Here is a 57,671-nt window from a genome sequence, read left to right on the forward strand (position 1 = left end):
TCTGCAACCGCGAAGGGCATCTGTCGGGCTTCCGCTATTTCCACGACCACGACCTGCGCGTGTTCGACACCGTCATCGGCGACCGGCGCTGCGCGAAGATCGTGCTGACCCGCAACCCGCTCGACAGCTATGTCTCGACGCAGCTCGCCTGGCAGACCAACCAGTGGAAGCTGAACGAGACAGAAACCCCGATCCCGGCCGCGATCAACTATGACGGCGCCGCCTTCCGCGAGGGGCTCGACCGGGTGCAGGGCTTCCAGGCGCGGGTGCTGCGCGGCTTACAGGTCAGCGGCCAGAGCGCGTTCTGGCTGAATTACGACGATCTGCGCGATGCCGAGATCATGACCGGGCTGCTGCACTGGCTCGGCCGGACCGATCTGGAGCGGGTGCAGCCCGCCTCCGACCAGGTGCCGCAAAATCCGCGTGACATGGCCGAGAAGGTCGCCAATTTCGACGCGATGCAGGACGATCTGGCGCGGCTCGACCCGTTCCAGACCTCGCGCATCCCGACTTTCGAGCCGCGCCGTGGTCCCGCCGTGCCCAGCTTCGTCGCAAGCGGCGCGGGCGGCGGCATGCTGTTCATGCCGGTGCGCGGCGGCCCGGTCGAGACGGTAGAGGCGTGGATGGAGAGCGGCGCCGAACTGCAGCGCGACTTCAACCAGCAAACCCTGCGTGCCTGGCTGAAGAACCACCCGAGGCACCGCAGCTTTACCGTGCTGCGCCATCCGCTGCGCCGCGCATGGTCAGCTTTCACCCAGCTTCTGGAGGCCGCCCCGGCCGAGCTGCGCCAGCAGATGCGCGAGACCCACCGCGTCTCCCTGCCCGATGATGCAGAGCTGTCCGGTCTGGACGCGGGGCAGCAGGTGCAGATCTTTGCCGAGTTCCTGGACTTCCTGCGCCGCAACCTGAACGGTCAGACCAGTCTTCAGGTGTTTCCGCATTGGGCCAGCCAGACCGAGATCCTGGCCGGATTTTCCCGCTTTCTCACGCCGGACATGGTGCTGCGCGAAGACGACCTGGAGCGCGGGCTCGGCTGGCTCGCGGAGGCCTGCGGGCAGGTTGCGCCGCCCGTGTCGGCGCCCGCGCAGATGCCTGACTTCCTCGATGACAAGGCGCTGCAGAAAGCCGCGCGCGCCGCCTATACGCGCGACTACATCCAGTTCGGGTTCAGCAACCGGCCATAATCCGCGCGGCGGCCGATGGCATTGCGCGTTGCCTGCCCCCGGTGATTATTCTGCTCGCCTCACGGCACGGCGGGCGCCCGCATCGGCCCGCGCCGCGAGCGCCTTCAGCACCTGCACCCGCCCGAATTCGCGCCGTGCCGCGCCGCGCGCGGCGTCGAAGCCCGGACGGATGCGCTGCACCTCTGCATCCAGGCGCAGCAACTCCCGCGCCGCCTGCTGCGCCGCGAAATTTGCCAGCCGGGCCTCCGCCAGCGAAAACGCCTGCGGCGTGACCCCGCATCGCAGCCGGTCCTGTGCCTGGTCGCGCCTCTGCTGCAATGCCTCGACATGCAGGCGAAAGGCGGCGAAGCGTTTTAATTCGGCATCGGCGCGCAACTGCGCCAGTTGCGCCAGCCGGTCAAGCTTGTCTCGCGCAGGTCGTGCCATTTACCAGCCGCGCCGCGCCTTCTCGCGCATCCGCTCGGCAAAGCGGATCGCGGCGGCGACGGCGGCGAAATGCGCCGGCGCAATTTCCTCGCCGATCTCCACGGTCGCATGCATGGCGCGCGCACAGGCCGGATCGGGCCAGATCGGCACTTCATGCGCGGCGGCGCGTTCGCGGATGCGCAGGGCCACCGCATCCACCCCTTTTGCCAGGCAGACCGGTGCCCGGCCGCTGCCGCGTTTCCATTCCAGTGCGACGGCGTAATGCGTCGGGTTCACGACCACCACATCGGCCTTTTCGACATCCGCCAGCATCGCATTCAGCACGATGGCCACCGATCTCTCCCGCCGCGCCGCCTTCATATGCGGGTCGCCTTCGCTCTCCTTGATCTCGTCGCGCATCTCCTGCATCGACATGCGGTTGCGGCGCCAGAACTCGGCATGTTTCGCGACCAGATCGGCGACGGCGAAGAGCGCGGAAAGCAGCAAAGCCAACGCAAGCGCGCGCATCACCACCGGGCCGATGCCCGCGACCCAGCCGGTCTCCGCACCGCCGGCCGTCATTACCGGAATGAGCGCGCGAAACAGCAGCCAGCCACCGAAGCCGACCGCGAAGGTCTTCGACGTGTTCAGCGCGAAGCTCACCAGCCCGGATCGGCCGAATTTCTGCCCGGCATTCTGGACCGGGTTGATCCGTGCAGGCTTGATGCCGAGTTTCGACGGCACGAAGACGAGGCCGCGCTGCACGATCAGCCCGCACAGCATGATCGCGGCCGGGATCGACAGCAGCGCCAGCGTCCAGATCGCGCTTCCCCGCCAGACGCGCATGGTGCTGCCCTCTGTTCCGTGCGCAGCAAAGCTTCCCGCGTGGCCTGCCGCCGTCCCGGACATCTCCGACCAGAGTTGCGCCACTGCCGTCAGCCAGGCCGGCACGATCAAGTTCAGTGCCAAGAACGCGGCGATCAGCGCCCCGGCATATGCAAGGGCGGCATTGACCTCGGTGGAGCGCGGGACATCGCCTTTCTGCCGGGCCTTGCGCAATTTCTGCTCGGTCGCCTCGAACTGCTTGTCGGGAGCATCGGAGTCACTCATCCCGCCACCTGACAAGTTGCGGGATGCGTTCCCGGCTCATCGCAGCCCCGCCCGCAGCACCGCCTCGGCCCAGATGGCCAGGATGGAGGGGGACAGCGCCGCAAGCACGATCAGCGCCAGCCCGATGATGATGGGCGCGCCGATGAACACCACCGGCAGGGCGGGCATGACCCGGTTCACGATCCCTGCGAGCATTTGATAGAGCAGCCCGCCCAGAATGAAGGGCGAGGCCATGGTCATGGCCAGCATGAAGGATGTCGCAAACAGCCCGATCAGCCCCGGCAGCAACTGTACGGGATCGACGCCCCGCCCGGCCGGGAAGATCGCATATCCCTGCGCCACCAGATCCAGCAGCATCAGCGGCAGGCTCATCGCCATCAGCAGCGCCATCCCGGCGAGGTGGTAGACCTGGCCGATCGGATGCGGCGCGGCCTCCATCCCGGTGCCAATCAGCTGTGACAGCGACGCGGTCGCGGCAATGGCGGTGCTGGCCATGTGCAGTGCGAATGCGATGATCCGCGCCGGAGCGGCGATGAGCCCGCCGATCAGCAATTCCGCCAGGCAGCGCAGCAGGACCGTGCCAATTGCGCCCACCTCCGCGGAGGGCAATTGCGGGCCACCCGCGAGTTCCGCGGAAAGCGGCGCCAACGCCATCGCGGCGGCGATGCGGACCCGCTGCGGCACCACGCGGTCGGAGAAGGCGGGGAGCACCAGAAGAACGCCCTGGACACGGAAATAGCCGAGGATGATCGGCTCGATCAGCCCGGTCAGATCCGCTGGCGAGCTGATGGTCAGCATCCCCCGCGCTCGATCACCGCAACCAGGCTGACATTCGCCGCCGGATCGATATCCGACAAAGCCAGGACCGGAAGGTCCATCTCATAGGCCCGCAGGATATCCCGCACCTGCCGGCGCCGGTGATCCGCGACGGCCAGCACCGGGGCGCGGCTCATGTCCAGCTCCGGCAGGGCTGCGCGTAGCTGTTGAAGAAGCTGCCGGTTCAACTCGGCCACCGGCAGCGCGGCGGATTGGGGGCGGTTGGCCTGCTCCTCGGCCATGACGAACGCGGCCTCCCAGTCGGGATGCAGCTGCAGGACGGCCAGCTCGCCCGTGCGCCCGGCAAACGCCTGGGTGATCTGTCCGCGCAGCCGGGGCCGGATGGCTTCGTAGACCTGCGCGGGAGAACCGGCCTCGCGGCACTCATGCACCGCATCGACGATCAGCGGCAGGTTGCGGATCGAGATCCGCTCCGCCAGCATCTGCCGCAGCACGCCGATCAGCAATTCGGGCGACAGCTTGTCAGGCAGCATCGCCTCGAAATAGCTGCGATAGCCGCGTGCGCGATCGGGTTCGGACACATCCTTCAGCTCGGAGATCAGCCGCTGCATGGCATTCATGGTCAGCAGCTCCGGCAAATAGGCCTGCACCACCTCAAGCAGATGCGTCGACAGAACCTCCATCGGCGTCACGATGGTCGCCCCGGTGATCGCCACCTCCTCGCGCTGCTCCGCCGGGAACCATTTTGCGGGGGTGCCGAAGACGGGCTCCTTCACCGTGTCGCCGTCCACCTGCCCGAGCAGCGCCTCCTCCGCGAGGGCAAGCAACTGACCGGATTGCAGCGCACCGCGGCCCCGCACCACCCCGTGCACGCGGATCAGATAGGCAAGCGGGGGGACGGCCGGGTCATCGGTGATGCGGATCTCGGGCAGGATGATGCCGAAGCTGCGCGCGACATGCAGGCGCATATTGGCGATCCGCGCGGCCAGGCCGCGCGCGGGATCGAGCGCCTCGGTGACCAGATCCGGTCCGATCTCGACGATGATCTCGTCCATGTCCAACTCGTCCCCGATCCGGGGGGCGGGCGGCGCGGCCTCATCCTGCGGGGTGTCTGGCGCAATGGCAGCATGCTGACGGCGGCGGAGATGCCACGAGATGCCGCCAAGCGCCGCGGCCAGTGCCAGAAACAGCAGCGGTGGCATGCCTGGCACCACAGACATCAGGCACATCGTCGCCGCAACCACCGCCGGCACGCGCCAGTCCGACGCCGCCTGGCCCAGCACCATCTCGGACGTATCCTGTTGCGCGCCGCCCCGCGACAGAAGCAGCGCCGCCGCCATGGAGGTGATCAGCGACGGCACCTGGCTGACCAACCCGTCACCGATGGTCAACTGCGCATAGTTCTGCAGTGCCGCACCCAGAGACAGCCCGTGCACCGCGACGCCCGTCGCGATTCCCACCAATAGGTTGATCAGGATAATGACAATGCCGGCGATGGCATCGCCCTTGACGAATTTCGACGCCCCGTCGAGCGAGCCGAAGAAGGCGATCTCGCGCTGCTCGTGTTCGCGGCGTCGCTTGGCCTCTTCATGGTCGATGGCGCCGCAATTCAGATCGCCGTCGATCGCCAGTTGCCGGCCCGGCAGGCTGTCCAGGGCAAACCGCGCCGACACCTCGGCCATCCGGCCCGCCCCTTTGGTGATGACGATGAAATTCACCGCGGAGATCACGGCGAAGATGGTCAGCCCGGTCAGCACCGACCCGCCGGCGACAAACTCCGAAAATCCGCTGATCACATGGCCCGCGGCGCCGGGGCCGGTCTGGCCCTCGGTCAGGATGAGCCGGGTCGAGGACACGTTCAGCGACAGCCGGATCACCAGGGATACCAGCAGCATCACCGGAAAAGCCTGGAAGTCCGTGGGACGCGCAACGGTCGAGGCCATCACCAGGATCATCGTGGCCGTGGCGATCGAGATGGCGATGCCGAAATCCATCAGGACGGGCGGAATCGGCACGACCATGGTCATCACCACCAGCACCAGCCCCCCGGTCATGGCGGCGCTGCGCAGCCCGGTCTGATCCCATGATCGACGGACCGCCTCAGTCTGCATTGTCTGTGTCCGAAATCGGATGGGCTGGCGCGGGCGGCGCGGCCGGGGCGGCGACACCCATCAAAAGCCGTTCGAGCGGCATCTCTGCCCCGGTCAGCAAGCCGGAGCGTCGCAGATAGATGACGGCCAGAAACCGGTCCGAGGCCCGGTCCAGACGATCCAGGTCGAGCAGCAGCGCGCGCGGCATGGCGCGTCCCGACAAAAGGATGCGGTCCACCTCGCTCGTGAAGTCGTGCAAGCTCGGGCGCGCAGGCGCATCGGAGATCGCCGCGGACAGAAGCATCGCCATCAGCATCAGGCCGCCCTTTTCAGTTCGCGCAGCGCGTTTTCGAGGGCAAGGAAACTCGGCCTGATCTGTTCGGGCGAGGATTGGCGGCCGACCTCCACGCACAGATTGGTGGCGTGATGATGCAGCCCCGCAACAAGGACGGATTTGATCACGTCATAGAACGACATGTCGTGTTTCTTGACCGCTGCGAGCCGATGCGCCAGCGGCGCCACCAGCCCATAGGCCAGGAACACGCCCAGAAACGTGCCGACGAGCGCCGAGCCGATCATCTTGCCCAGCACCTCCGGCGGCTGATCGATGGAACCCATCGTCTTGATGACGCCCAGCACGGCCGCGACGATCCCAAGTGCCGGCAAGGCATCCGCCGTCGCGCCAAGCGCATGCGGCACATGCATCTGCTCGTCCTTGATGAGTGTGATGCGCTTCGACAGCATCTCCTCCACCTGGTAGGGATCGTCGTAATTCAGGCTGGCCGATCGCAGCGTGTCGGAGATGATCGATACAGCCTCCCGATCCGCGAGAATCCGCGGATAGGCCCGGAAGATCTCGCTCTGCTCCGGGGTCTCGACATGCTCCTCCAGCTCGACGGGATTGCTGCGCGCGAGACGCAGAAGCTGGAACATCAGGCACAACAGATCTTCGTGATCCTGCCCGTGCCATCGCGGTCCGCGGAAGGCCTGGATCATCGTGGGCAGGGTCGCCTTCAGCACATCGCCGCTGTTCGACAGGATATAGGAACCGAGCGCCGCGCCGCCGATGATCATTATCTCGAACGGCAGCGCCTCCAGGATCACGTCCATATGTCCGCCGGCCAGCGTGTAGCCGCCGAACACCATCGCGAAGGTCAACAGGATGCCGATTGCGCCGAACATCACCTCTCCCGCGCGTTGCCGGCGCTGCGCGCGCCCATATAGGTTGTCAGCACCGCCGCCTTTTCCGGTGCGATGGCCGCCACGATCCGGGCCCCCGAGTCCGGGTGGATCCTGATCAGCAATTCGGCGGCGAATTCCTCTGGCAGGCTGGAAATGACCGCCGCCGCGTCGCGCGGTTTCATCGCCTGGTAGAGCGCGACGATGCGGTCCGCATCTGCCGCGACCTCCTGCTGATCGCGGGTTCTCGACAACGATTGCCGCTCGCGGGCCGCGCTCAGCCGGTCAAGCTCAGCCTTCAGCGCGGCGCGCGCAGTTTCGATCTCGGCGCGGCGATCATCGAGATTTTGCAAGGCCTTGGCCATCCGGTCCCGGCGGATCTGCAAGTTTTCGACGAGCGCGACCACCTCGGGCACGTCCCCGCACCCCGCCAGCAGTCCCGCGGCAGGATCGTCGGGATCGCGCGGGGCAGCCCTCTCTTGCAGGGCAAGCGCCGTCATGGGCAATGCCGCCGCGATGATCAGGCCCAGCATCATCCTAGGCATCCGCCTGCTCCGTGACCGTGGCGCGCCGCCGCAAGCGACGCGCGGGGGGCCTTGCGGATTGCGTCAGTTCCGATTGCAACGCCCAATAGGCGCGCTCGCCCCGCGCCTTTTCCACCGCCTTCAGCAGCTCTTCACCGGCGGATGTCGCCTCGGCCCTTGCTTCCCTGATCGCGCGGTCGAGCCGCGAAATCTCCGTGGTCATCACGGCGATGGCCCCGCCCAAGCCCGTCTCGAGGTTGTTCAGCCGGCGGAGACGACGCGACAGAAGCCAGCAATAGAAGGCGAGCGGCAGCATGAGGATGGCCGGGATCAGCGGCAGGATCACCGTCATCGTCATCGGATGCTGAACTCCGTTATCAACACGGCATCAATCGGGGTGTCTTGCGCGGTTTCGGCCGCGCGCCGTTCGAGTTCGAGGCGGATGATTTCCAGCACGCCCCGCCGGTCAAACGCCGCCGGGGCGATGCCGGACAGAAAGCTGTTGAAGCTGTCCGACAGGCGCGGGATCTGCGCCGCGACTGCCGAGGTCGAGCTCGCATCCGTCTCCAGCACGATGCGCAGGACCAGTTCTCCGCCGTCGCGGCCGAGCGGCACGGTGATGCGCGGCATCTCGACATAGGCGACCGAGTCCGCATCTCCGCCGCCCCTGAGTGATGACAAGACTCGCGGGACGTCGGTCATGTCGCGGTACCCGGCGGTAAACGCGGCCAGCCCGCCCGCCAATGCGGCGACCGGCAGACCCATCCTGCCGAATGTCATGCGTGTTCGGGGCGGCGTTGCCGTTTCGGCCATCGTGATTCTCCTCTGTCGAGTCGAGGGAATAGCAGCGCCGGACTAACCAATAATTAAACGCCGCCATGCCACCAAGACAGCGAGTTCAGGGCGAATCGCGGGGCGGATCTTGCGGGATATCAGGGAATTCTGGGGTGGGCGAAACCTTCGGCAGCGTCAGGCGATCATCGCCGGGTTCGCGTTTGGGCTTCTGGCAGTGTTGGCCGTGATCGCCATGGCCGGGCGGACGGATATGGCGCTTCTCTATTCCGGTCTGGACGATATGCAGGCCGCCCCCGTGGTCGCGCAGCTTGACGCAAATGGCACGCCATACGACATCCGCAACGGCTCGATCTGGGTGGCAGCAGCGCAGCGCGACCGGATCCGGATGGAACTGGCGGCGAAAAACCTGCCGCAAATGACCGGCGCGGGCTACGAGATCCTCGACGACATGTCCGGCTTCAGCACCACCTCGCAGATGTTCGACGCGGCCTATTGGCGCGCCAAGGAAGGGGAGCTGGCGCGGACGATCCTCGCCCTGCCGGATATCCGCTCGGCGCGGGTTCATCTCAGCGTGCCGCAAGCGCGGGGCTATCGTGACCGCGACGCAGGTGCAGCGTCGGTGACCGTCGTGACCGGTGGCACAGCACTCGCCCCGGCGCAGGCCGACGCGATGCGCCATCTGGTCGCCTCCGCGGTTCCTCGGCTCGACCCCGGCGACGTGGCCGTGATCGACAGCCGGCACGGGGTGATCCAGCCTGCGACGGATCTCGGGGCGCAGGATCACGAGTCGCGGATGCGCGAGAATGTGGAGCGGATCCTCGCCGCGCAGGTCGGTCCCGGCAATGCGGTCGTCGAATTGAGTGTCGAGCTGGTGACCGAATCCGAGCAGCTTGTGGAGCGGCAATTCGATCCGGCGCAGCGGACGCTGATCTCGGAGGAGAACGAGGAGCTGATCGACGAAAGCAGCCAGGCCGGCGGCGCGGCCGTGACTGCGGCCTCCAACCTGCCGGATCGCGCGCAGCAGGACGGTGACCGGCAGAGCGCGCAGCGCGCCGAAACCCGCAGCCGGGCGAATTACGAGGTCGGCAGTGTCACCCGGCAGGTCGACCGGCAGCCCGGCGCGATCCGCCGGCTGAGCGTCGCGGTCCTGCTGAACGGTCTTGCGCGCGTCGATGCCAATGGCGAAACCGAGATCCTGCCCCGAAGCGAGCAGGACATGGCCGGGATCGAGGCGCTCGTGGCCGCCGCGGTCGGGTTCGACCCCGCGCGGGGCGACAGGATCACCGTCAGATCGATGCCCTTCGCGTCCCCCGATCCGGTCGGGACCAATGCGGTGGGCGCAACGCCGCTGACGGAGCGGTTGCCGCTGGATTGGCTGGCCCGCATGGCCTTGCTTGGGGTGCTGGCGATCATTGCACTCGCCGTGGTTCTGCGTCGCCTGGGCCGGACAGGGGGCGAGGGGAAATCCGCGGCCCAGCCGGACCTGGCGCTTCCGATGGCCCCTGGTCCGGTCGTGGCGGACGAGACGGCATCGCAGCAAGACACCGGTTCGGCGGCGGAACTCCCGATGATCTCCATGACCGCAGCGGAGTTCGATTTTGACAATTCGTCCGCGACCACGGGGGATCCGGTCGCCCGGCTCAGGGCCTTGATGCAGGAACGCCAGGAGGAAACCGTGCTGCTGCTCGATGGCTGGATCAGGAATGACGAAAGATCGCGCGCATGAGCACGGCGCAGAGATTCGAAGATTTCTCCGCCGCGCCTGACGCGCCTGCGCCGGTCTTCGGCGCAAGTCAGATGGCAGAGGCATATCGCCGCGGGGTCGCGGATGGAGAGGCCAGAGCGAATGCGACATTGCGGGCGGATCTGCTTCGGGCCTTGCAGGACGCGGCGCGGCAGGCGCAGGCAACGGAGGAGTTGCGCCAATCCGTCCGCCGCGAAACGCTGGACACGATTTATCCGGTTCTGTCCGCGGTCACCGATTTGCTGGCCGCGGAAGGGACCGCGCGGCTCCTGTCGCTGCTGCGCTCGGAAATCGACCGGGTGGTTCTTTCGGGCGCCACACCGATCTGCCGGATCGACGCGCCTGACGCGTTCATCGCGCTGCTCGGGCAGGAGCTGGAACGCGCCGGTCTGGACGATGTGCAGCTTCACCCTCATGACCGCACCGAGATCCGCTTCCATGCCGGCCGGATCGAGATCGACCAGCCCGCCCTTGTCGCCGGGGTCCGGGCCATCCTGTCTGAACTGCATGACGCGGAGGAAAGCTGATGGACCAGGCCTCGATCATCGCGACCGAGCAGATTCCCGTGGAAGTGACGATCCGCATCGGACGGCGACGCATGACGGTGGCGGAAATCGCCGCGCTGCGGGAGAGCGATGTCATCCCGCTCGAGCAGACACTGGCCGAACAGGTCGAGCTCTGCGTCGGCGATCACGTCATCGCCACGGCGGAGCTTGTCGCGGGCGAGGATGAGGAGGCACCGCTGATGCTGCGCATCTCCGACGCAAAGGGTGCCGAAGCGGGATGAGGCGCGCCTTGCAGGCACACCGGCCGGATGCGCGGCGGTCGGCCGGACGCGCGTTTGGCCGTCGCGGAATGCGGCGGAAAGATATCTGCGCGTGGACCGGCCGACACGGCGCGTTGACGTGCCTGGCCCCCGCGGCGGTCGCCGCCACGATCGTGGCGCTTCTGCTGGCCGGTGGCGTCACGGCGCAGGAGGTTCAGTCAACGGCCCCGGCCGGTGATTTCGGCCCCCTGCCCGATGCGGAGACCATGATGTCCCGTACCGCCGACGCGATGAGGAACATCGCGGACACCGATGGCGAGGGCTCCGGCAAGGGCGTCGGACAGAGCGCGATCCTGCTGTTTCTCGGCCTGACCATCCTGTCGCTGGCCCCGGCCATCGCCATCACCGTGACCTGCTTTCCCTTCATGGTCACGATCCTGTCGATCCTGCGGCAATCGCTTGGCCTGCAGCAATCCCCGCCCAACATGCTCATCGTCAGCCTGTCCGTCTTCCTGACGTGGTTCGTCATGGACCCGGTGCTGACAGAGGCCTGGTCACTCGCCGCCCCGCCGCTTTCGGCGGGCGAGATCGGCGTGATGGAGGCATTGGGCCGCGCCATCGGGCCGTTCGAGCGGTTTATGGCGGCCCGCGTCGATCCTAGCGTCATCGACCATCTGCGCGACCTGGCCCCGCCGGATGCCGGCGGCGATGGGCTGAAACTGCTGATCCCGTCCTTCATGCTGTCGGAGCTGCAGCGCGCCTTCGAGATCGGCTTCCTGATTGCGCTGCCCTTCCTGATCATCGACCTGGTGGTCGCGGCGGTGCTGATGGCCATGGGGATGATGATGGTGCCGCCCGCGGTGGTCGCGCTGCCCTTCAAGCTGGCCTTCTTCGTGGTGGTGGATGGCTGGACCCTGATCTCCGCTGCCCTGGTGCGGGGGTATCAGTAGGGATCTGGTCGGCTCATCGCGCACGCCCCGCGCCCGCCGCCCCTTGGGATCGCGGCGTGTTGCCCTATATTGGGCGGGACGCGCGCCGTCGCGGCGCCAGATATTCGAAGGATCATCATGTCGAAGATCAATCAGCTCGCCTGGGACGACACGGTCCTGCCGTTCCAGCTCGACCGCTCCTCGATTCGCGGGCGTGTGGCCCGGCTGGACGGGGTTCTGGACCATGTTCTCACCCGCCATGACTATCCCGCGCCGGTCGCGGCGGCGGTGGCCGAGGTCGCGCTGCTGACCGCGCTGATCGGCCCGACCATCAAGCTGCGCTGGAAGCTGTCGATCCAGGTCCGCGGCACCGGCCCGATCCGCACCATCGCGGCGGATTACTATGCCCCGGAAACCGATGACGGCCCGGCCCGCATCCGGGCCTGGGCCAGCTTCGATGCCGACCGGCTGGACGAAGCGGCGGGACATTTCTACCAGATCGGGGACGGGTATTTCGCAATCCTGATCGACCAGGGCAGCGGCACCCAGCCCTATCAGGGCATCACGCCGCTCGCGGGCGGATCGCTCGCGGCCTGCGCGGGCACGTATTTTGCCCAGTCAGAGCAGCTTCCGACCAGCTTTTCGCTGTCCTACGGCCAGTCGATGCTGCCCGGCCAGGGCACGCAGTGGCGGGCCGGCGGCATCATGCTGCAGACGCTTCCCGCCGAGCCGGTCCGGGAGGCCGAAGGCGGCAGCGGCGAGGCCGGGCTGATCGAGGCCGCCGATATCCTGCAAGGCGCGGAATCGGAAGACTGGAACCGGGCCAACCACCTGCTGTCCACGGTCGAGGAGATGGAGCTGATCGGCCCGACGCTCGCCCCCACCGATCTCCTCATCCGGCTGTTCCACGAAGAACAGCCGCGCGTCTTCGACCCGCAGCGCGTCGAGTTCGGCTGCTCCTGCAGCGAGGAGAAGGTGCGCGATACGCTGTCCATCTACTCGCAGAAGGACATCGCGCATATGACGACCGAGGCGGGGATCGTGACCGCGGATTGCCAGTTCTGCGGCGCGCATTACGAGTTCGATCCGAAATCGCTGGGGTTCGAGGCCGAAATCGACGTGGACGGCAAGACGCTGCCGCCGCCAGCCGCCGCGGAATGAGCCGAGGCGCCGATCTCTCGCCGCTGGCCCGCCGGGCGCCGGACAGGACCGGGACGCCGGACCCGGCCCGTCCGGTCGGGTTCGGCGGCGGGATTTCGGGCGCGGACCTGTCGGCGCGGCTCACCGCGGCGCTGCGTCACGACACGCCGCCAAGTTCGGATTTCGAGCCGGACAGCCGGCTGAAACCGCCGGAGGATCAGCTCCGCGCGGCCGGGGTGCTGCTGGCGTTTCACGAAGCCGACGGACGGCTGTTTCTGACCAAACGCGCCGCCACGATGCGCCACCATCCGGGCCAGATTTCCCTGCCCGGCGGCAAGGTCGATCCGGGCGACGCGGATGCGCGCGCGGCCGCGCTGCGCGAAGCGCATGAAGAAATCGGCCTCGATCCGGCGCAGCTTCGGATCATCGGCACGCTGCCGCCGCACCGCACGGTCACCCTGTTCCGCATCACCCCGCTGGTCGCCGTCATTCGCGGCCCGTTCGCGCCCCGCCCCGAGCCCGGCGAGGTGGCGGAGGCATTCACACTGCCCTTCGCCCATATTGCAGATCCGGCGAATTACCGGCGCGAGGGCCGGGTGTGGCGGGGCCAGTGGCGGCCCTATCTCGTCGCGCCTTACGGGCCTTACTACCTCTGGGGTGCGACGGCGCGGATCCTGTTCGGCCTCGCCCAGAGACTCGCGCAATGAGGCTGGAGGCGGCCTTTCTGTCCGACGCGGCGCTGCGCCGCGTCTTCGCGCTGATGGAGGCGGGTGGGCATCGGGCCTATGTCGTTGGCGGCGCGGTGCGCAACGCGCTGATGGGACGCGTGGTCAGCGATGTCGATCTGGCGACAGATGCGCCCCCCGGACGCGTCGTCGAACTGGCGCGGGCAAGCGGCATCAAGGCCGTCCCGACGGGGATCGAGCACGGGACCGTCACCCTGATCGTGGACGGAACCGCGTTCGAGATCACCACATTTCGCCGCGATGTCGAGACCGATGGCCGCCGCGCCGTCGTCGCCTTTTCCGCCAGCGTCGCGGATGATGCCGCACGGCGCGATTTCACCATGAACGCGCTCTACGCCGATGCCGCGGGCGACTTGCTGGACCCGGTGGGCGGCCTGGCCGATCTGCGCCACCGGGAGATCCGCTTTGTCGGCACCCCCATCGACCGCATCCGCGAGGATTATCTGCGCATCCTGCGCTTTTTCCGCTTCCTGGCCTGGTATGGCGAGACGAGCGCACCGGAAGCGCTCGACGCCATTCGCGCGAGCGTGGCGGGGCTGGCGCGGGTCTCGGCGGAACGGATCGGGGCGGAGCTGCGCAAGTTGCTGGCCGCCCCCGATCCCGCCCCCGCCGTCACGCTGATGGAGGAGACCGGCGTGTTGCAGCAGATCCTGCCGGGCGCCGATGCGGGCAGGCTGGCGCGGCTGGCGGAGGTCGAGGCGGAACATGGCGCAACCGCCGACTGGCGGCGCCGGCTCGCCGCACTCGGCGCGGCGGATGCCGGCGACCGGCTGCGGCTGTCGCGGGCCGAGGCAGGCTATCTGCGCGACATCGCGGCGGCATCGGAGATGGATGCTGGCGAGGCGGCATATCGCCTCGGCACCGAGGTGGCGCGGGACATGGCGCTGATCCGACTGGCGCATGGCGCGGCACTGCCCGCGGACTGGACGGCGCAAATCCGCCGCGCGGCGGAGGCGCCCCTGCCGGTGCAGGCGCGCGACCTGATGCCCGCGCTTACCGGCCCGGCGCTTGGCCGTGGGCTGAAACTGGCCGAGACGCTGTGGATCGAAACCGGGTTCACGGCGTCGAAACCGGCCCTGATCGACGCGGCGCTTCTGGCGGCGGAGGAGCCGTGATGAACCTGCATGCCCCCTTCGCCCGCCAGATCGACGCGTTCCGGCCCGCCGACGGACCGCCCCCGCAAAGCCTGCTGCGTTTTATCGGCTGGGCGCTGAAGGGTTCGGGCAAGGGGCTGGGCATCGCCGGGGCGAGCTCTGCCGCCAGCGGGGCGGCGGATGTCATTTCCGCCACGCTGCTCGGCGCGGTGATCGATTCCGTCACCACTGCCGATCCGCAGAATGTCTGGGCCGAAAGCGGGGCGGTGATCGCCGGATTCGTGCTGTTCTTCCTGGTCATCCGCCCGCTGATCCTCGGGCTGTCGACGGCGTCGTCCAATGTCATCATCGGGCCCAATGTGCTGCCGTTGGTGCTGTCGCGGCTGCATCGCTGGACGATGGGTCAGGCGGTGAGTTTCTTCGACAATGATTTCGCCGGGCGTCTGGCGCAGAAACAGATGCAGACCGCCCGCGCGATCACCGATTTCGCGTCGGAAATGGTCAATGTGGTGGCCTTCGCCCTTGCCGCGATCATTGGCTCCGCCGCGTTTCTCTTGTCCGTCGATGTGTGGGGCGCCGTGGCGCTGATCGCCTGGCTGGCCAGTTATGCGCTGCTGATCCGCTTCTTCCTGCCCCGCATCCGCGCGCGCTCGGCGGCGCGGGCCTCGGCGCGGGCGGCGGTGACCGGCCAGGTGGTCGATACGATCACCAATATCAAGACGGTCAAGCTGTTTGCCCATGCCGCGCACGAGGATCGCGCCGCGCTGTCTGCCATGGCCGGGTTTCGCGAACGGGCGCTTGATTTCGGCATCGTCTCGACCTGGTTCCGCCTGTCGCTGATGACGCTGGCGGGCATCCTGCCGGTGATCCTGATCGGCGGCGCCATCCTGCTGTGGCAGCAGGGTCAGGCGACGGCGGGCGACATCGCAGCCTCCGGGGCGATTGCGCTGCGCCTGTCGCAGATGTCCGGCTGGGTCAGCATGGCGCTGATGAGCATCTGGGGTTCGATCGGGGAGATCGAGGACGGGATGCAGACATTGGCCCCGCGTCACACGCTGACCGATGCCCCCGATGCCGTCACGCTGGACCAGGTGGACGGGCTGATCCGCTTTGACAGGGTCAGCTTCAACTATGGGCGCGAGGACGGCAAGGGCGGTGTGCAGGGGATCGATCTGACCATCCGGCCGGGCGAGCGGGTCGGGCTGGTCGGTGCCTCCGGCGCGGGGAAATCGACCCTCGTGGCGCTGCTGCTGCGGCTCTATGATGTCGAGGCGGGACGGGTGCTGATCGACGGGCGCGACGTGCGCGACGTCACCCAGGAAAGCCTGCGCCGCCAGATCGGCATGGTCACGCAGGAAACCGCCATGTTCAACCGCTCGGCCCGCGACAATATCCGCTATGGCAGCCCGGATGCGAGCGACGGCGCCATCGCCGAGGCAGCGGCCGCCGCCGAGGCCGATCAGTTCATCGCCGACATGCAGGACCATACCGGCCGGCGGGGCTATGACGCGTTTCTGGGCGAGCGCGGCGTGAAGCTCTCGGGCGGTCAGCGTCAGCGCATCGCGCTCGCCCGCGCCTTCCTGAAGAACGCGCCGATCCTGATCCTCGACGAGGCGACATCGGCGCTCGACAGCGAGGTGGAGGCGGCGATCCAAGATTCGCTCGACCGGGTGATGACCGGCAAGACCGTGCTGGCCATCGCGCATCGCCTGTCCACCATCGCGGAGATGGACCGGATCGTGGTGCTGGAGGAGGGGCGGATCGTGGAACAGGGCAGCCACGCCGAATTGCTGGCGCAGGGCGGCACCTATGCCCGCTACTGGAGCCGGCAATCCGGCGGATTCCTGGGTGTCGACGAGGCGGACGGGGTGACAAGCGCCACCGCAACCGCCTAGACAGCACCGAGATGCCACGCAAGGAAGCTGCCATGCTGCCCCGCCTGATCGCCTTTGCCGCGCTGCTCGCCCTCGCCGCCTGCGCCAGCACGCCCGAGCGCCGGGCCCTCGACGATTTCAACAGCACGGTCGGCACCGCCAACCAGACCGTCTCCAATATCCGCCTGATCCGGTCGCTGGTTGACTGACGCCGCCACGACGGAATGGCGCGTCGATCGGCTGGGCCGGCGCGGCGATGGCATCCTGTCCGGCCCGGATGGGCGCAGCGCCTTGGCGGGCCGGGTCCTGCCGGGCGAGATCATCACCGGCACACCGGACGATACAGGCCGGGTCATGGACCCCCGAATCGTCACCCCCTCCGCCCATCGCATCACCCCACCCTGCCCGCATTACGCGCAATGCGGAAGCTGCAGCCTCATGCATGCCACGGACGGGTTCGTCGCGGGATGGAAGGCCGGAATGGTCCGCGCGGCGCTTTCGGCGCACGGCATCGAGGCGGAGATTGCGGGTGTGGCGACCTCTCCGCCCGCATCGCGCCGCCGGGCGGTGCTGTCGGGTCGGCGGACAAAGAAGGGCGCGCGGCTGGGGTTTCACGGCCGGGCTTCGGACCAGATCGTCGATCTGGGGGAATGCCGGGTGCTGCGCCCTGCCATCGTCGCCACCCTTCCGGTGTTGCGCGACATTGTCGCGGTCGGCGCCTCGCGCGGGGCCGAACTGGCGCTGACCGTGACCGAGACCGGCAGCGGCCTCGACGTGGCGGTCCAGGGCGGCAAGCCCCTCGATCCGAGTACGAGCGACCGGCTGCTGCGGCTGGCGGATGAGGGCGATCTGGCGAGGCTGGACTGGGACGGCACCGCCTTCACCCGCCGCGTGCCGGTTCTGCGGATGGGCCGGTCTGCGGTCACGCCGCCACCCGGCGCGTTCCTGCAGGCCACGGCAGAGGGAGAGGCGGCACTGCTCAGCGTCGTGCGCAAGGCGCTGAGCGGCGCGCGGCGGATCGTCGATCTTTTCGCCGGATGCGGCACGTTCACGCTGCCGCTCGCCACTCAGGCCGAAATCCATGCGGTCGAGGGCCTGTCCGCGCCCCTCGACGCGCTCGACACCGCATGGCGGGCCAGCACCGGGCTGCGCCGCGTGACCACCGAAACGCGCGATCTGGCGGCCCGGCCGCTTCTGCCCGATGAGCTGGCGGAATACGACGCCGCCATTATCGACCCGCCGCGCAGCGGCGCATCTGCGCAAGCCGAACAGCTTGCCGCCTCGACGCTGGAACGCGTCGCCTGGGTCAGTTGCGATCCGGTCAGCTTCGCCCGCGATGCCGCGACCATGGCCGGCGCGGGCTGGCGGATGGGGCCGGTCTATGTGGTGGACCAGTTCCGCTGGTCGCCCCATGTCGAGACGGTGACCGGTTTCACCCGCGACTGAATGGTGCCGCCAAGCCCCGGCCCTTCACCTGTCGCCACGCCAGCGGTGAATGGCGACGCGAGCTGAAGGACATGCGCCAGATGGATTTCGAGCGGGTCCCGGCGCGCACGGCGCAGGGGGAGCCGGTGCAGGATCAGACGAACACCTCGACCCGCTCCTGAGCACCCACGCCGAAGACCCGCTTGTAACGCGCAATCTCGTCCGCCGGACCCATTGCCTTGGCCGGATTGTCCGACAGCTTGACCGTCGGCCGGTCCTCCGCCTCCACCGCCTTGCAGACGAGGCTGAGCGGGTCGAGCCCGTCGCCCTCGACAAAACCGCGGAAATCATTGGTCAGCAGCGTGCCCCAGCCGAAGCTGACCTTCACCCGTCCGTCGAACTGGTTGTACAGCTCCTCGATCTTCTCCTCGTCGAGACCGTCGGAGAAGATCACGAGCTTCTGCGTCGGATCCTCGCCGCGATCCTTCCACCACTGGATCGCCACCTCGGCATTCTCGGCCGGATCGCCGCTGTCGACGCGAATGCCGGTCCAGCCGGCCAGCCAGTCCGGCGCACCATCCAGAAACCCCTTCGTGCCGTACGTATCTGGCAGGATGATGCGCAGATTGCCGTCATGCTCCTCGTGCCAGTCGGCCAGCACGCGATACGGGGCCTGCTGCAATTCCTCGTCCGTCTCGGCGAGTGCGGCAAAGACCATCGGCAACTCATGCGCATTGGTGCCGATCGCCTCCAGATCCCGGCGCATCGCAATCAGGCAATTTGACGTGCCGATGAACTTGCCGCCCGGCGCATTGCCCAGCCCCTCGCCCATCGCCTGCACGCACCAATCCTGCCACAGATAGGAATGCCGCCGCCGCGTGCCGAAATCCGCAATGCGCAGCTCCGGCAGCTTGTCCAGCTCGGTGATCTTTTCCCAGACTCGGGTCATGGCGCGGGCATAGAGCACCTGCAACTCGAACCGGCCCATATCCTTGGTGACGGCGCGGGACCGCAATTCCATGATGATGGCGAGCGCCGGGATCTCCCACAGCATGACCTCGGGCCATTTGCCCTCGAAGCGGAGCTCATACTGGCCGTCGCGCTTGGTCAGCTCGTATTCCGGCAGTTGCACATTCTCCAGCCATTCCATGAAATCCGGCCGGAACATCTGCCGCTTGCCGTAAAAGGTGTTGCCGCGCAGCCAGGTCGATTCCCCGCGCGTCAGCCTGAGCGCGCGGACCTGGTCGAGCTGTTCGCGCAACTCGCCCTCATCGACCATATCCGCCAGCCGCACGGAGGTCGTGCGGTTGATGAGCTGAAAGGTGACATTCGTGTCCGGCTTGTTGCGGAACACCGACTGGCACATCAGCAGCTTGTAGAAATCCGTATCCAGCAGGGACCGCACGATCGGGTCGATCTTCCAGCGGTGGTTATAGACGCGCGCGGCAATATCGACATTCGGCATCATATCAGCGTCACCCCTGCTGCTCGCATCTTCTCCTGCGCCGCGGCGCGCGACCCGTCGAGGTCGATGGCGCGGGTGGCCTCCTCGATCACGCGCACCGCGAAGCCCAGCTTCGCCGCGTCCATGGCACTCCATGCGACGCAGAAATCATGGGCCAGCCCGACGAAATCCAGCGCCGTCACCCCGCGCTCGCGCAGATAGCCTTCCAGCCCGGTGCGGGTCTGGTGGTCATTCTCGAAAAAGGCGGAGTAGCTGTCGATCTCGGGGCGAAACCCCTTGCGGATCACCAGATCGGCCACATCCACCGCGAGCGCGGGATGAAACTCCGCGCCGGGCGAACCGATGACGCAATGCCGCGGCCACAGCACCTGCGGGCCATAGGGCATCTCCACCGTCGAGAAGGGGGCGGCCTCCGCATGGTTGTCGGCAAAGCTGGAATGATCGTCCGGGTGCCAGTCCTGGGTCAGAACGACGGCATCGTAATCCGCCATCAGGTCGTTGATCGGGGCGATGATCTCGTCGCCGCCCTCGACGGCCAGCCTGCCGCCGGGACAGAAATCCACCTGCGCATCAATCACGATCAGGGCACTCGGCATGGCTCACTCCTCCGTTAAGCTTTGGTAACAGTTGCGGGGCGGGCGTCAATGCCACGCCATGCGCCGCAATTCGCCGCCCCGCCCTGATCCCTCTTGTGGCGGTTTCGCAGAACTGCGCAAGCTGATCCGGTGGCACGTATTTCAAGGGGGGATTTTATGACTGACAATGATCGGCCAGAGGGAACAGGCGGTCCCGGCCAATATCCGGAAGATCTTCACCAGCAGGGCCGTTTCGACGAATACGAATCCGGCTCGGGCCGCTCGCCCGTGATGCTGTGGGGGTTGCGCGCCGCCGGACTGATCGCGGCGCTGATCGTCTGGCTGATCCTTGGCGGCTCCGAGGGGTTGTCCCCCGATGCGCGCAATGTTGCCGCCATCGGCACGCTCATGGCGATCTGGTGGATGTCCGAGGCGATCCCGCTCTCGGCCACCTCGCTTCTGCCCATCGTGTTGATCCCCATGTTCACCGAACGCACGGTCAGCGAGGCGACGGCGCCCTATGCCAGCTCGATCGTGTTCCTGTTTCTCGGCGGGTTCCTGATCGCCATCGCGATGGAGAAATGGCATCTGCACCGTCGCATCGCGCTTCTGACGCTGCGCCGGGTGGGGGTGCAGCCCAAGCGGATCATCCTGGGCATGATGATCGCCACCGGCTTTCTGTCGATGTGGGTGTCCAACACCGCCACGACGCTGATGATGCTGCCCATCGGGCTGTCGGTGCTGACGCTGGTGATCGAACGCAGCCAGCATACCGATCAGGGCGCCGAGGTGGGCGAGGAACTCGCCGCGGGCGGCACGATCAGCGAGGTGGTGGACGACCCCAACATCAAGGCATTCGGCATCTGCCTGGTGCTGTCGATTGCATGGGCGGCGACGATTGGCGGTCTTGGCACGCTGCTCGGCAGCCCGCCCAACGCCATTGTCGCGGGCTATGTTTCCGATGAGCTGGGCGGTGATATCGGTTTCCTGCAATGGATGCTGATCGGCCTGCCGCTGGCGGCGGTGTTCATCCTCATCGCCTGGGTGCTGATGACGAACGTGCTCTACCGCTTCAATCTGGACGAGGTGCCGGGCGGCCGGCAGATGATCGACGAGCAGATCGCCTCGCTCGGCCCGGTCGGCCAGGGCGAGCGGATGGTGATGATCGTCTTTGCCTCCGCGGCGTTTCTCTGGGTGGTGCCGGGGCTTCTGACCAGCCTGACCGGATCGGATCTGGGCTTCCTCGGGCTGCTGGACGACACCGCCATCGCCATTGCGGCGGGTATTGCGCTGTTCCTGCTGCCGGGGCGCGGGCGCACCACCATGGTGCTGGAATGGAAGGATGCCGAAAACGGCCTGCCCTGGGGGGTGCTGCTGCTTTTCGGCGGCGGGCTGAGCCTGGCGGGTGCGGTGGCGGCGAGCGGGCTCGATCAGTGGTTCGGCCAGCAGGTGCAGGGGCTTGGATCGCTGACCCCGATCATGCTGGTGGCGGCGGTCGTCACGCTGATCCTGTTCCTGACCGAGATCACCTCGAACACCGCCACGGCCGCGACCTTCATCCCGATCCTGGGCGGGGTCGCCGTGGGCATCGGCGTCGATCCGATGGCGCTGTTGATCCCGGCGGCGTTTGCGGCGACCTGCGCCTTCATGCTGCCGGTGGGTACGCCGCCCAATGCCATCGTCTTCGGCACCGGCGCGGTGACGATCGGGCAGATGGCGCGGGGGGGATTCGTGCTGAACGTGGTGGGGATCGTGCTCATCACAATGTTCATCTATCTGCTCGGCGGCTTCGCGCTCGGCATCACCTTCGGATCGGGCGGCTGATCCGGGATTTGACGACTCGGGGCGCGGCGATTAAGGGCAGCAGATGCTGACCGTCGCCGCGCTTTACCATTTCACCCGCTTCCCCGAGCCCGAGGCGCTCAAGGCCCCGCTGGCGAAAACCGCCTGCGCGAACGGGGTGCGCGGCACGCTTCTGCTCGCGCCCGAGGGGATCAACGGCACCATCGCCGGCACGCGTCAGGGGATCGATGCGGTGCTGGATCATATCCGAACCCTGCCCGGCTGCGCTGATCTCGACTGGAAGGAAAGCGCCGCGGCCGAGATGCCTTTCGGCCGGATGAAGGTCCGGTTAAAGCGCGAGATCGTGACCATGGGCCAGCCAGCGGTGGACCCGACCGCCGCTGTCGGCCGCTATGTCGCGCCCGCCGAGTGGAACGCACTGATCGAGGCCGAGGATGTGGCGGTGATCGACACCCGCAATGATTACGAGGTCGGCATCGGCACGTTCGAGGGCGCGGTCAATCCCGAAACGAAGTCCTTCCGTGAATTTCCCGAATGGTGGGCGCAAAACGCGGATCGCTTCAAGGGTAAGCGCGTCGCCATGTTCTGCACCGGCGGGATCCGCTGCGAAAAATCGACGAATTACCTGATCTCGCAGGGCGTTGAGGAGGTGTTCCACCTGCAAGGCGGGATCCTGAAATATCTCGAAGAGGTGCCGGAGGAAGACAGCCGCTGGCAAGGCGAATGCTTCGTCTTCGATCAGCGGGTGAGCCTCGGCCATGGGCTAAGGCCGGGCAGTTACGATCTGTGTCACGCCTGCCGCCGCCCGCTGGCGGATGCCGACAAGGCCCGGCCGGAATATGAGGACGGCGTCTCCTGCCATCGCTGCATCGGGGAATATTCCGATGCCGACCGGGCGCGGTTCCGAGAGCGCCAGAAACAGGTCGAGCTGGCTGCGACGCGTGGCGAGGCGCATATCGGCGCGGATCACGGCAAAAGCGGCGGCTGAGTTGCCAGATCGCGAAACAGAGGTCCAGCGTCCCACCGCGGGCTGACGCCGTCATCGCCCCCGCATCGCGCTTTATCTCGCATCCCCGCTGAACGACCGTCCTGCTCGGTCCGGCGAAGAAGCGTCCGCCCGGGGGGCGGTCGGACGCTGGCCCGACGGGGCATGCGCCCCTTGTTCCGGGCCGGGCCTGCTGCGGTCACGAGAGTTGGCGCGTTCGGTATCGGACACAGGGCAGCGGACGCCCGTGCGGGCGGTCGTCCGCTGCCCGGCGGGGCTGCGCCCCTTGATTCCGGGCGGGTCTCCTACGGAGCCTTTGGCCTGCGTGTTGCGATCCTGCTGCGCCTGGGGCGGCCCACCCGCCCCGCGCCCCGTCTTGCAACTCCAAGCCCCGGATGGTCTTGTCGCCCTGTCACGGCCCGCAGCCAGCAGGACATGAACATGCTGCCGATCTTCTTCAAGACGCTGCCCTTCTTCCTGCTGATCGGGCTTGGCTGGGCGGCCGCGCGGACCCGGTTCTTCCCGCCCGAGGCCGCCGCCTGGCTGACCAAATTCGTCTTCTACTTCCCGCTTTCCGCGATGCTCTTCCGCTTCGCCGCGACGCTGGAGATCGGGCAGATCTGGGATCCGCGCTTTGCCGCGGCCTATCTGGCCGGCTCGCTGGTGATCTGGGGAATCGGGGTGGCCGCCGCGCGCGCCCGCGGCCTCAGCCTGGGCGATGCGGTGATGGAGGCGCATTGCTGCGTCATCGGAAATACCGGCTTTCTCGGCGTGCCGATGCTGGTCGTGCTGATGGGCGATGCCGCCGCCGGGCCGGTGCTGATGATCCTCATCATCGACCTGGTGGTGTTTTCTACCCTCATCACCCTCATCATCACCGCCGCGCGGCAAGGCCGTCTGCGCCTGTCGATGACCGGCACACTGTTGAAGGGGCTGGTGGCCAACCCGATGATCGTCTCGATGCTGGCGGGGCTGATCTGGTCGGGCGCGTCCCTGCCCATCCCCGGCCCGGCGATGGAGTTCCTGACGCTGCTGTCAGCCGCCGCAACCCCCGGCGCGCTGTTTGCCATCGGCGCGAGCCTGGTCGGCCGCCGGGCCGAGCGCCCCGCCATCGCCGTCTGGCTCAGCAGCGCAAAGCTGGTACTGCACCCGCTGGCGGTGGGGATCGCCGCCTGGGCGCTCGGCGTTGCGGCCTTCCCGGCGGCGGTGATGATCGCCGCCGCCGCCCTGCCCGTGGCGGGCAATGTCTACATGCTGGCGCAGTATTTCGGCATCGCCGTGCAGCGCGTGTCCTCGGCGATCCTGATCTCGACCGCGGCCAGCGTGTTCACCATCCCTGTCGTGATGCATCTGATCGAGAAAGGCTGATCCGCATGTCCCGCATCTCCGAACTGAAACTCGAACATACCCTGCTGGATCTGGACGAGGACGGCATTGCCACGGTGACGCTGAACCGCCCGGCAAAGCGCAACGCGCTCAACGCCGCCACCATCGACGAGCTGACAGAGATCTTCCGCAGCCTCCCCCGCGCCGGGGCGAGGGCCTGCGTGCTGCGCGGCGCGGGTGATCATTTCTGCGCCGGGCTGGACCTGGTCGAGCATCACGCCGAAGACCGCGCGCCCGAAGATTTCATGCATCTCTGCCTGCATTGGCACGAGGCGTTCAACAAGATGGAATATGGCGGCGTGCCGATCATCGCCGCACTCCACGGCGCGGTGGTGGGCGGCGGGCTGGAACTGGCCGCGGCCGCACATCTGCGGGTGATCGACGAGACCGCCTATTTCGGCCTGCCCGAGGGGCAGCGGGGCCTGTTCACCGGCGGCGGGGCCACGATCCGGGTCGCCGATCTGATCGGCAAGTCGCGCATGATCGACATGATGCTGACCGGCCGTCTCTATCGCGGCGAGGAGGCGGTGACGGTCGGGCTGGCGAACTACATCGCCGCCGACAGCGCCGCGAAAGCGCAGGAGATCGCGCGCCGCTGCGCCGAGAACCTGCCCTTGTCGAATTTCGCCATCTGCTCGGCGATCAGCCATATGCAGAACATGTCGCCGCTGGATGCAGCCTATGCCGAATCGGTGGTCGCAGGCGTGGTGAACACCCAGCAGGCGGCGCGGGACCGGCTGGCGGCCTTTCGCGATGGCAGCGGGCCGCGGATCAAACCGACGCAGGGTTGAGCCTATACAGCCGCGCCCGGCGCACCTAATCTTCCCCCGAACCATTGGGGGAGTTTCACATGTGCGAGTCCGATATCGTCATCCTGTCCGGCGCGCGCACCGCCATCGGCACGTTCGGCGGCAGCCTGGCCACGGTGCCGCCCATCGACCTGGCCGCGACCGTCACCCGCGCCGCGATGGAACGCGCCGGGGTCGCGCCCGATCAGATCGGCACGGTCGTGTTCGGCCATGTCATCAACACCGAGCCGCGCGACATGTATCTGTCGCGCGTGGCCATGCTGGATGCGGGTATTCCCGACACCACACCGGCGATGAACGTGAACCGGCTCTGCGGGTCGGGCGCGCAGGCCATCGTCTCGGCGGTGCAGTCCCTGATGCTGGGCGATGCCGATTTCGCCGTGGCGGGCGGGGCGGAATCCATGTCGCGCGCGCCTTACGCGGTGCCGAAGGCGCGGTTCGGCTCCAAGATGGGGGACGCCAAGATGCTCGACATGATGACCGGCGCGCTGACCTGTCCGATGGGGACCGGGCATATGGGCGTGACGGCGGAGAATGTCGCCGATGAACATGGCATCAGCCGGGCGGATCAGGACGCGTTCGCCCTGCAATCGCAGGAGCGCGCGGCGGCGGCGATTGCCGAGGGGCGCTTTGCCGAGCAGATCGTGCCGGTGGAGATTTCCAGCCGCAAGGGCCCGGTCACCTTCGAGGTGGACGAGCATCCCAAGCAGACATCGGCCGAGAAGCTGGCCGGGCTGAGGCCGGTGTTCCGCAAGGAAGGCAGCGTCACGGCGGGCAACGCCTCGGGCATCAATGACGGCGCGGCGGCGCTGATCCTGGCCCGCGCGGAGGCCGCGAAATCCGCCGGTCTGACCCCGCGTTTCCGCGTCCTGGGCTATGCCCATGCCGGCGTCCGGCCCGAGGTGATGGGCATCGGCCCGGTGCCCGCGGTCCAGCAATTGCTGGAGAAAACCGGGCTTTCGGCAGGCGATTTCGACGTCATCGAATCGAACGAGGCCTTTGCCGCGCAGGCTTTGGCGGTCAACAAGGAGCTGGGTCTGGACCCCGCGAAGGTGAACCCGAATGGCGGGGCGATCGCGCTCGGCCACCCGGTCGGCGCGACCGGGGCGATCATCACCATCAAGACGATGTACGAGCTGGAGCGGACCGGCGGCAGGCGCGGGCTCATCACCATGTGCATCGGCGGCGGCCAGGGGATCGCACTGGCCATCGAGCGGCTCTGACCGCGCGCAACGGGGGGCGCGCGCAGGGTGTTGCGCGGCGGCGGGCGCGGAGGCGATCCGGGCCAGCAAATGCTGGGATTTGCGCCCGCACCGCACGTACACCGGGCGTACACCGGAGATGGCGGGTCCGGCCCCGGGCGCGGCGACGGGCGGCGCGGGTCCGGTGATCCGGGGGCGCGGAGGTTCGTGAGGTGGTCGGTGCCGGGAGAAGAGGCGGGTCGGCGGTGCCGGTTGGATGAGGTCTGAGGCGCGGCGCGGCAGAGGGCAGCGGACGACCGTAGGGGTCCGCTGCCTGGCTTTGTGGCCGGGCGGTTTATGGGGACGGATCGCTTTGTGGCTGGTCGGTGTGGAGGGGTGACGAAGCGGACGTGCTAGTTTTGGACTTCCACATAAGTGTGGATGTGATCCCGCCAAAATTCCAACCGTAGATTGCCAATTTTTCGCAATTATCATATACCCCTTTCTCAAGGCCAAAAATGACGAAAGAAAATTCAGGATCATATACTTTTACAATAGATGGCGATGGTGAGGTCCCCCATGGTTGGTCTGGTGTCCTTACCTACCCAGAAGTGAAATCTGCAAGTGTTCAGTTTAAGCTTTTTAGCAATAACAATTTCGGATTTGTAAAACCATTCCGCCTGTTGGGCGCTCATGACAAGTATGTTGTGCATGGTTGGTTGAATTCCTGTCGTCCTGTCACGCTTTTAGAGCCTTTTTATAACTCCAACGGCGGTGGAGTACTGGCATATGGATTTCGGCAATCAACATATTTATCTGGCTATGTAGGCAGTTTGGTTGAGGGGGCGCATTTAGATAGCGACAATGAGTCCGCCATTTCGGAGGTTGGATTTTGGTCTGAGTCTCTGGTTACAATTGCTCAAATGCAAGCATGCCAGAATAAGGCCATAGCGTGCCGGGAAGGCACGCCTGAAGCAGAAACGTTGTTATCTGAGACGGATGTGGCTGATCTTGGTAAGCTTAACTTTACGATTACCTACCGCTTTGATGAAAATTCCCGCAAGCAAGTTTCTCGGGCATATACCCGCCTGAAAACTAAACGCGGAATTGACATCTGGACTGCACAAAGCTGGGCGAGGTTTCATCTGCACTTTATTGACTTTATAGTCGGTGCGTCGGCAGGGGACTTTCGTACTTCAGTATTTATTGATGAGCCTGATAGTTCTGACTATAGACTTGATAATCACTTGAGGTTGGCTGTTTATCCAAGGCAGAAGGCAGACCACTTAAGGAACATCAGCATTATCTTGACAAACCCGATTGACGCTATCCCAGAGGCTTTGGCGAATGCGTGGATCGACGATAGTATCAAGGAACGTGTTCTCGCAGCAGCCACCTTGCGGTCTGCAAAGCTAGGTATCTTTGAGCGCTTCATACGAACGATTACCTTTCTCGAGCAATGGCTGCATGTGAGGTACCCAGACTGCTCTGAGAGGCAAGATCGGTTCAGTTCCTACGTAAATGACTACAATGCGCACCTGAGGACGGCATCGAAAGAAGTAAAGAGCTTTGCAGAAGAATTTGCCCGACCTCGGTATCCAAAGAAAAATAGTCTAAAAGAACTCTTAGTGAAAGCTTTCAGTGAGTGCCGGCCTTTTGGCTTGGCTTGCGATAACCAGCAAGCGCAAATCATGGCGGATCGTCGAAACGACTTAGCGCATGGGAAAGAACCTACTGCTAGAGATCAAATACATGAGTTACTCATTGGGTCCGACCTCGGTTTGGCAGTTATTGAGTTGTTGACGTTGAAAGATATAGGGCTTGACCCAGCAAATAATTTTAGGCCGCGGTATGGCCGCTATGGAACTCAACACGGAATCTATACCTTAGAAGCCAGAGGTGATGACTAGCTTGTGCTTTGCAAGGTCTGTTTACGGCGTAGAGCGGCCCTCTGTGCGCAGTGCGGCTCACCGCCCCCCCCTCAAACCCGCCCATTCCGCGCCGCCAGCAGCTTCAACCGCAACGCATTCAACCGGATGAACCCCGCCGCATCCTTCTGATCATACGCCCCGGCGTCGTCCTCGAACGTCACATGCGCCTCTGAATAAAGCGAATGCTCGGACCAGCGGCCGACCGTGTGCACTGACCCCTTGTAGAGCTTCAGCCGCACCGTGCCGGTGACGTGTTCCTGGGACTTGTCGATGGCGGCCTGCAGCATCTCGCGCTCGGGCGAGAACCAGAAGCCGTTATAGATCAGCTCGGCATAGCGGGGCATGAGCGAATCCTTCAGATGGCCCGCGCCCGCGTCCAGCGTGATCTGTTCGATGCCGCGATGGGCCTCGAGCAGGATGGTGCCGCCGGGGGTCTCATAGATGCCGCGGGATTTCATGCCGACGAAGCGGTTCTCGACGAAATCCAGCCGGCCGATGCCGTGTTTGCGGCCGTACTCGTTCAGCGCGGTCAGGATGGTGGCGGGCGACATCTCCTGCCCGTTGATGGCGGTGGCGTCGCCGCGTGTGAAGGTGATCTCGATATGCTCGGGCTGATCGGGCGCGTCCTCGGGGTTGGCGGTGCGCTGATAGACGTAATCGGGGGCCTCGACGGCGGGATCTTCGAGCGCCTTGCCCTCGGAGGAGGTGTGCAGGAGGTTGGCGTCCACGCTGAACGGGGCCTCGCCGCGCTTGTCCCTGGCGATGGGGATCTGGTGCTGCTCGGCGAATTCGATCAGCTTCGTGCGGCTGGAGAGATCCCATTCCCGCCAGGGCGCGATCACGCGGATATTGGGGTCGAGCGCGTAGCAGGAGAGCTCGAACCGGACCTGGTCATTGCCCTTGCCGGTGGCGCCGTGGGCGACCGCATCGGCGCCGTGTTCGCGGGCGATCTCTACCAGGCGCTTGGAGATGAGCGGGCGGGCGATGGAGGTGCCGAGGAGGTAGAGGCCTTCGTAGAGCGCGTTGGCGCGGAACATGGGAAAGACGAAATCGCGCACGAATTCCTCGCGCAGATCGTCGATATGGATGTTCTCGGGTTTGATGCCCAGAAGTTCCGCCTTCTGGCGCGCCGGTTCGAGTTCCTCGCCCTGGCCGAGATCGGCGGTGAAGGTGATGACCTCGCAGCCATATTCGGTCTGCAGCCATTTCAGGATGATCGAGGTGTCGAGCCCCCCGGAATAGGCGAGGACGACTTTCTTCGGCGCGGTCATGGGCGGTCCTTTCGTATTTCGCCCCCGATTAGGCGGTTTTTTGGGGTCTCACAAGGGTCCGGGCGCCGTTAACGCGGCATTAGAGCGGCATTGCTAGGCTGGATCGAACGGGACGATTCGGGCGCGGCGATGATTGACTGGAACCGGGTTGAGGCATTGCGGGAGGAGTTGGGAGAGGCGGATTTCGCCCCGGTGGCGGAGCTGTTCCTGGACGAGATCGAAAGCACGGTGATGCGGATCTGCCAGGGCGATGCGGCGCAGATGGAAACGGATTTCCATTTCCTGAAGGGCTGCGCGGCCAATCTGGGATTCAGCAGCTTCGCGGAGATCTGCCAGCAGGGTGAGGCCGCCTTGCGCGCGGGCGGCGGCGGGGGCGTGGCGCTGGAGCCGCTGCTGGAGTGCTATGCGGCCACGAAGCGCGAATTCATCGCCGGTCAGGCGCAGCGGCGCAGCGGCGTTGCGTGAGCCTGCGGGATCGGCTGCGGTGCCGATCGCGCGGGGGCAGCCAGCCAGCGGGCGGCGCGGAACGGGGGGATGTGCCGCGTTCCCCCCCGCGGCGGGGCGCTTGCGGGCCCGGCCCGGACGCTGCCGCCGGATCGGCGCCCGGTTCAGATCAGGAACTGGGCCAGCAACTCGTCGCGGGTGATGTCCTGATAGGTGAAGCCGCTCTCGTCCAGACGTGCCATCAGCGTGGTCAGGTTCTGCGGATCTCTGGTCTCGATCCCGATCAGCACCGAGCCGAAATTGCGCGCCGATTTCTTCAGATATTCGAACCGCGCAATATCGTCCTGCGGACCCAGAAGCTGCAGGAAATCACGCAGCGCGCCGGGGCGCTGCGGCATGCGCAGGATGAAGTATTTCTTCAGTCCGGCGTAGCGCTGTGCGCGCTCTTTGACCTCGGGCAGCCGCTCGAAATCGAAATTCCCGCCGGAAACGATGCAGACCACGCGCCGCCCAGACAGGGCGCCCGCCGCATGCAGATCGCGCAGCGCGTCCAGCGACAGCGCGCCGGCGGGCTCCAGCACGATGCCCTCGACATTCAGCATCTCCAGCATGGTGATGCAGAGCCGGTCCTCGGGCGCGGCCAGCACATGGCCGGGCGAAACACCGCGCAGCCAGGCGAAGGGCAGATCGCCGATCCGTGCCACCGCCGCGCCATCGACGAAACTGTCCACCTTCGGCAGCGTGACCTGACGCCCGGCCTCCAGCGCCGCCATCAGGCTGGCCCCGCCTTCCGGTTCGACGAAGCGGATCCCGGTCTGCGCGGATTCCGCCCGCAGATAGGTGGTCACCCCCGCCGACAGCCCGCCGCCGCCCACCGGCATGACCACCAGATCGGGCGGCGCGGGCAGTTGGGCGAGCATCTCGCGCGCGACCGTCGCCTGTCCCTCGATCACATCGGCCGAATCGAAGGGCGACAGGAAGGCCGCGCCATGTTCAGCCGCAAATTGCTGGGCCGCGGCCAGGGTCTGGTCGAAATAATCGCCGGTCAGCACGATCTCGACCTGCGCGCCGCCGAAGATCCGGGTCTTGTCGATCTTCTGCTGCGGCGTGGTGACGGGCATGAAAATCGTGCCCTGCGCGGCGAAATGCCGGCAGGCGAAGGCCACGCCCTGCGCATGATTTCCGGCGCTCGCGCAGACGAAATGCCGGGTGCTGCCTGCCGCGATGGCCTTGCGCATGGCGTTGAACGCGCCGCGCAGCTTGTAGCTGCGCACCGGCGTCAGATCCTCTCGCTTCAGCCAGATCTCGGCCCCGTAGCGGGCGGAGAGATGGTCGTTCAGTTGCAGCGGCGTGGCCGGGAAGAGATCGCGCAGCGCGGTCTCGGCGGCCGCGACATCGGCGGTGAAGTCGTCCATTTGGGCCTCGGTATCATCCGGCGTCCAGCCTTTGCCCGAGCCGGGGGGCGGGGTCAATGCGTGTCGCCGCGCCGCTGGCGGCGGTGGAACCCGGCCTGCGCGACGGATCGCGGCAAGATCGCGGCGGCGGGTACGGCAAGGCCGAGCGGGGGCGTTCTGCCAGCCAACGGATCGCGGCCTGCCGTGCCTGTCACCGTCTCGGGTCCGGTTGCGGCGGTATGCCCCCGGCGCGAATGACGGCGCACTGCCTGCGTGCGCAGGGCTTTTTTGCCGTGCGGGCCCGGTGCCCGGCTGACCGGTCAGACCCCGCGCCTGCGCCGAGATCGGGTCTGCCTGCGATGGCGCGGCAGGCATCAGCGGCGTGGGGCGCTCAGGTTGCGGGGGCAATCGGGATGCCCGGACGGACGGCGCGGACGGTGCCGCAGATCGTTGAGAGGAAGAAAGGATCAGTCGCGATCCGTGTCCTGCGCGACAAGGGCGGCCTGGCGCTCTGCGATCTCGCGGCGGATCTCGCGGCGCGCCTCGGCGGCTTTCCAGCGGCGGCGGCTGTGGACATCGTCGAGCTCCAGCGGCGGCACCGGCACGGGCTGGCCGCGCTCATCCACCGCGACCATGGTGAAATAGCAGGAATTCGTGTGACGCCGCGTGGCGCGGCGGATGTTTTCGGCCTCGACCCGGATGCCGACCTCCATCGAGGTGCGCCCGGTGTGGTTGATATGGGCGCGGAAGGTCACCAGCTCGCCCACATGGATCGGTTCCTTGAAGGTGACCTGATCGACCGAAAGCGTGACGGTGTATTCGCCGGAAAACCGCGACGCGCAGGAAAACGCCACCCGGTCGAGCAGCGCCAGCAGCGCGCCGCCATGCACCTTGCCGCTGAAATTCGCCATGTCCGGCGTCATCAGCACCGTCATTTCCAGCCCGCGCTTGTCCATCCCGGATCCTTTCGTCGCTGTCCCCGCCCCAGTCTGCCGGATTTGGGGCGAAGGGGAAGCGCGGATTGCGCGCGGGACGGTGCGCGCCGCCCTGTCGCGGCGCACACCCAGGGTGCGAGGCCGGTGGCGGGTGGCGGATCACCCGGCCAGCAGGTCGCGCGCCTGGCGCAGATCGGCGGCGAATTCGCGCTGCGCGGCCCCCGCCTCGGCCCCGGTCAGGCGCAATATGCGGCTGGGATGCCAGGTGATGAGGACCGGGCCGCGGTCCATTGCGGCCTCGATTCGGCCCCGGCGCGGGGTCAGCGCGCTGCGGTCGCCGGTCAGCGCAAAGGCCGCGCTGGCGCCCATCGCCACGGTCAGGCGCGGGGCGACGAAGCGGCGCTCCAGCCCCAGCCACCAGCGGCAATGGCTGATCTCGCCCGCATTCGGGTTCTGGTGCAGCCGCCGCTTGCCGCGTGCGGCGAATTTGAAATGCTTGACCGCGTTGGTCAGCCAGGCCCGGTCCGGGGAAAGGCCCACGCGATCCATCGTCTCGCGCAGCAACTGCCCGGCCGGGCCGACAAAGGGGCGGCCCTGCAGATCCTCGTGATCGCCCGGCGCTTCGCCCACGATCATCAGATCGGCGGCCGGATCGCCCGCGCCCCACACTGTCTGAGTGGCATGCTGGCAGAGATCGCAGCGCGTGCACCGCCCGGCCTGGGCGCGGGCGTCGGCCATCGTCGCAGGCGGGCGGTCATCGGGGGCGTGGCGGATCCGGGCGGTGACGCGGGGCGCAAAGGCGGGCGCGGTGCTGGCACCGGCGTCCTGCATGGCGCGGACCCGGCGGGGCGCGTCGTTCAGCATCTCCGGGATCAGCGCGGTCTCTGGCAGGTTCTTCCAGTATTTGCGCGGCATTTCCGACCGCATGGCCTGGGTCTTGATCCGCGCCGGGTTGAAGATATTGGCGAAATAGGTCTGCCAGAGATCATGGCTCGCATCCTCGGGCAGATCCGGGCGCGGGACCGGATCGCCGAGATGCAGCCTGCCGTCGAAGCGCGCGGTGCCCTGCGGGGTGGCGATCAGCCAGTCCATATCCGCGAAGCGCTTGACGAAGAACGGGATGGCGGGTTCGAGGATCGGGTGATCGGGCTCGAACCAGGCGGCGAAGGAGCGGCGCGGCCCGGCGGCGGGCAATTCGTGGAAGCGCAGGAAGGCATGCATCTTGTGGATGTCGCGGCGCACGGATTTCGCGAGCTTCCCGAACCGCGCCGCCATCGGATCGGCGGGGTTGGCCAGATAGCCCGGATCATCCTGCAGCCGCAGCAGCCCGGCATAGAGCCAGGCCCAACGCTGCGCATCCGCATGCGTGGAGACCTGCCGGGCCAGCGACAGAAAGGCGCGGCTGGCGCGCACCGGCTGCGGACCGGGGGGCGGCAGGTCCTGCGCCGCGAACAGCTCGGGCGCGGCGTCATCGCCGGTCCAGGCAATGTCGGCGGCGGGGACACCGGCACTGGCCAGTTGCCGCGCGGCGTCGCGCCATGCGTCGAAGCTGCCAAAGCGCGGAAGCGCGATGCGGATCATCCGAAGAGCGAGAGCTGTTCCGGCGGCGGCGCAAACCGGCTGCGCAGATCGACGCTGTCGGTCAGCGATCCGGGCCGCCAGTCGGGCAGGCTGATGAACGCCTTGGCCTTCGACATCACCGCCCCCATGCGCAGCAGATCGCCGTAACGCACCGGGCCGCAGCGCCGCGCGGCCAGGATGCGCTGCACGGTCTTGACCCCGAAGCCGGGTACGCGCAGCAGCGTCTCGCGCCCGGCGCGGGCGATGTCGACCGGGAAGAGGCTGCGGTTCGCCAGCGCCCATGCCAGTTTCGGGTCCAGATCCAGGTCCAGATTGCCATCCGGCCGGGCCGCCCCGATCTCGTCAGCGTCAAAGCCGTAAAACCGCATCAGCCAGTCCGCCTGATACAGCCGATGCTCGCGCGAGAGCGGCGGCCGGATCAGCGGCAGCGCGGCGGAGGCATCGGGGATCGGGCTGAAGGCCGAGTAATAGACCCGTTTCAGGTCATATCCCGCATAGAGATTGGAGGAGGTGCGCAGGATCTCGCGATCCGTCGTCGCATCGGCGCCGATCACCATCTGGGTGGATTGCCCGGCCGGCACGAAGGCGGGCGGGCGCTTGCCGGTGAAGCTGCGCTCCTTCGCGGCGGCGCGGGACATGCGCATGTCAGCCATCGCGCCGCGGATGGTTTCGGGGCGTTTTTCGGGGGCGAGTTCGCGCAGGCTCTGATCCTTCGGCAGCTCGATATTCACCGACATGCGATCGGCATAAAGCCCGGCCTCCGCCACCAGTTCCGGCGCGGCATCAGGGATCGCCTTGAGGTGGATATAGCCCTTGAAGCCATGATCCTGCCGCAGCATCCGCGCGATGCGGACCATATCGGTCATGGTCTGATCGGGGCTGCGGATGATGCCGGAGGACAGGAACAGCCCCTCGATCATGTTGCGGCGGTAGAATTCCAGCGTCAGCGTCACCACCTCCTCGGGCGAGAAGCGGGCGCGTTCGACATTGCTGCTGACCCGGTTCACGCAGAAGGCGCAGTCATAGATGCAGAAATTCGTCATCAGGATCTTCAGCAGGCTGACGCAGCGCCCGTCCGGGGTATAGGCGTGGCAGATGCCGCTGCCGCCGGCCGAGCCGATCCCGCCCTTGCGCGAATCGCGCCGCGTGGTGCCGCTGGACGCGCAGGAGGCGTCGTATTTCGCGGCATCCGAAAGGATCGCCAGTTTCTGCTGTAAACTTTTCCGGGCCATGCCGCCAGCTTATGTTCGCCTAATGTTCCGGTCAACCGATTCGCCCCCCCCGGACGGTCGGGAAACCCGTTCATCGCGGATTTGTGTAGCCGGTCATTTCCAGATAGCCGCGCCCGTGCGCCGTGCCCTCGAACGCGACCGGGCCTTCCCAATAGGGGATGCGCGTGGCCATGTAGGCGTCGGGGTTGAGCGCGGTGATCGTCACGTCCAGATCGTGCCCCGGCAGGCGCAGCCGCCAGCGTGTCGGCGGGCCGCCCTCGCGTGCCGCCGGATCCAGCAGGATGTCGCCATCGCCCAGCGGAACCGCCTTGCCATCCGCGCCGATCAATGTGCCGGACTTATAGTCCTGCGCGCCGCGCAGCCGGAAGGCCATGAGCCGCCGCCCGTCATCGAGATTGAGCGAGAACCAGTCCCAGCCGCTCTGATCTTCGGCCAGCGGCTGGCTGGACCATTCCCGGTCGAGCCAGCCCGCGCCGCTGACCGCACGCGGCCCATCGCCCAGATCGACCGTGCCCGCCGCGTCATAGAAGGGCTGCGAGTAGTAATAGCTCGCCTGCCCGGCCTGCGACTTGACGGAATAGCCCCCCTGCCCGTGCCGGATGAGCGGTCCCTGCGCGCGCAGTCGCAGCGAATAGCGGAAATCCGGCCCGGCGGCTGACAGGGTCAGATCGGCGGGCGTTGCGCCTTGCATCTGCCATTCGTCGATCCAGGCGGCGAAGGGCGCGGCCGTGGCACCCGCCTGCCCGGTCCCACCGCGCGCATAGCGTTCGGAGACGACATGAAGGTCCGCCGTAGTCACCGCGGCATGGCCCAGCCATGCCTGCGGCGGCGCGCCGCCCGGCCCGGCCGGCTCGGGCGAGAGGGCGGAGCGGAACAGCGTCCACTGGATGCCCAGCTCGGTGCCGTCCTCAAAGCTGAGCGGCGCGGTCAGATACCACCATTCGATCCGATAGCGCGGATGCGGCGCGTGATCCTGCGGAAACCGGATTGGGCGGGCGGGATCGGGCATGGCGTAACCGGCGGACTCGGTTCCCAGCCCGGCGAAGCCCTGGGCGCGGGCCTGCGATGCGGCGAGGGCCGAGAGGATCAGGGCGCGTCTATTGATCAAGGCTCTGCACCTCCGACAGCGCGCGGGGCGAGATCCGGGACAGTCGCCAGGCCGGCCACAGCGCCGCCAGCACAGCGGCCAGGCAGCCCAGCCCCATCAGCAGCAGCCAGGCGCCGGGATCGGCGCGGAAGGGCAGCCGCCAGCCGAACGCCTCGACATTGACCACCGTGAGCAGCAGCCAGCACAGCGCCAGCCCCACCGGCAGGGCGAGCATCGCGGTCAGCGCGGCGCTGAGCGTGACGCGGACCAGTTCGAGCCGCGCGAGATGCCGCCGGTCCAGCCCCATCGACCACAGCGGCGCGAGGCGGGGCAGGCGCGAATCGGCAATGGTCAGCAGCGAGGTCAGCACCGCGAACCCGGCAACGGCCAGCGTCAGCGTGTTCAGCGCCGCGGTCACCGCGAAGGTCCGCTCGAAGATGCGGAGCGAGACCGATTTCAGCTCGGCCTGAAGGGCGATCCGGTCGGCCGGGATTCCGCCTGCGATCAGATCATCGCGCAGCGCCTGCGGCCGGTCGGTTCGGATGGCGATGCGGGCCGGAACGGCGCCGGGCGCGATCCGGTCCAGACGGGGCTGCGACACCAAGAGCTTGCCCAAGGGGTTGCCGTAATCGGCGATGATGCCCACGATCTCGGCCGGGCCGTCGGGCAGCGTCACCATGTCGCCGGGGCCGAGCCCGCTGCGATAGTGAAGCTGTTCGTTGATGATCGTGGCCCGGCCCGCGTAGAGCCGGTCCCAGGCATCGGGCGCGCCCGTGAGCAGCGGCCAGTCCTCGCGATAGGTCGGGTCATCGACGACGGCATAGATCTCTGACGGCTGCCCGGCGATCTCGGCATCCGCCCAGGTGATCGGCAGGGGGCGCGCATCGTCCCCCAGCAGCGCGGAGAGTGCCGCCCCGCCATCGGGGGTGGCGACATAGAGCTCCGCGGCAAGCCGCTGGTCGATGAAATCGGAGAAGCTGCGGCGGAAGCTGTCGACCATGGTGCCGACGCCGATATTGGCCGACAGCGCCATCAGAAGCGCGGTCATGGCCAGCGACATTTGCGGGATCTGGGCGCGGGTCTCGGCCAGCGTCCATTGCGCGACCGGGCCGCGCGCGAGCGGCGCGGCGGCGCGCAGCAGCAGCGACAGGCCGGACGGCGTCAGCGCCGCCGCGCCGAGCAGCAGCGCGGCCATGGCGGCGAACCCGGCGGTGAGGCTGCCACCCAGAACCGCCAGGGCGGCGCTGAGTGCCAGCAGCGCCAGCCCGGCCGCCACCGGCAGCCAGCCCGGACGCGCGCGGGCGGGCGCGGCGATCACCGGGCCGCGCGCGGTGCGCAGGAGCGGGCCTGCGGCACTGGCGAGCGTGCCCAGCACCGCGATGGCCAGCCCGCCCAGCCACCAGACCGGACGCAGCGCCACCGCGCTGCCGATCCGGGCGCCGTAGATCCCGTCCAGCGTCAGCGACACGCCCGGCATCAGCGCCGTTGCCAGCAAGTAGCCCAGCACCACGCCGAGCAGCCCCGCGCAGGCCGCGATCAGCGCCAGCTCGGCCAGCATCAGCGCGCCGACAAGCCGCAGCGGAACGCCGAGGGCGCGCAGCACGCCCACCGTGCGGCGGCGCTGCGCCATCGCCAGCCCGACCGTGGCGCGGACGATGAACAGGCCGACGATGAAACACAGCGCCCCGAAGGCGGTGAGGTTCAGCCGGAAGCTCTGGGTCAGATCGGCGGGGTCGGTGTCCGCCGCGGCCGCCACCTGCACCAGCCCCGGCAGCACTGCCTGCGGATCGGGGGCACCCAGCGGCTGCGGCGGGGTCAGGATCAGCGCGTCGAACCCGTCCCGGCCCAGCTCGCGCTGCGCGATCCCGATATCCGCGATCGCCTGGCCTTCGGGCACGGCGGGATGGTTCGCCTGGCCCGGCCCGGCGGCGACATCCGGGGGCAGGAAGATCCGGCTGGCGGCGGCGGGATCGGCAGTGGCGTCCGCCTGTGGCCACAGCCCCGCCGGCGCGGTCAGCGGGTCGATGCCGGTCAGGGTCAGCGTGGTGCCGGGCCGGGGCTGGAACGGGCCGGAGAGGACCGGCGCGACCAGCACCCCCGCCCGGCGCAGCGCCACGAAATCCTCGACCGTGATCTCGCCGCCGTCGCGCCGTTCCAGCCGCGGCATCTCGGCGGCGATGGCGCTGCGCGCCGCTGCTTCGAGCCCGGCGCGGGCCTCGGCATTGATCGCCTGCACGCCGGTCCACAGCGCGGTGGCGAGCGCGATGCCCAGCACAAGCGTGGCAAGCTGGACCCGGTTGCGCCGCCAATGCGACCAGAACACGCCCAGCACCGCGCGGATCATCGCGGCCCCACCCGGCCATGGCTGAGATGCAGCCGCCGCCCCATCTGCGCCGCGATGCGTTCCGAATGCGTCACCAGCAGCAGGGCGCAGCCGATCTCCGCCACCAGCCCGGTCATCGCGGCGATCACCTGCTGGGCGGTGTCCTCGTCCAGATTGCCGGTCGGCTCGTCGGCGAGCAGCAGATCGGGGCGCAGCGCCATGGCCCGGCCGATGGCGACACGCTGGCGCTGCCCGCCGGAGATCTGGTCGGGCAGGCGCGCGCCCAGCCCGGACAGCCCCAGCCGCGCGGTCAGCGCCGCAATCCATGCCGGATCATGGCGCCCGGCCAGCCTGGCGTGGAAGGACAGATTGTCCGCCACCGACAGGCTGGGGATCAGGTTGAACTGCTGGAAGATCAGCGCCAGACGATGCCGGCGCAGCCGCGCCAGCCCGCGCTCGCCCAGCCCGGTGATGTCCTGCCCCACAAGGCGGATCTGGCCTGCGTCGGGCCGGTCGAGCCCGGCCACGAGATGGAGAAGCGTGGTCTTGCCCGACCCGCTTTCGCCGGTCAGCGCCATGGTCTCGCCGAAATCCAGCGTGAACGACACGTCCGACAGCACCGGCACCGCCGAATCCGCGCGGCCATAGCTTTTGCGCAGGTGCTCCACCTGGAGCGCGCGGGGCGGGGCCGCGCCCTGCGGCGTCGTCTTCGCGGCGCGCATCCGGTCGGGGTGGTTCACCGCGCCAGCCACCCGCCATCGACATTCAGCACCGCGCCGGTCACGTAGCGCGCGGCGGGCGAACACAGAAACGCCGCCGTGCCGCCGATATCCTCGGGCTTGCCCCAACGCCCGGCCGGGATGCGTTCGAGGATCTGGCGCGACCGCTCGGGGTCGTCGCGCAGCGCCTCGGTGTTGTTGGTGGCGATATAGCCCGGCGCGATGGCGTTCACGGTGATGCCATGCGGCGCCCATTCATTGGCCAGCAGTTTCGTCAGCCCGGCCACGCCATGCTTGCTGGCGGTATAGCCCGGCACGCGGATTCCGCCCTGAAAGGACAGCAGCGAGGCGATGTTCACGACCGCCCCCTGCTGCCCCGTCGCGATCAGTTCCTTGCCGAATGCCTGGCAGGTGAAGAACACCGCCTTCAGGTTCACGTCGATCACCGCGTCCCAGTCGGCTTCGGAATGGCTGACCGCATCCTCGCGCCGGATGATGCCGGCATTGTTGACCAGCAGGGTGTAGCCTTCGCCTGCGAAGTTGTCCGTCGCGGCCATGGGGTCGGCGAAATCGATCTGCAGCTCGTCGGCCTCGCCCCCGGCGTCGGTGATCGCCTCCACCGTCTCGGCGCAGGAGCGGCGCCCGGCGCAGGTGACGCGCGCACCCTGCCCGGCCAGCGTCTCGGCAATCGCCCGTCCGATGCCGGTATTCGCGCCGGTGACGAGCGCGCGCTGCCCGCCCAGTGAAAAAAGCCCTGCCATGTCCTGATCCCTTCCGCGTCGGTGAATGCTCCGGCGGCGAGCCTAGCGCCCCGCGCCCGCCAGATGAAGCCGCTACGACCGGATGCCCCGCCCTCAGCCGCGCCGGTTCCGCTGGTGCCGCACCCAGAGAAACAGCCCCGCCGCGACGAGCGCGCCGCCGACCATGATATGGCGCGAGGTGATCCCCAGCCGCGCCTGCGCGCTGTGGCGATAGCGCGGGTCGAGAAAGCGCGTATCGGCAAACAGCCGGTCCAGCGGGCCTTCGCGGCGCGGCTGAACCGGGCGCAGCCCGCGGCCGCGCGCGGGGTCGTTCAGCGCGTCGATGGCGGCGATCAGCCCGCCGCTCCGCTCGAGTTCTTCGGCCAGCCGCTCCGGCGCGCAGCCCAGATGTTCGGCCAGAAGCCGGTCGCGGATCTGGCGCACCTTTTCGCGGTCCTGCGGCCGGTCGGCCATGATCGCCACGTCGCTTTCGGTGTCGAACCCCATCGAGCGGCGGTCCAGATTGGCCGAGCCCACCCGCAGCATCCGGTCGTCGATGATGGTCACCTTGGCGTGGACATAGATCGCGGCACCGTCGTCATTGACCGGATAGAGAATGCGGAACCGCCCATGCGGATCGGCCGCCTGCAACCGGCGCATCATCCGGCCGCGCGTGACATGCATGGCCTTGTCTTCCAGCTCTGTCTGCGCGCCCTCGGGATTGATGACCACGATTTCCGGGCCGTCGGGATCCTGCATGCGCTGCATCACTGCATCGGTGATGCTGTCAGAGGCGAAATACTGGGATTCGAGATAGATGTAATCCTGCGCCGCGGCGATGGAATCTTGAAAGAGCTGCTCGATCTCGGCCGTGATGGGGCGGTCGGATTCGGGCGGCTCGGTGCGGGCGATGGCCACGTCGATCTCGGTGAAATCCACCGCGAGCCCGTCCGGCCAGCGGCTTTCGCCGGGGCGGAATTCCTCCTCCATCGAGTCGTCATTGGCGCGTTCCCAGCGATGGCGGCACAGCTCGCTGATCGCGGCGGCGGCCCGGCCGGTCATGATCGTGGTCACGTCATGCCAGGGCTGCAATACCTCGCCCTCGCGCGAGAGCCGATTGGGGTTGTCCGAGGCATGTTCGGAGGTGTCCCAACGCCCGGCGGTCACGTCGATCCCGCCGCAGAAGGCGACGGAATCATCGACCGAGACCAGCTTCTGGTGGTGGCAGGCGCCGATCGGGTGGCGGCCGTCGAAGGCCAGGTGGATCTGGTCGGGCGACATGAACTTGATCTGCAGCGACGGCATGATGCCGCCCGGCGCGATCAGCGCGCCGCCGCTCCATTTCAGCAGATAGACATCCAGCCCGCTGCGGCGTTCGACGAGCGCGTCGAGAAACCGGCCGATCCGGTTGGGCAGACCGTCGGGCGCGTTGCCGTCTTCATCGCTTTCGCCGGGCAGCATCTCCATCTCGAAATCGAAATCCCAGCCGACCAGGATGATGAGCCGCTCGGCCTTGGCGAGCACCTCGCGCAGCAGCCGGAAGTAATCCGCCCCGTCCACGATCACCGAAAACCGCTCGGCGGGTTCCACCTGCCAGCAATTCTCGCCGGGCTCGAATTTGAGATGATCCATGGCGTCCTTCGGGGGCAGAGTTCGGAATAACGGCCCGGACCGGCGATCTGCCGATCCGGGTCTGGGCGTCAGGCAAGATCGCGCAGCTTCGGCTCGCGGTCCCAGTAGCGCAGCTTCGCCGCCTCGAGGAGGCCGGCGATGTCGGTCACGCCATCATCCTTCTCCACACCCGCCTTGTCGAGCAGCGCCTGCGCGCCTTCGCTGGCGCCGATGGCCTTGAGATGGGCGTATGCATCCGACACGAAGCCGATCGCGGCGCTGTTCTTGGCCAGCTTCTGCGCCGCGTCGCCGGTCAGCACCAACGCCACCGCGTCGAACAGCACCGAGGGCGAACCGGCAAGCTGCCCGTCCGCGGTCATCTCGCCCTGGTCGAGCGGGATGCCACCGACCTTCGGCGCGACCAGCATGGCCGTGCCCCCGGCGGATTCGACGGCGCTTTTCAGCGACTCGATCTCGGACTTGCTGGAGCCTTCGTCGAACAGGATCGCGATCTGGCGACCCTCCAGCGTGGCGGGCCAGTTCTTCTGGATCGATAGCGCGTCGGAGACATCAAGGTCAATCGGCGCCTTCGCCGGTTCGGCCGCTTCCGGCAACTCGATGCCCAGCCCGTCCGCGACGCGGCGGCCCAGATCCTCGTGCAGCACCCGCAGATGCGACAGCACCCGCTCGCGCACGTGATCCAGCGACACCTTGGACAGCTCGAAGGTGATGGCCGAGGCGATATGGGCGCGTTCGTTGTCCGTCACCGAGTTCCAGTAGAGCCGCGGCTGGCTGTAGTGATCCGCGAAGCTCTCCGGCCGGATGCGCAGCTTCTTGCCCTCGACGCGCTGTTCGGCGGTGTGGAACCCGGCCTCGACCGGACGGGGGCCGGGATCTTCGCCCGCGTCGTTCAGGCTGTTGGGCTCGTAATTCGCCCGGCCCTTGAAGATCATGGTCTGCATCATCCCGTCGCGCTGCATGTTGGCGAAGGGGCATTTCGGTGCATTGACCGGGATCTGGTGGAAATTCGTCGTGCCGAGCCGCGATTTCTGCGTGTCGAGATAAGAGAATAGCCGCCCCTGCAGAAGCGGGTCGTCGGTGAAGTCGATCCCCGGCACCACGTTGGAGGGCAGGAAGGCCGACTGCTCGGTCTCCGCGAAGAAATTATCCGGGTTGCGGTCCAGCACCATGCGGCCGACGACGCGCAGCGGCACCACCTCCTCGGGGATGATCTTGGTGGCGTCGAGCACGTCATAGGGCAGCGAGTCCGCCAGATCCTGATCGAAGATCTGCAGCGCCAGCTCCCATTCCGGGTAATCGCCGCGCTCGATCGCCTCCCACAGGTCGCGGCGGTGGAAATCGTTATCCGCACCCTGCGCCTTGGCCGATTCGTCCCAGATGAAGGACTGGGTGCCCAGCTTCGGGCGCCAGTGGAACTTGCAGAACTGCTCCTCGCCCTGCGCATTCACCAGCTTGAAGGTGTGGACGCCGAACCCCTCCATCATCCGCAGGCTGCGCGGGATGCCGCGGTCGGACATCGCCCAGATCAGCGTGTGCAGGGTTTCGGGCATCAGCGAGACGAAATCCCAGAACGTGTCATGGGCGGATCCGGCCTGCGGATAGGCGCGGTCGGCCTCCATCTTCACGGAGTGGATCAGATCGGGGAACTTGATCGCGTCCTGGATGAAAAAGACCGGAATATTGTTGCCGACCAGATCCCAGTTGCCTTCATCAGTGTAGAACTTGACCGCGAAGCCCCGCACGTCGCGCGGCGTATCGACCGAGCCCGCGCCACCGGCCACGGTCGAGAAGCGGGTAAAGACGGGGGTTTTCTTGCCCTTCTCGGCGAACAGGCTGGCGCGGCTGATCTCGGGGATCGGGTCGGTGCATTCGAAATAGCCATGCGCGGCCGAGCCGCGGGCGTGGACGATCCGCTCGGGGATGCGCTCGTGGTCGAAATGGAAGATCTTCTCGCGCAGCACGAAATCTTCCAGCAGGGTCGGGCCGCGCGCGCCCGCCTTCAGGCTGTTCTGGTTGTCGGAGATCGGGACGCCGAAATTCGTCGTCATCGCCTGCGTGTCGCCGGTGGCCAACTGGTGGCGTTCACCCGCATTTCCGCGTTCGGTCTTGTAGCTTTTATCGTCTGCCATCGCTCCTGCCTTCCGGTGAGGTGGGTCCGCGGCGCGCCGCGCATGGGGCGCCATGCCGACGCAACTTGCCCCGGCTCGGAGGGGTTCCACGGATTAACCAATCTGAACCGTCACGATGTTGCGCGGGCCGGGTGCCCGGCGTGGCGGTGCGGCGCGGGGGTCAGTCGCCGATCACCTCGTCCGGGCCAAGGGGGCGGCCATCAATGCGCGCCACCACCTCGCCGCCGGGCGCGCGTGTGACCTCGATCCTGCGCGCTTTGCCGCCGATCTCCATCGTCGCGGCAAAGCCCGGCCAGCCATCGGGCAGGCGCGCATCGATGCCGATCCCGCCAGGGCGGCGGGTGATGCCCAGGATCCCCTCCACCGCCGCGCGGAACATCCAGCCGGCAGAGCCGGTATACCAGGTCCAGCCGCCGCGGCCGGTCTTGCCGCGCCCGCCATAGATATCGGCGGCCACCACATAGGGTTCGACCCGGTAGATCTCGGCCGAGCGGGGGTCGAGCGAATGGCTGACCGGGTTCAGCGCATCGAACAGCCGGTGCGCGCGGGTGACATCGCCGCCCCGCGCCAGCGCATAGATCATCCAAGCGGCGGCATGGGTATATTGTCCGCCATTCTCGCGCACGCCGGGCGGGTAGGATTTGATATAGCCCGGCTCCTGCACCGTGTCGTGGAAGGCCGGCGTGAACAGCCGCAGGATCTGCGCGTCGCGGTCGAAGAGCTGGTCGAGCGCCGCCTTTACCCCGCGCCGCGCCCGGTCCGGCCGACCGGCGCCAGAGATCAACGCCCAGCTTTGCGCGATGCTGTCGATGCGGCATTCGGCGCTGTCGGCCGATCCCAGCGGCGTGCCGTCGTCGAAATAGCCGCGGCGATACCACGCCCCGTCCCAGCCGGACTGATCCAGCGCCTCGGCCACGCGGTCGCGATGGGCCTGCCAGGCCTTCGCGCGCGCCGCATCGCCGCGCTGCGTGGCGATGGGGATGAAGGCATCCAGCGTCGCGCACAGGAACCAGCCCAGCCAGACGCTTTCGCCGCGCCCCGCCTCGCCCACGCGGTTCATGCCGTCATTCCAGTCTCCGCCGAGAATGAGCGGCAGCCCGTTTTCGCCGGTCCGCGCCATCGCCAGATCCAGCGCGCGGGCGCAGTGATCGTAAAGCGGCGCGACTTCGCCCGATTTGCGCGGCGCATAGAAGCGGTCATGCTCGCCCGGCTCCAGCGCCTCGCCTTCGATATATTCGATCGGCTCGTCCAGGATCCCCGCATCGCCGGTGGAGTTGATGTAATGCGCGGTGATATGGCCCAGCCAGACCACGTCGTCGGAAATCATCGTGCGCACCCCGGCCCCGCCGCGCGGCAGCCACCAGTGCTGGACATCGCCTTCGGGAAACTGCCGCGAGGCGGCGTTCAGGATCTGCCGGCGGCAGAGCGACGGGTCTTGCAGGATCAGCGCCGCGGTGTCCTGCAACTGGTCGCGGAACCCGTAAGCGCCCGACGCCTGGTAGAAGGCCGTGCGCGCCCGGATCCGGCAGGACAGCGCCTGATAGGGCAGCCAGGCATTGACCATCAGGTTCAGCCGCTCATCCGGGGTTTCGACCTGAAGCCGCCTCAGCGTCGCGTCCCAGCCATTCCGCTGGGCGGTCAGGGCGCGGTCCACCGCGCCGTCGCTGCGGGCGGCATCCAGCAACGCGGGCAGTTCGTCCTGCGTGGCATTGGCCAGAATCAGCGTGGTCTCGGCCGTCCCGCCGGGTGCCAGGTCCATGTGCCAGCGGATCGCGGCGCAGGGATCGCCCTCGGCGTCGATGCCCGGCACCGGGGTGCCGCCCAAGTCCAGCGCATCGGCCAGCGCTGTGCCCTGCGGCCAGTCCGCCAGCGCCGCCGGGTGGGGCAGGTCACCGTCACGGCCCAGAAACGCGGTCCGGCTGCCGCAGAATCCACTGACCTGCCGGTCGCAGGACAACAGCGTGATGCGATCCGCGAATTCGCCGGAATAGAGGTTCTGCGCGAGGATCGCGCCCAGCCCGGTATCGAAGCGGGTCTGGACCATCGGGGCGTTGCGCGCCCGGTCATTGCCAAGCACCAGCTCGGCATAGGCGACCCCGTCCAGCCGCAGCACGCGGCCGGTCCGGTTCGTCACCTTCAGCGCGGTCAGCCGCGCCGGGCCGGTCTCTGCCAGCGTCATCACCGCCTCGACCGACACCCAGCCGTAATCGGCGGAAAAGCGGGAATATCCCAGACCATGCGCCGATTCGAACACCGCGTCGGGATCGTCGGCCACGCCAAGAAACGGTGTCGCCACCCGGCCGGTGGCCTGATCGCGGATATAGATCGCCTCGCCGGGGCGGTTGCGGACCGGATCATTCGACCAGGGCGTGATCTGGTAGTCGCGCGAATTGACCGCCCAGCTATAGGGCGCGCCCTCGCCCGAGACGTGGAAGCCGAAATCCTCGCGGGCGATGACGTTGATCCAGGGATGCGGGGTCGGGCGGTCATGCGCCAGCCGCATCACATATTCCCGGCCATCCGGCGCGAAGCCGCCAAACCCGTTCCAGAAGCTCAGCGGCGAGCGGGACGGGGCATCGGGGGCGGGATCGCGCTGCGCGGCACGGTGCGGGGCGCGGTCGGACGCGTGGTCGTCGCGGGCCTCGCGCAGCCGGTCGAGCTGTTCGGCAAGCTGGCCGTTGCGGGTGTGCAGCATGATCCGCGCGGCAGAGACCAGCGTGTCGAAGCTGTCCTTGCTGATCTGGTCGCGGCGGACCGCATGGACATGGCGCGGGGCGTCCTCGGCGTCGCTGTGATGGGCGGCATCGACCATCGACTGAATCGCGGATTGCAGATCCTGCACATAGCTGGTGGCGCGTTCGTTCAGGATCACCACGTCATGGGCCACGCCGCGCGCGCGCAGGAAGCCGTGCATCTTCAGCGCGTTGCGGATAATGGGCAGATCGGCCTCGTCATCGGTGCGCAAGAGCAGGATCGGGTTGTCGCCCGAAATCCCCATCGGCCAGAGACCGGATTGCGGGCCCAGCTCGGTGCGGCGCTTCGGCGTCGCGGCCAGCCGCAGATCGGGCCAGATCAACAGCGCAGCGAAGCTGCGGAACAGCTTGGCCTCGTCCAGCGTGACGTTGAGATGCCGAAGCTGCACCTGCGAATAGGTCCAGGACAGGCGCAGCTCGTGGTCGAACACGGCCGGACGCATGTAATGCGCGGCCAGCCGGTCGCGATCAGCCTCGCTGTCGGCGATCAGCGTCCAGAAGGTCAGAGAGACGGATTTGCCCGCCGGCAGCCGCACCCGGCGCCGGATCGCGAAGATCGGGTCCAGCGTGTGGCCCGCATTCCCCGCCAGCGTGGCACCGCGCTCGAACGCGGCGGCGTTCGACAGCGCCCGGCCCCGGCCCAGAAAGGCGCGCCGGTCGGTCTCGGCCTCGAAATCCGGCATCAGCGCGCCTTCCGGCCCGGCGATCAGATGCGCCATGTAATTGGACTTGCCGCGCGGGTCGCGCGGCCGCCGCTCTGCCACGATCAGCCCCCCGCGCTCGCGGATCTCCGTCTCCACGAACATTTTCGAGAAGGCCGGGTGCGCCCGGTCGGAAGCCGGGTGATCCAGCACGATCTCTCCGTAAGAGGTCACTTCGATGGTCTTGTCCGAGCCGGAGCGGTTGCGCATGGTCAGCCGCCGCCCATCGGCATTGCCCTCGGTCGCGGCGATCACCTCCATCCGGCTTTCGATGGCGTTGGCGGTCTTGAAGAACTCCGCCTTGTGGTCCGAGAACACCACGGAGCTGCGCTCGTCCCGGCCGCTGCACGGGGCATGGGTGGCCGACCACCATTCGCCCGACTGCACGTCGCGCAGCAGCAGATGGATGCCGCCATCGTCGATGGTCGGATCGGGCGACCAGCGGTTCAGCGCGACCGGGCCAAGGCTCGACTGCCCCGCCCCGGTCGAGGAGATCAGGGTGGAGAAGGCGCCGTTGGTGATCAGGCAGACCTCGCGTTCGGACCGGCCGGGTTCGCTGATGACGGTCTGGGTATCGCCGGCGGTCAGCATGTTCCCGCGCCCCGGCCCGTCGGCAGAGGGCGCGCGGGTGACCGGGGTGATGTCGCGCGGGGATTTTTCCTGGAGCAGCAATTCCGACGCTCGGACCACCGGGTCGGCATGGAATCGCTCGCGATGGATGCCGTCCATCACGGCGTTGGCGACGGCCAGGATCGACATGCCGTGATGATGCGCCATCACGTTGCGGACCACGGCGAATTTCGCGCCGTCCCGCAGACGGCCGGGGGCGTAATCCACCGCGTCGTAGAAGCCGTACGGCCCCTCCGCCCCGATCTCGCGCAGCCGCGCGAGGTTCCTGACCGCCGCCGCCGGCCGGATCTGCGCAGCCATCAGCGAGGCATAGGGGGCGACCACGTAATCGCCGCCGCTGCGCTTCAGCGCCAGCGTCGGCACGCCGAACGCATAATACTGGTAATTCATGTCCCGGTCGCGGGCGTTGAAGGCGCTTTCCGAGATCCCCCAGGGCAAGCCATGTGCAGCACCCCATTCCATCTGCACATCCACCGCCATGCTGTTGGAGTGGTTCAGGATGCCGCCCTGCCGCTCCTTCAGCATCAGGGGCGGCATCAGATATTCGAACATGCAGCCCGACCATGACAGCAGCACACCCTGGTGGCGGACCGTCGCAAAGGGGCGGCCGAGCTGGGCCCAGTGTTCCTTGCGGATATCGCCCTTGGCGATGGCCAGGAAGCTGGTCAGCCGCGCCTCGGACGCCAGCAGGTCATAGGAGCTGTCGTCCAGCTCGCCCTCGTTCGGGCGATAGCCGATGGAGAGCAGCATCCTGTCGCGATGGACGAACAACCCGAAATCCATCGCGAAGGCCAGGGCGCGGGCGCGTTCCGCCAGAACGCTGACCCGCAGCGCGAACCGGTCCAGATCCTCGCGCGATTCCTTCGATTCGATCACCACGTCGCGGCAGTCCCGGTCGAGTGCCGCGGCCCAGATCACCACCTCTGCGGCGCTGTCATCTCCGGTGGCGCTGTCGAGTTCGCGGGCGAGCCGCAGGATCTCGCCACTGCGCGTGGTGAGTTGCTGGGCCAGGATCGGGTCCGAAAGCGGCCCGCCGGTGGTGTCGGCAAGGGCCGCGGCAAAGCCGGAGACCGCCTGATCCAGCACCCCGCGCAGATCCTCCAGCCGCCGCTGGCCACGCGGCATCCGCCCCAGTTCCGCCCGCAGCAGGTTGAGCGCATCGGCCAGCCCGCCGGTCCGCCTGCGCCGCACCGAGGGCGCGTTCCCCGCCCAGCCCTGCAACCCGGCCGAGAGGGTAATCAGCAGCCCGGCCAGGTTGCCGCTGTCGACGGATGACACGTAGGGCGCCGGCAGCACCGCCAGCGTGCGCGTGTCATACCAGTTGAAGAAATGTCCGCGATAGCGCCCCATCCGCTCCATCGTGGTCAGCGTCGCATCGATCCGTGCCAGCGCATTGTCCAGGCTGATCCAGCCGAAATCATGCGCCGACATGGCCGACATCAGGTAAAGCCCGATATTGGTGGGCGAGGTGCGCTCGGCCAATTTCGGTTCCGGCAGCGCCTGCCAGTTGTCGGGCGGCAGGTGATTGCTCTCCGGGGTGACGAAATCCTCGAAATAGCGCCAGGTGCGGCGGGCAATCGCGCGCAACTCCTGCGCGTCCTCCTCCGAGACCGCCAGCCGGTCCTCGGTCGAAAGCGGGCGTGAGGCGCGATGCATGATCCAGGGCGCGGCAATCCACACCGCGCCGAAGATCAGCGCCACAGGCAGGGCGGACGGGTTCAGCGCGGCCACCGCCGCGATGGCAGCCGCCCCGATCAGCGGCGAGGCGATCATCCGGCGATAGGCATCCTCGACGGAGCTGTCCGCGCGCCCCGCCGCCCGCGCCGTCGTCCATTCCAGCAGGTTCCGGCGCGACACGAACATCCGCCAGACACTGCGCGCGATGGCGTCGGCCGCGCTCCAGGCGCGGAAGGCGGCGGTGGTCAGCCGCAGGCCAAGCTGGGTGACGTAACCGAGCGCATCGCGCGCCATACCGCGCAGGTGGTATTCCCAGGACACGCCGTATTGGGGGCGGAAAATGCTCAGATCGACCTGCAAAATCGCCACCAGCGCGCTGAGCAGGATCAGCGCCACCTGCCAGATCGCCGCCTGCGCTCCGTCCAGCACCAGCCAGCCCAGGATCGACGCGCCCACCCAGCCCGGCGCGACCAGCGAGCGGCGCAGATTGTCCAGCATCTTGAATCGCGCCAGCCCGGTCAGCCCGTTCCCCGGATCGAGGATCATCGGCAGAAGCTGCCAGTCCCCGCGCATCCAGCGATGCTGTCGGCTGGCCTCGGTCGCGTAGCGGATCGGGAAATCCTCGACCACCTCGACATCGGAGGCCAGCCCCGCCCGCGCCAGGCTGCCTTCCAGCAGGTCATGCGACAGGATCGCGTTTTCCTTCAGCCGCCCTTGCGTCGCCGCCTCCACCGCGTCGATGTCATAGATCCCCTTGCCGGTGAAGGAGCCTGCGTCGAACAGATCCTGATACAGGTCCGAGACGGTAAACACGTATGGGTCAAGCCCACGATTGGCCGAGAAGATCCGCTGGAAGACCGAGGCATCCGCGCCCGTGGTCAGCGACGGCGTGACGCGCGGCTGGATGATGCCGTGCCCGGCCACGACGAGACCATCCGCGTCCAGCACCGGACGGTTCACCGGATGCGCCATCTTGCCCGCCAGCGCCGCGACCGAATCGCGCGGCAGCCGGGTGTCGCTGTCCAGCGTAACCACGAACCGGACCCCTTCGGGCGGCGTCGGCCCGGTCTGCATGAAGCTGGTCTCCCGGTCGCCACGCAGCAGCCGGTTCAGCTCGGTCAGCTTGCCGCGCTTGCGCTCCCACCCCATCCAGACCCCTTCGGAGGGGTTCCATTGCCGCCGACGATGCAGCAGGAAAAAGCGCCGCCGCCCGCCGTGGTCATAGCGCTCCGCGAGCGCCTCGATCCGGTCGCGGGCGTGATCCAGCAGGCGCTGATCGTCCGGCATCTGCTCGGTCTCGGCGTCGCGCCAGTCGGTCAGCAGCGCAAAGGAAATATCGCCGGCCGGGTTGGCGAGGTAATGCGATTCCAGCATCTCCGCCAGCTCATCCACCTCGTCGAGGCTGGTGATCATGCCCGGAATGACGACCAGCGTGCGCGCCTCGGGCGGGACTCCGTTGCGGAAATCCAGCGCCGGCAGACGCCGCGGCGCCACGGCGCGCGCGGTCAGGAACCCCATCGCCTGCATCGCAGTGTCGGCCGCCGGAAACGCGGTCAGGACCAGCAGCAGCGCGCTTTGCCACAGCGGCAGATCCTCGGGCAGAACCCAGCGCATCGCCAGCAGCAGAAGCAGCGTCAGCACCACCAGCGGAAGGATCAGCGCCCAGACCCGCATGTCGCGGATCGCCCCGCCGATCCGCTCGCGCAGGTTCGGGCGATAGTTCAGCGTCTCGCGCAGCGCGGTCCGGTCCGGCCCGACCAGCAGATGCCCGACATCGACCCGTTCGCCGCCGCCACGCTCCCACCCGGGCAGCTCCTGTCCCGCCTCCACCCGGCCCCGCGCGGCCTCCGCGATCGTGCGGCGCGCAACTTCGGTCTCCGGCCGCTCCGTGCGCCGCGCGATGCGCTCGATCTCGTCGCGATAGCTGGTGCGGGTGGCCTGGTCCAGCCGGTCGAACTCGGTCGATCCGGCGAGAAGCTGATCGACATGGCTCACCCCCTCGAACCAGTCCAGCCAGTCGATCTCTCCCATCCGGCGCAGGCTGCGGATGATGTTGCCGACGGTGACATTGCCGCTGGACTGCACGGCATATTCGGTCTGCACCGCGCGCTCGCCGGCCGAGGCGCCGCCCATCTGGCGTTCCAGCGCGGCCAGGGCCGCCTGCGCGTCCGGCCCGCCGTCACGCAGCCGATAGAGAAGCTGCGCGGCGACGGTGTTGTCGGTCACCAGCGACGCATGCTGATGGATGATCTCCGCCGCCGCACCGGGCCGCCCCGCCTCGGCCAGCCGGTCCGCGATCAGGTTCGCCGCATCGCGCCGCGCGCGGGCGGAGGCCACGCGATCCGACAAGCGGCGCAGATTCTCGATCAGCACGTAACGGATGAAGCTGGGCACCGCCCAGAGTTCCGCGATGTCCAGCGTCGCGACCTGCTGATAGCCGCGCAGGAACTCCGTCAGCTCGGGTGCGGAGACATCGGAATTGGTCAGCGCCACATAGTACCAGGCGATGACCAGGCTGCGCGGCGCCGTGCCGCCCCCGGCCAGGCTGACCCGGCGCAGGCGGTGCATGAAATTGCGGTTGAAGCCCTGCCGGACCTGGCGCAGGTGCTCCTCGACCATGTGGTGATTGTCGATCAGCCATTCGGCGGCAGGGGTGATGAGCGCGCCCGCCTCCGCCGCCGCGACCGTGTCGAGATAGTTCTGCCGGATCGCCGCGCGGTTCTCCTCCAGCCTGCGCACGGGCCGGTGCGGCGCATCGGCAAGCTCCGGCCGCCGCGTCTCGGCCAGCTCGCGCCCCGCCTCGGCCAGCGAGCGGCCGGCCCAGAGATCGAACCGGATCGGCGGCGGATGATCGGGCCATGCGCGGGGCATCTCACCGCCTTGATCCATCCGCCGTCGGGGGAGCGTATCGCGCAGCCTGTCGGTAAATCTCTGATCGGCCATGCTGGTCCCGCACTCGCTACCGCCGGAACATCCCGGCCCTGTTTACAAATCCGGAATACGGCGCCGGGTTCCGGTCCGTTTAAGGTCAAGTGCTGGTTACAACTATTGAGCCGCGGGTTGCCGTCAGTCAGGTTCGCTGTGGAATGCATCTTCTCTGCGGACCGGCCACAACTCAGAATCCCATGAAGCAGCCCTCAGGTTACCAACTGATATTCCTCCGATGAGCTGCCCTTCGTGCCGTCTCGGCTCCCTTGGAGTTGACGTCAAAAATGTCCAAATCCCACGCCTCACGCACAAAGCGTTGATCAGCGTCAAATCCGACGCATGCCTATGATCCACAACTCGACGCGACAGACACTAAGCGCAGTACATCACCATTGCATTCGTATGCAGCGAGTCTATAGTCGCCCGCAGCGATTTCATCCCGATACGGATCAGAGGAGGATCCCGATGGCTGTCGATGACAAGAAACCCAGCGATGACGGAAAGGCGCGCGACGCCGGACGCGCCCCGGCCAAGGCGGCCGATGCAGTGCTCCAGGTGGAGCGGCGCGACTTCGTCGATCTGGTGCCGGAGGATCGCAAGCGCGCGCATCCGATGGAGGGGTTCGACGACATCTATACCGACATTGTCGACTACATCATCCGCTGCACCCATCGCATCTGGGACGAACGCGATATCGGGCTGATCTACACGCATTACACCCATAACTGCGTGCTCTACGGCACCATGGGCACGCTCTACGACCGCGAGGAGGTGGTGCGCGACACCATCCAACGCCTTGTCAGCCTGCCAGAGCGGCGCGGCATGGCCACGCAGGTCATCTGGAACGGCGACGATCAGAACGGTTTCTATACCTCGCATCTGGTGACCGGATCGGGGCGCCACACGCAATACGGCCATTACGGACCGCCGACCGGCCGGACCTTCGTGTCGCGCACGATTGCCGACTGCATGATCCACGCCAACAAGATCTACCGCGAATGGGTGGTGGCCGATCAGATGGCCATCATCAAGCAGCTCGGCCTGAACCCGCAGGACTTCGCGCGCAAGATCTCGGAGCGGCTGTTCGACAAGGGGCTGGTATCGATCGACATCGGCGAGAACCGGCGGATGCTGGGACAGTATCCCCCGGACGCAAAGGCTGATCTGAGCATCGCCAACAACGACATCGAGCGCGAGACGCTGGAATGGCTGCACGCGGTGTGGAACCAGCGGATGCTGGGCCGGATCAAGGATGTCTACGCGCCGACCTGCCAGTATCACGGCCCGCTGATGGCTGAACTTTACGGCATCGCGGCGGTCACGCATCAGACGCTGGGCGTGCTGGGCTCGCTGCCCGATGCGGCCTTCATGCCGCAGCATATCTGCTCCACCCCGTCAGAGGAGGGCGGCACCAAGGTCGCGGTCCGCTGGATCCTGGAGGGGCACCATCTCGGCTACGGGCTGCTGCAGGAGTTGGGAGAGCCGACCGGCAAGCGCGTGCAGGTCATGGGGATGAGCCATTTCCACTACAAGGACGGAAAGATCGTGGATGAATGGCGCGTCTACGATCAGCTCTCCATGCTGGTGCAGGTCCAGTTGGCGCAGCTCGCCGACCGCCCGGCGGCCACGGCGCTTCTGGACGACTAAGCTTTGGCAGGCCGCCACCCGTCAGGTGGCGGCCCACTCAGTGCCGACCCGGTCGGCGAATCTGGCTCTGCAACCGGGCCAGCACATCGACGCCCATCTGGTTGAGCAGATCCAGCATGTCGAGCGGCACCCAGTTCTCGCGGATCAGCCCCTCGTGATGCAGGTAGAAATCCATCACCCGCATGGTCACAGGACGTCCGGTCGGGGCGAGCCCCAGGAACCCGCCCCCCTGATGCATCGCAAAGACGCTGGGCCAGCCGGCCGTGACCGAATACGCCCCCTCTCCGACGCGGATATAGTGGCCGCCGCCATGCTCGGCCTTCATCGCCGCGATCTCGTCCCATTGCCCGCCACCCTTGCGGTTCGGGAAGGCGCTGCGGAAGGGCAACTGGTGGCAGTCCACGAACCCGGCCAGCCCGCGCGCCGTGCCGATGCCGCTGGGGCCGTACCACATCATGCGCGGATGCCAGTGCTGTTTCTGCGGCATGTTCAGCAGACCGTCGCGCCCCTCGGCAGCCTCGTCGTCATAGGCGCCCAGCGTGGCATGCATCGCCAGCGTCTGCGACAGATTGCGCGCGCCCTCGGCCGGATCCTGTGGTGTCAGGATGATTCCATCGGCGGTGATCGGGCCCGGCCACATGCCTTCGGCCCCCATGCTGGGCGCGATCGGCCAGAACCCGGCCTGTCGGATCAGGTCCAGCACATCCCAGAGGCAACTGGACTGCACGATCCGGCCATCCTCTATCTGGTGCACCTCTCCGTACCGCAGATAGGCCGGCAGGCCGGTCGCCGGGATCCCCAGCCAGTCGCGGGCGAATGTGCCGCAGAAATGCCCCATCGCGGCAATGTAATCGCGCCCCTCGAAGCGGCCGCCCATGAAGATCAGATCGCGCCGTTCCAGATCGGGAAAGGCGCGCTGCAGCGGCGACCAGACAAGCTCGGCAATCGCGTCCCGCCCGCACATCTCGTTGAGCGGGTGCGATCCCCGCCATTGCGCATCCGCCGCATAGAGCCCCTCCAGCGCGGCACGCAGGTCGCGCGGCTCCGATTCGGCCAGTCGGGACAGCCGCGCATGGATCTGTTTCCGATCATCGAAAAGCGTCATTCCGCCAACTCCTCCAAGCCTCTGAACATCGACGCAAGAATCCTCTTGCATTCGTATGCATGACTCGCTACCGTCCTTTTTGCAACAGGTTCTTTCATGGCCTGACGCCAACAAGAAATAATGTTTCGACTGGCTGAACTTCATCTGCGGCCGCACGGATTGCCGAAGGCGAAAGCCGCTCTCAACGGGAGATGGATCATGAACAAGTTTCTGATGGCCTCGGTGGCCACGGCCGCGCTGATCGGCGGCCCCGGCGCCGCGATGGCCGAATGCGGGATCGAACAGGGGTCCGTCCGCATCCTGTCGAATGACTTCGCGGCGCTGCGCGTCGTCGCCGATGCCGCGCAAAGCTGCGCCAGCGATACGGTGACGGTGACCAAGAACCAGACCTCCGAGCACAAGAACATCCAGGTGCCGGCGCTGACGACGAACCCCGCGAACTACACTGTCGCGATGATCGCCACCAACTCGGTCACCCCGCTTCTGACCGGCGGGCTGGTGCGTCCGCTTGACGAATATGTCGAGAAATGGGGCCAGGATCTGCAGGAAAGCCAGTTGATCCGCGTGGACGGCCAGATCATGGCCATCGCCTTCATGGCCAATGCGGAACATCTGTTCTACCGCGAGGACGTGCTGGCCGAAAACGACATCGCAGTGCCGACCTCCTACGAGGAGGTGCTGGCCGCCGCGCAGAAGCTGCGCGATGAGGGCGTGATAGAAAACCCGCTCGCCGTCGCCTACCAGTCCGGCTGGTATATCGCCGCGGCTTTCGTGAACACCTATCTCGGCACCGGCGCCGAGTTGTTCAAGCCGGGCACGGCCGAGCCGGACATCCAGAACGAGAACGCCATCAAGACGCTGGAGACCATGAAGGAACTCAGCAGCTTCATGACGACCGATTTCATCACGCTGGACACGAACTCGCTGCGCCCGATGTGGGAAGCGGGCGACACCGCGATGCAGATCTCCTGGGGCTCGACCACCGGTGAATACATCTCGGAGAGCAGCTCCGTGCCGGATGTCGCCCGCGCCACGAAATTCGCCGCAGCGCCCACGATCGACGGTAACTCGATCCCCTCCGCCGCGCTGTGGTGGGACGGCTTCGTCATCGCCAAGAACATCTCGGACGAGGATGCCGAGGCGTCGTTCCGCGCCATGATGGTCGGCATATCGCCCGACACAGTGCAGGAGAACCCCGAAGCCGCCGTCTGGCTGGTCAAGGGCTACGAGACGACGCCCGCCGCAGTGGGGGTCGCGGCCAATCTGGAAGGCGGCGCGCGCCCCTATCCGATGCTGCCCTATATGGGGCTGCTGCACACGGCGCTCGGCGACAACCTGGCGGAATTCATGCAGGGCCAGGAAAGCGCCGAGCAGGCGCTGGCGGATGCGACCGCCGCCTATATGGTCGCGGCCCGCGAATCCGGCTTCATAGACTGATCGCGCGGGCGGGGCGGCCGATCCGCCCTGCCTCGCGTCGCAACAGCTCTTTCCTGCCGCCGGGCCGGCCGTCCGGTCCCGCACCCGCCCCGCCCTTCCTGCCGGAGTGAACCATGCCGCACAGGACATTTCTGGCCTTCATCTGGCCGTCACTGCTGGCGATGATCCTGTTCATCGCCGTTCCCATCGTCTCGGTCGCCTACCAGTCCTTCTTCGTCGAGCATCAACAGGTGATGACCGAGGTGGAATCCTGCGGCCCGTTCGGCTGCAAGTCGGAAATGCGCGTCGATGCTGCCGCCATGGCCGAGCTGCGCAGCGAAAGCCCGATGGGACGGTTCAACGGGCTGGGCACCTATACCAACGCAAGCCACCTGGCCTTTGACGAGGTCGGCGCGGCCTGGCGCGGCAGCGACAGCCTTGGCGAGTTCATCCGGCAGGTGATGAACCTGCCCTTCTACAAGGCGCTGATCTTCACGCTCAGCTATACCTTCATCGTCACGCCGCTGGTGATCGTGCTGGGCTTTTTCATCGCCATCGCCGTCAACACCGTCTCGGCGCGGCTGAAGGGGCCGGTGATCTTCTTCTCGCTTCTGCCGATGATCGTCACGCCGCTGATCGGCGCGCTCGTGCTGTTCTGGATGATCGACGCGCGCGGGGTGATCGGCGCCACGCTGCAGGCGGTGTTCAACGACCCGCAACTGTCGCTGAAAGCCTCACCAACCCTGACCTGGGTGACGCTGTTCGTCTATGGCGTCTGGCACAGCGCGCCCTTTGCATTCGTGGTGTTCTATGCCGGGCTGCAAACCGTGCCGCAGGACACGCTGGAAAGCGCCATGGTCGACGGCGCCAGCCGGTGGGAGCGGATCCGGTTCGTCACCATTCCCTATCTGATGCCGCTGGCGACCTTCATCGCGCTGATGCAGCTCATGGACAATTTCCGGGTGTTCGAGCCGATCATCGGGTTTTCGGCCGAGGCGAATGCCAGCTCGCTCAGCCACATGATCTACACCGATCTGCGCTCCGGCGACTTCCCGCTCTTCGGCTCGGCCGCGGCCAGTTCCATGCTGACCATTCTCGGCGTCATCATCCTGCTTTTCCCGGTGCTGATCCGCACCTGGCGCGATTTCGGCAGAAAGGCCTGACCCATGGCGAACAGCATCCATCAACGCTCCTGGCCGCTCGTCGCGCTGTCCACCGGCTTCGTGCTGCTGTGGCTGTTTCTCGCGGCCTTCCCGTTCATCTGGACCGCCTGGGGCTCGTTCAAGGTCGAGGCGGATTTCTTCTCCCGCGCCGACTGGATGAACGCCTTCTTCGGCCCCGCCACCGAGGCGCAGACCGGCAGCCCCTTCACCGGCAGCGGCTATTACGGTGCCTGGATCGAGCAGGATT

General features: G+C 67.2%; 46 protein-coding genes (2 of these 46 cut by a window edge). 22 read left to right on the forward strand and 24 right to left on the reverse strand.

Annotated elements, in window-relative coordinates; translation table 11 throughout:
- Positions 1-1,184 carry the 3' portion of a sulfotransferase family 2 domain-containing protein gene (locus BLT73_RS07120; RefSeq protein ID WP_090522238.1) on the forward strand. Its footprint begins 205 nt before the window's first position, so the window shows 1,184 of its 1,389 coding nt (coding positions 206-1,389); its start codon lies off the left edge, out of view; its stop codon occupies positions 1,182-1,184.
- Between the two features lie 45 nt (positions 1,185-1,229).
- On the opposite strand, the gene BLT73_RS07125 is transcribed toward BLT73_RS07120, so the two are convergent.
- From BLT73_RS07125 to BLT73_RS07165, 9 genes are read right to left on the reverse strand one after another with little or no spacing between them, the layout of a single operon-like run.
- Entirely contained in the window at positions 1,230-1,610 is a 381-nt protein-coding gene (locus BLT73_RS07125) for a hypothetical protein (protein WP_090522240.1), read from the reverse strand.
- On the reverse strand, positions 1,611-2,699 hold the full coding sequence (locus BLT73_RS07130) for an EscU/YscU/HrcU family type III secretion system export apparatus switch protein (RefSeq protein WP_090522242.1): 1,089 nt from the start codon (positions 2,697-2,699) through the stop codon (positions 1,611-1,613).
- A gap of 36 nt (positions 2,700-2,735) precedes the next feature.
- Entirely contained in the window at positions 2,736-3,497 is a 762-nt protein-coding gene (locus BLT73_RS07135) for a flagellar biosynthetic protein FliR (protein ID WP_090522290.1), read from the reverse strand.
- Complete coding sequence (locus BLT73_RS07140; RefSeq protein ID WP_090522292.1) at positions 3,491-5,587, reverse strand: flagellar biosynthesis protein FlhA; 2,097 nt, start codon at positions 5,585-5,587, stop codon at positions 3,491-3,493. Before BLT73_RS07140 ends, BLT73_RS07135 begins: the two co-directional genes overlap by 7 nt.
- On the reverse strand, positions 5,577-5,882 hold the full coding sequence (locus BLT73_RS07145) for a hypothetical protein (protein ID WP_143025639.1): 306 nt from the start codon (positions 5,880-5,882) through the stop codon (positions 5,577-5,579). The genes BLT73_RS07140 and BLT73_RS07145 overlap by 11 nt, the downstream gene beginning before the upstream one ends.
- Complete coding sequence (motA, locus tag BLT73_RS07150) at positions 5,882-6,748, reverse strand: flagellar motor stator protein MotA (RefSeq protein ID WP_090522296.1); 867 nt, start codon at positions 6,746-6,748, stop codon at positions 5,882-5,884. Before motA ends, BLT73_RS07145 begins: the two co-directional genes overlap by 1 nt.
- Positions 6,748-7,281: a MotE family protein gene (locus BLT73_RS07155; RefSeq protein ID WP_090522298.1), complete on the reverse strand. Its 534-nt coding sequence runs from the start codon at positions 7,279-7,281 to the stop codon at positions 6,748-6,750. The genes motA and BLT73_RS07155 overlap by 1 nt, the downstream gene beginning before the upstream one ends.
- A 1-nt stretch (position 7,282) precedes the next feature.
- Positions 7,283-7,627: a hypothetical protein gene (locus BLT73_RS07160; protein WP_245727151.1), complete on the reverse strand. Its 345-nt coding sequence runs from the start codon at positions 7,625-7,627 to the stop codon at positions 7,283-7,285.
- Complete coding sequence (locus BLT73_RS07165) at positions 7,624-8,082, reverse strand: flagellar basal body-associated FliL family protein (protein ID WP_090522300.1); 459 nt, start codon at positions 8,080-8,082, stop codon at positions 7,624-7,626. The genes BLT73_RS07160 and BLT73_RS07165 overlap by 4 nt, the downstream gene beginning before the upstream one ends.
- 109 nt (positions 8,083-8,191) lie before the next feature.
- On the opposite strand from BLT73_RS07165, the gene fliF reads away from it, so the two are divergent.
- The 10 genes from fliF (at position 8,192) to BLT73_RS07210 (ending at position 17,803) form a co-directional block, all read left to right on the forward strand.
- A complete protein-coding gene (fliF, locus tag BLT73_RS07170) occupies positions 8,192-9,790 on the forward strand; it encodes a flagellar basal-body MS-ring/collar protein FliF (RefSeq protein WP_245727157.1) in 1,599 nt (532 codons plus the stop codon).
- Entirely contained in the window at positions 9,787-10,335 is a 549-nt protein-coding gene (locus tag BLT73_RS07175) for a hypothetical protein (protein ID WP_090522304.1), read from the forward strand. Before fliF ends, BLT73_RS07175 begins: the two co-directional genes overlap by 4 nt.
- Positions 10,335-10,595, forward strand: a complete 261-nt coding sequence (locus tag BLT73_RS07180; protein WP_245727159.1) for a FliM/FliN family flagellar motor C-terminal domain-containing protein — start codon at positions 10,335-10,337, stop codon at positions 10,593-10,595. The genes BLT73_RS07175 and BLT73_RS07180 overlap by 1 nt, the downstream gene beginning before the upstream one ends.
- 269 nt (positions 10,596-10,864) lie before the next feature.
- Positions 10,865-11,524: a flagellar type III secretion system pore protein FliP gene (locus tag BLT73_RS07185; protein WP_425438808.1), complete on the forward strand. Its 660-nt coding sequence runs from the start codon at positions 10,865-10,867 to the stop codon at positions 11,522-11,524.
- A 117-nt stretch (positions 11,525-11,641) separates the two neighbouring features.
- The gene (gene hslO / locus BLT73_RS07190; protein ID WP_090522310.1) at positions 11,642-12,664 is read left to right on the forward strand and encodes an Hsp33 family molecular chaperone HslO; all 1,023 of its coding nucleotides are present in this window, start codon (positions 11,642-11,644) and stop codon (positions 12,662-12,664) included.
- A complete protein-coding gene (locus tag BLT73_RS07195; RefSeq protein WP_090522312.1) occupies positions 12,661-13,350 on the forward strand; it encodes an NUDIX hydrolase in 690 nt (229 codons plus the stop codon). The genes hslO and BLT73_RS07195 overlap by 4 nt, the downstream gene beginning before the upstream one ends.
- Positions 13,347-14,504, forward strand: a complete 1,158-nt coding sequence (locus tag BLT73_RS07200; protein ID WP_090522314.1) for a CCA tRNA nucleotidyltransferase — start codon at positions 13,347-13,349, stop codon at positions 14,502-14,504. Before BLT73_RS07195 ends, BLT73_RS07200 begins: the two co-directional genes overlap by 4 nt.
- A complete protein-coding gene (locus tag BLT73_RS07205; RefSeq protein ID WP_090522316.1) occupies positions 14,504-16,378 on the forward strand; it encodes an ABC transporter ATP-binding protein in 1,875 nt (624 codons plus the stop codon). The genes BLT73_RS07200 and BLT73_RS07205 overlap by 1 nt, the downstream gene beginning before the upstream one ends.
- 32 nt (positions 16,379-16,410) lie before the next feature.
- The gene (locus BLT73_RS17260; protein ID WP_176804985.1) at positions 16,411-16,566 is read left to right on the forward strand and encodes a hypothetical protein; all 156 of its coding nucleotides are present in this window, start codon (positions 16,411-16,413) and stop codon (positions 16,564-16,566) included.
- Positions 16,559-17,803: a class I SAM-dependent RNA methyltransferase gene (locus BLT73_RS07210; RefSeq protein ID WP_090522317.1), complete on the forward strand. Its 1,245-nt coding sequence runs from the start codon at positions 16,559-16,561 to the stop codon at positions 17,801-17,803. The genes BLT73_RS17260 and BLT73_RS07210 overlap by 8 nt, the downstream gene beginning before the upstream one ends.
- 133 nt (positions 17,804-17,936) lie before the next feature.
- Here BLT73_RS07210 and pncB read toward each other — a convergent pair whose 3' ends face one another.
- Positions 17,937-19,250 carry a nicotinate phosphoribosyltransferase gene (gene pncB, locus BLT73_RS07215; protein ID WP_090522318.1) on the reverse strand — a complete coding sequence of 438 codons (1,314 nt, stop codon included), beginning with the start codon at positions 19,248-19,250 and terminating at the stop codon, positions 17,937-17,939.
- Complete coding sequence (gene pncA / locus BLT73_RS07220; protein WP_090522320.1) at positions 19,247-19,843, reverse strand: bifunctional nicotinamidase/pyrazinamidase; 597 nt, start codon at positions 19,841-19,843, stop codon at positions 19,247-19,249. The genes pncB and pncA overlap by 4 nt, the downstream gene beginning before the upstream one ends.
- A 156-nt stretch (positions 19,844-19,999) precedes the next feature.
- Between pncA and BLT73_RS07225 the strand changes: the two genes are divergently transcribed.
- The 6 genes from BLT73_RS07225 (at position 20,000) to BLT73_RS16990 (ending at position 27,896) form a co-directional block, all read left to right on the forward strand.
- Positions 20,000-21,646: an SLC13 family permease gene (locus BLT73_RS07225; RefSeq protein WP_218132513.1), complete on the forward strand. Its 1,647-nt coding sequence runs from the start codon at positions 20,000-20,002 to the stop codon at positions 21,644-21,646.
- 43 nt (positions 21,647-21,689) lie between these two features.
- A complete protein-coding gene (trhO, locus tag BLT73_RS07230; protein WP_090522322.1) occupies positions 21,690-22,613 on the forward strand; it encodes an oxygen-dependent tRNA uridine(34) hydroxylase TrhO in 924 nt (307 codons plus the stop codon).
- A 438-nt stretch (positions 22,614-23,051) separates the two neighbouring features.
- Entirely contained in the window at positions 23,052-23,978 is a 927-nt protein-coding gene (locus tag BLT73_RS07235; protein ID WP_090522578.1) for an AEC family transporter, read from the forward strand.
- A gap of 5 nt (positions 23,979-23,983) precedes the next feature.
- Entirely contained in the window at positions 23,984-24,787 is an 804-nt protein-coding gene (locus BLT73_RS07240) for a crotonase/enoyl-CoA hydratase family protein (RefSeq protein ID WP_090522324.1), read from the forward strand.
- Between the two features lie 59 nt (positions 24,788-24,846).
- Entirely contained in the window at positions 24,847-26,028 is a 1,182-nt protein-coding gene (locus BLT73_RS07245) for an acetyl-CoA C-acyltransferase family protein (RefSeq protein ID WP_090522326.1), read from the forward strand.
- A 476-nt stretch (positions 26,029-26,504) separates the two neighbouring features.
- On the forward strand, positions 26,505-27,896 hold the full coding sequence (locus BLT73_RS16990; protein ID WP_143025641.1) for a hypothetical protein: 1,392 nt from the start codon (positions 26,505-26,507) through the stop codon (positions 27,894-27,896).
- Positions 27,897-27,967: 71 nt separating this feature from the next.
- On the opposite strand, the gene BLT73_RS07250 is transcribed toward BLT73_RS16990, so the two are convergent.
- Complete coding sequence (locus BLT73_RS07250) at positions 27,968-29,188, reverse strand: argininosuccinate synthase (protein ID WP_090522328.1); 1,221 nt, start codon at positions 29,186-29,188, stop codon at positions 27,968-27,970.
- A 90-nt stretch (positions 29,189-29,278) separates the two neighbouring features.
- On the opposite strand from BLT73_RS07250, the gene BLT73_RS07255 reads away from it, so the two are divergent.
- Positions 29,279-29,653 carry an Hpt domain-containing protein gene (locus BLT73_RS07255; protein WP_090522330.1) on the forward strand — a complete coding sequence of 125 codons (375 nt, stop codon included), beginning with the start codon at positions 29,279-29,281 and terminating at the stop codon, positions 29,651-29,653.
- 143 nt (positions 29,654-29,796) lie between these two features.
- On the opposite strand, the gene ilvA is transcribed toward BLT73_RS07255, so the two are convergent.
- From ilvA to BLT73_RS07310, 11 genes are all read right to left on the reverse strand, one after another.
- A complete protein-coding gene (gene ilvA / locus BLT73_RS07260) occupies positions 29,797-31,047 on the reverse strand; it encodes a threonine ammonia-lyase IlvA (protein ID WP_090522332.1) in 1,251 nt (416 codons plus the stop codon).
- A 446-nt stretch (positions 31,048-31,493) separates the two neighbouring features.
- The gene (locus tag BLT73_RS07265) at positions 31,494-31,982 is read right to left on the reverse strand and encodes an acyl-CoA thioesterase (RefSeq protein WP_090522335.1); all 489 of its coding nucleotides are present in this window, start codon (positions 31,980-31,982) and stop codon (positions 31,494-31,496) included.
- A 138-nt stretch (positions 31,983-32,120) separates the two neighbouring features.
- Positions 32,121-33,542 carry a UdgX family uracil-DNA binding protein gene (locus BLT73_RS07270; protein ID WP_090522337.1) on the reverse strand — a complete coding sequence of 474 codons (1,422 nt, stop codon included), beginning with the start codon at positions 33,540-33,542 and terminating at the stop codon, positions 32,121-32,123.
- On the reverse strand, positions 33,539-34,774 hold the full coding sequence (locus BLT73_RS07275) for a putative DNA modification/repair radical SAM protein (RefSeq protein WP_090522340.1): 1,236 nt from the start codon (positions 34,772-34,774) through the stop codon (positions 33,539-33,541). The genes BLT73_RS07270 and BLT73_RS07275 overlap by 4 nt, the downstream gene beginning before the upstream one ends.
- Before the next feature lie 70 nt (positions 34,775-34,844).
- Positions 34,845-35,879, reverse strand: a complete 1,035-nt coding sequence (locus tag BLT73_RS07280) for a lipocalin-like domain-containing protein (protein WP_090522580.1) — start codon at positions 35,877-35,879, stop codon at positions 34,845-34,847.
- Positions 35,872-38,205: an ABC transporter permease gene (locus tag BLT73_RS07285; RefSeq protein ID WP_090522342.1), complete on the reverse strand. Its 2,334-nt coding sequence runs from the start codon at positions 38,203-38,205 to the stop codon at positions 35,872-35,874. The genes BLT73_RS07280 and BLT73_RS07285 overlap by 8 nt, the downstream gene beginning before the upstream one ends.
- A complete protein-coding gene (locus BLT73_RS07290; protein WP_090522582.1) occupies positions 38,202-38,906 on the reverse strand; it encodes an ABC transporter ATP-binding protein in 705 nt (234 codons plus the stop codon). The genes BLT73_RS07285 and BLT73_RS07290 overlap by 4 nt, the downstream gene beginning before the upstream one ends.
- A gap of 14 nt (positions 38,907-38,920) precedes the next feature.
- Positions 38,921-39,664 carry a 2-dehydro-3-deoxy-D-gluconate 5-dehydrogenase KduD gene (kduD, locus tag BLT73_RS07295; protein WP_090522344.1) on the reverse strand — a complete coding sequence of 248 codons (744 nt, stop codon included), beginning with the start codon at positions 39,662-39,664 and terminating at the stop codon, positions 38,921-38,923.
- A gap of 93 nt (positions 39,665-39,757) precedes the next feature.
- Positions 39,758-41,275, reverse strand: a complete 1,518-nt coding sequence (locus tag BLT73_RS07300) for a phospholipase D-like domain-containing protein (RefSeq protein WP_090522346.1) — start codon at positions 41,273-41,275, stop codon at positions 39,758-39,760.
- Positions 41,276-41,343: 68 nt separating this feature from the next.
- Positions 41,344-43,404, reverse strand: a complete 2,061-nt coding sequence (locus BLT73_RS07305) for a catalase (protein WP_090522348.1) — start codon at positions 43,402-43,404, stop codon at positions 41,344-41,346.
- Positions 43,405-43,564: 160 nt separating this feature from the next.
- Positions 43,565-52,036 (reverse strand): glycoside hydrolase family 94 protein, encoded by an 8,472-nt coding sequence (locus BLT73_RS07310; RefSeq protein ID WP_143025642.1) that lies wholly within the window; start codon positions 52,034-52,036, stop codon positions 43,565-43,567.
- A 522-nt stretch (positions 52,037-52,558) separates the two neighbouring features.
- On the opposite strand from BLT73_RS07310, the gene BLT73_RS07315 reads away from it, so the two are divergent.
- The gene (locus BLT73_RS07315) at positions 52,559-53,740 is read left to right on the forward strand and encodes a nuclear transport factor 2 family protein (protein ID WP_090522353.1); all 1,182 of its coding nucleotides are present in this window, start codon (positions 52,559-52,561) and stop codon (positions 53,738-53,740) included.
- A gap of 37 nt (positions 53,741-53,777) precedes the next feature.
- Here BLT73_RS07315 and BLT73_RS07320 read toward each other — a convergent pair whose 3' ends face one another.
- Entirely contained in the window at positions 53,778-54,845 is a 1,068-nt protein-coding gene (locus BLT73_RS07320) for an ester cyclase (RefSeq protein WP_090522355.1), read from the reverse strand.
- 198 nt (positions 54,846-55,043) lie between these two features.
- On the opposite strand from BLT73_RS07320, the gene BLT73_RS07325 reads away from it, so the two are divergent.
- The 3 genes from BLT73_RS07325 to BLT73_RS07335 form a co-directional block, all read left to right on the forward strand.
- Entirely contained in the window at positions 55,044-56,282 is a 1,239-nt protein-coding gene (locus BLT73_RS07325; RefSeq protein ID WP_090522357.1) for an ABC transporter substrate-binding protein, read from the forward strand.
- Between the two features lie 113 nt (positions 56,283-56,395).
- Positions 56,396-57,424, forward strand: a complete 1,029-nt coding sequence (locus tag BLT73_RS07330) for a carbohydrate ABC transporter permease (protein WP_090522359.1) — start codon at positions 56,396-56,398, stop codon at positions 57,422-57,424.
- Between the two features lie 3 nt (positions 57,425-57,427).
- On the forward strand, positions 57,428-57,671 hold the 5' portion of the coding sequence (locus BLT73_RS07335) for a carbohydrate ABC transporter permease (RefSeq protein ID WP_090522361.1). The gene runs 638 nt beyond the window's last position; 244 of the gene's 882 nt are visible here — the first part of the coding sequence; the start codon lies at positions 57,428-57,430; its stop codon lies off the right edge, out of view.

Source organism: Paracoccus isoporae (assembly GCF_900101865.1).
Taxonomy (GTDB): Bacteria; Pseudomonadota; Alphaproteobacteria; order Rhodobacterales; family Rhodobacteraceae; genus Paracoccus; species Paracoccus isoporae.

Coding starts and splice junctions, on each gene's coding strand:
- pncB (WP_090522318.1), bottom strand. CDS start 19,250: ATGATGCCGAATGTCGATATTGCCGCGCGCGTCTATAACCACCGCTGG.
- BLT73_RS07185 (WP_425438808.1), top strand. CDS start 10,865: ATGAGGAACATCGCGGACACCGATGGCGAGGGCTCCGGCAAGGGCGTC.
- BLT73_RS07205 (WP_090522316.1), top strand. CDS start 14,504: ATGAACCTGCATGCCCCCTTCGCCCGCCAGATCGACGCGTTCCGGCCC.
- BLT73_RS07290 (WP_090522582.1), bottom strand. CDS start 38,906: ATGCGCGCCGCGAAGACGACGCCGCAGGGCGCGGCCCCGCCCCGCGCG.
- BLT73_RS07325 (WP_090522357.1), top strand. CDS start 55,044: ATGAACAAGTTTCTGATGGCCTCGGTGGCCACGGCCGCGCTGATCGGC.
- BLT73_RS07155 (WP_090522298.1), bottom strand. CDS start 7,281: ATGATGCTGGGCCTGATCATCGCGGCGGCATTGCCCATGACGGCGCTT.
- BLT73_RS07140 (WP_090522292.1), bottom strand. CDS start 5,587: ATGCAGACTGAGGCGGTCCGTCGATCATGGGATCAGACCGGGCTGCGC.
- BLT73_RS07315 (WP_090522353.1), top strand. CDS start 52,559: ATGGCTGTCGATGACAAGAAACCCAGCGATGACGGAAAGGCGCGCGAC.
- BLT73_RS07270 (WP_090522337.1), bottom strand. CDS start 33,542: ATGATCCGCATCGCGCTTCCGCGCTTTGGCAGCTTCGACGCATGGCGC.
- BLT73_RS07165 (WP_090522300.1), bottom strand. CDS start 8,082: ATGGCCGAAACGGCAACGCCGCCCCGAACACGCATGACATTCGGCAGG.
- kduD (WP_090522344.1), bottom strand. CDS start 39,664: ATGGCAGGGCTTTTTTCACTGGGCGGGCAGCGCGCGCTCGTCACCGGC.
- hslO (WP_090522310.1), top strand. CDS start 11,642: ATGTCGAAGATCAATCAGCTCGCCTGGGACGACACGGTCCTGCCGTTC.
- BLT73_RS07135 (WP_090522290.1), bottom strand. CDS start 3,497: ATGCTGACCATCAGCTCGCCAGCGGATCTGACCGGGCTGATCGAGCCG.
- BLT73_RS07125 (WP_090522240.1), bottom strand. CDS start 1,610: ATGGCACGACCTGCGCGAGACAAGCTTGACCGGCTGGCGCAACTGGCG.
- BLT73_RS07130 (WP_090522242.1), bottom strand. CDS start 2,699: ATGAGTGACTCCGATGCTCCCGACAAGCAGTTCGAGGCGACCGAGCAG.
- BLT73_RS07320 (WP_090522355.1), bottom strand. CDS start 54,845: ATGACGCTTTTCGATGATCGGAAACAGATCCATGCGCGGCTGTCCCGA.
- BLT73_RS07250 (WP_090522328.1), bottom strand. CDS start 29,188: ATGACCGCGCCGAAGAAAGTCGTCCTCGCCTATTCCGGGGGGCTCGAC.
- BLT73_RS07275 (WP_090522340.1), bottom strand. CDS start 34,774: ATGGCCCGGAAAAGTTTACAGCAGAAACTGGCGATCCTTTCGGATGCC.
- BLT73_RS07285 (WP_090522342.1), bottom strand. CDS start 38,205: ATGATCCGCGCGGTGCTGGGCGTGTTCTGGTCGCATTGGCGGCGCAAC.
- BLT73_RS07300 (WP_090522346.1), bottom strand. CDS start 41,275: ATGGATCATCTCAAATTCGAGCCCGGCGAGAATTGCTGGCAGGTGGAA.
- BLT73_RS07265 (WP_090522335.1), bottom strand. CDS start 31,982: ATGGACAAGCGCGGGCTGGAAATGACGGTGCTGATGACGCCGGACATG.
- BLT73_RS07305 (WP_090522348.1), bottom strand. CDS start 43,404: ATGGCAGACGATAAAAGCTACAAGACCGAACGCGGAAATGCGGGTGAA.
- BLT73_RS07225 (WP_218132513.1), top strand. CDS start 20,000: ATGACTGACAATGATCGGCCAGAGGGAACAGGCGGTCCCGGCCAATAT.
- BLT73_RS07145 (WP_143025639.1), bottom strand. CDS start 5,882: ATGCTGATGGCGATGCTTCTGTCCGCGGCGATCTCCGATGCGCCTGCG.
- BLT73_RS07245 (WP_090522326.1), top strand. CDS start 24,847: ATGTGCGAGTCCGATATCGTCATCCTGTCCGGCGCGCGCACCGCCATC.
- ilvA (WP_090522332.1), bottom strand. CDS start 31,047: ATGGACGACTTCACCGCCGATGTCGCGGCCGCCGAGACCGCGCTGCGC.
- BLT73_RS07175 (WP_090522304.1), top strand. CDS start 9,787: ATGAGCACGGCGCAGAGATTCGAAGATTTCTCCGCCGCGCCTGACGCG.
- BLT73_RS17260 (WP_176804985.1), top strand. CDS start 16,411: ATGCTGCCCCGCCTGATCGCCTTTGCCGCGCTGCTCGCCCTCGCCGCC.
- motA (WP_090522296.1), bottom strand. CDS start 6,748: ATGTTCGGCGCAATCGGCATCCTGTTGACCTTCGCGATGGTGTTCGGC.
- BLT73_RS16990 (WP_143025641.1), top strand. CDS start 26,505: ATGACGAAAGAAAATTCAGGATCATATACTTTTACAATAGATGGCGAT.
- BLT73_RS07240 (WP_090522324.1), top strand. CDS start 23,984: ATGTCCCGCATCTCCGAACTGAAACTCGAACATACCCTGCTGGATCTG.
- BLT73_RS07310 (WP_143025642.1), bottom strand. CDS start 52,036: ATGCCCCGCGCATGGCCCGATCATCCGCCGCCGATCCGGTTCGATCTC.
- BLT73_RS07235 (WP_090522578.1), top strand. CDS start 23,052: ATGCTGCCGATCTTCTTCAAGACGCTGCCCTTCTTCCTGCTGATCGGG.
- BLT73_RS07180 (WP_245727159.1), top strand. CDS start 10,335: ATGGACCAGGCCTCGATCATCGCGACCGAGCAGATTCCCGTGGAAGTG.
- trhO (WP_090522322.1), top strand. CDS start 21,690: ATGCTGACCGTCGCCGCGCTTTACCATTTCACCCGCTTCCCCGAGCCC.
- BLT73_RS07200 (WP_090522314.1), top strand. CDS start 13,347: ATGAGGCTGGAGGCGGCCTTTCTGTCCGACGCGGCGCTGCGCCGCGTC.
- BLT73_RS07160 (WP_245727151.1), bottom strand. CDS start 7,627: ATGACGATGACGGTGATCCTGCCGCTGATCCCGGCCATCCTCATGCTG.
- BLT73_RS07330 (WP_090522359.1), top strand. CDS start 56,396: ATGCCGCACAGGACATTTCTGGCCTTCATCTGGCCGTCACTGCTGGCG.
- pncA (WP_090522320.1), bottom strand. CDS start 19,843: ATGCCGAGTGCCCTGATCGTGATTGATGCGCAGGTGGATTTCTGTCCC.
- BLT73_RS07195 (WP_090522312.1), top strand. CDS start 12,661: ATGAGCCGAGGCGCCGATCTCTCGCCGCTGGCCCGCCGGGCGCCGGAC.